General features: G+C 73.8%; 43 protein-coding genes, 1 pseudogene and 1 riboswitch (1 of these 45 only partly in view). Of the genes and pseudogenes, 32 read left to right on the top strand and 12 right to left on the bottom strand.

Going from position 1 to position 57,671, the window contains the following annotated elements; translation table 11 throughout:
- A protein-coding gene (locus tag ACZ6MA_RS08640) for a cobalt-precorrin-5B (C(1))-methyltransferase (RefSeq protein WP_469432131.1) crosses the window boundary here: on the bottom strand, positions 1-940 show its 5' portion. 212 nt of this gene lie to the left of the window's left edge; only the first 940 of its 1,152 coding nucleotides appear in the window; it begins with the start codon at positions 938-940; its stop codon lies off the left edge, out of view.
- A gap of 110 nt (positions 941-1,050) precedes the next feature.
- On the opposite strand from ACZ6MA_RS08640, the gene ACZ6MA_RS08635 reads away from it, so the two are divergent.
- A complete protein-coding gene (locus ACZ6MA_RS08635) occupies positions 1,051-1,791 on the top strand; it encodes a cobalt-precorrin-6A reductase (protein ID WP_469432130.1) in 741 nt (246 codons plus the stop codon).
- A gap of 69 nt (positions 1,792-1,860) precedes the next feature.
- Positions 1,861-2,220, top strand: a complete 360-nt coding sequence (locus ACZ6MA_RS08630; RefSeq protein WP_469432129.1) for a hypothetical protein — start codon at positions 1,861-1,863, stop codon at positions 2,218-2,220.
- A 323-nt stretch (positions 2,221-2,543) separates the two neighbouring features.
- Here the strand turns inward: ACZ6MA_RS08630 and ACZ6MA_RS08625 are convergent, their stop codons facing one another.
- From ACZ6MA_RS08625 to ACZ6MA_RS08615, 3 genes and pseudogenes are all read right to left on the bottom strand, one after another.
- A complete protein-coding gene (locus ACZ6MA_RS08625) occupies positions 2,544-4,049 on the bottom strand; it encodes a precorrin-2 C(20)-methyltransferase (protein WP_469432128.1) in 1,506 nt (501 codons plus the stop codon).
- The gene (locus tag ACZ6MA_RS08620; RefSeq protein ID WP_469432299.1) at positions 4,046-4,672 is read right to left on the bottom strand and encodes a precorrin-8X methylmutase; all 627 of its coding nucleotides are present in this window, start codon (positions 4,670-4,672) and stop codon (positions 4,046-4,048) included. Before ACZ6MA_RS08620 ends, ACZ6MA_RS08625 begins: the two co-directional genes overlap by 4 nt.
- 432 nt (positions 4,673-5,104) lie before the next feature.
- A pseudogene (locus ACZ6MA_RS08615) lies at positions 5,105-5,938 on the bottom strand (nitrite reductase); the annotation flags it as partial.
- Between the two features lie 255 nt (positions 5,939-6,193).
- Positions 6,194-6,338: riboswitch (cobalamin riboswitch) on the top strand.
- 90 nt (positions 6,339-6,428) lie between these two features.
- Here ACZ6MA_RS08615 and cobN point away from each other — a divergent pair.
- The 9 genes from cobN (at position 6,429) to ACZ6MA_RS08570 (ending at position 17,711) form a co-directional block, all read left to right on the top strand.
- A complete protein-coding gene (gene cobN, locus ACZ6MA_RS08610) occupies positions 6,429-10,037 on the top strand; it encodes a cobaltochelatase subunit CobN (RefSeq protein WP_469432127.1) in 3,609 nt (1,202 codons plus the stop codon).
- Between the two features lie 102 nt (positions 10,038-10,139).
- Positions 10,140-10,787, top strand: a complete 648-nt coding sequence (locus tag ACZ6MA_RS08605) for a Crp/Fnr family transcriptional regulator (protein WP_469432126.1) — start codon at positions 10,140-10,142, stop codon at positions 10,785-10,787.
- A 137-nt stretch (positions 10,788-10,924) separates the two neighbouring features.
- Positions 10,925-11,767 (top strand): hypothetical protein, encoded by an 843-nt coding sequence (locus tag ACZ6MA_RS08600; RefSeq protein WP_469432125.1) that lies wholly within the window; start codon positions 10,925-10,927, stop codon positions 11,765-11,767.
- The gene (locus ACZ6MA_RS08595; protein ID WP_469432124.1) at positions 11,764-13,902 is read left to right on the top strand and encodes a hypothetical protein; all 2,139 of its coding nucleotides are present in this window, start codon (positions 11,764-11,766) and stop codon (positions 13,900-13,902) included. Before ACZ6MA_RS08600 ends, ACZ6MA_RS08595 begins: the two co-directional genes overlap by 4 nt.
- 13 nt (positions 13,903-13,915) lie before the next feature.
- A complete protein-coding gene (locus tag ACZ6MA_RS08590; RefSeq protein WP_469432122.1) occupies positions 13,916-14,764 on the top strand; it encodes a hypothetical protein in 849 nt (282 codons plus the stop codon).
- A 20-nt stretch (positions 14,765-14,784) separates the two neighbouring features.
- Complete coding sequence (locus tag ACZ6MA_RS08585) at positions 14,785-14,982, top strand: hypothetical protein (RefSeq protein ID WP_469432121.1); 198 nt, start codon at positions 14,785-14,787, stop codon at positions 14,980-14,982.
- Entirely contained in the window at positions 14,979-15,674 is a 696-nt protein-coding gene (locus ACZ6MA_RS08580; protein WP_469432119.1) for a restriction endonuclease, read from the top strand. Before ACZ6MA_RS08585 ends, ACZ6MA_RS08580 begins: the two co-directional genes overlap by 4 nt.
- 10 nt (positions 15,675-15,684) lie before the next feature.
- Positions 15,685-16,944 carry a VWA domain-containing protein gene (locus ACZ6MA_RS08575; protein ID WP_469432117.1) on the top strand — a complete coding sequence of 420 codons (1,260 nt, stop codon included), beginning with the start codon at positions 15,685-15,687 and terminating at the stop codon, positions 16,942-16,944.
- Positions 16,944-17,711 carry a hypothetical protein gene (locus ACZ6MA_RS08570; RefSeq protein ID WP_469432116.1) on the top strand — a complete coding sequence of 256 codons (768 nt, stop codon included), beginning with the start codon at positions 16,944-16,946 and terminating at the stop codon, positions 17,709-17,711. The genes ACZ6MA_RS08575 and ACZ6MA_RS08570 overlap by 1 nt, the downstream gene beginning before the upstream one ends.
- Positions 17,712-17,784: 73 nt before the next feature.
- Here the strand turns inward: ACZ6MA_RS08570 and ACZ6MA_RS08565 are convergent, their stop codons facing one another.
- A complete protein-coding gene (locus ACZ6MA_RS08565; RefSeq protein ID WP_469432114.1) occupies positions 17,785-18,741 on the bottom strand; it encodes a trypsin-like serine peptidase in 957 nt (318 codons plus the stop codon).
- 195 nt (positions 18,742-18,936) lie between these two features.
- Here ACZ6MA_RS08565 and ACZ6MA_RS08560 point away from each other — a divergent pair, with 195 nt between their 5' ends.
- Positions 18,937-19,320: a hypothetical protein gene (locus ACZ6MA_RS08560; RefSeq protein WP_469432112.1), complete on the top strand. Its 384-nt coding sequence runs from the start codon at positions 18,937-18,939 to the stop codon at positions 19,318-19,320.
- Positions 19,321-19,331: 11 nt separating this feature from the next.
- Positions 19,332-21,542, top strand: a complete 2,211-nt coding sequence (locus ACZ6MA_RS08555) for an ATP-binding protein (protein ID WP_469432111.1) — start codon at positions 19,332-19,334, stop codon at positions 21,540-21,542.
- A 355-nt stretch (positions 21,543-21,897) separates the two neighbouring features.
- Here the strand turns inward: ACZ6MA_RS08555 and ACZ6MA_RS08550 are convergent, their stop codons facing one another.
- Positions 21,898-23,541 carry a hypothetical protein gene (locus tag ACZ6MA_RS08550; RefSeq protein WP_469432110.1) on the bottom strand — a complete coding sequence of 548 codons (1,644 nt, stop codon included), beginning with the start codon at positions 23,539-23,541 and terminating at the stop codon, positions 21,898-21,900.
- A gap of 453 nt (positions 23,542-23,994) precedes the next feature.
- Between ACZ6MA_RS08550 and ACZ6MA_RS08545 the strand changes: the two genes are divergently transcribed.
- The 4 genes from ACZ6MA_RS08545 (at position 23,995) to ACZ6MA_RS08530 (ending at position 27,812) form a co-directional block, all read left to right on the top strand.
- On the top strand, positions 23,995-24,480 hold the full coding sequence (locus tag ACZ6MA_RS08545; protein WP_469432109.1) for a helix-turn-helix domain-containing protein: 486 nt from the start codon (positions 23,995-23,997) through the stop codon (positions 24,478-24,480).
- Between the two features lie 5 nt (positions 24,481-24,485).
- Positions 24,486-25,238, top strand: coding sequence for a hypothetical protein (locus ACZ6MA_RS08540; RefSeq protein ID WP_469432298.1), 753 nt, complete (start codon positions 24,486-24,488; stop codon positions 25,236-25,238).
- Positions 25,231-26,442: an MAB_1171c family putative transporter gene (locus ACZ6MA_RS08535; RefSeq protein WP_469432107.1), complete on the top strand. Its 1,212-nt coding sequence runs from the start codon at positions 25,231-25,233 to the stop codon at positions 26,440-26,442. Before ACZ6MA_RS08540 ends, ACZ6MA_RS08535 begins: the two co-directional genes overlap by 8 nt.
- Positions 26,443-26,594: 152 nt before the next feature.
- Positions 26,595-27,812 (top strand): cytochrome P450 family protein, encoded by a 1,218-nt coding sequence (locus tag ACZ6MA_RS08530; RefSeq protein ID WP_469432106.1) that lies wholly within the window; start codon positions 26,595-26,597, stop codon positions 27,810-27,812.
- 150 nt (positions 27,813-27,962) lie between these two features.
- On the opposite strand, the gene ACZ6MA_RS08525 is transcribed toward ACZ6MA_RS08530, so the two are convergent.
- The 3 genes from ACZ6MA_RS08525 to ACZ6MA_RS08515 all read right to left on the bottom strand — a co-directional run bounded on the left by ACZ6MA_RS08525 (position 27,963) and on the right by ACZ6MA_RS08515 (position 31,847).
- Positions 27,963-28,556, bottom strand: a complete 594-nt coding sequence (locus ACZ6MA_RS08525) for a YIP1 family protein (protein ID WP_469432105.1) — start codon at positions 28,554-28,556, stop codon at positions 27,963-27,965.
- 92 nt (positions 28,557-28,648) lie between these two features.
- Positions 28,649-30,163 (bottom strand): APC family permease, encoded by a 1,515-nt coding sequence (locus ACZ6MA_RS08520; protein ID WP_469432104.1) that lies wholly within the window; start codon positions 30,161-30,163, stop codon positions 28,649-28,651.
- A gap of 175 nt (positions 30,164-30,338) precedes the next feature.
- Positions 30,339-31,847, bottom strand: coding sequence for an alpha/beta hydrolase (locus ACZ6MA_RS08515; protein ID WP_469432102.1), 1,509 nt, complete (start codon positions 31,845-31,847; stop codon positions 30,339-30,341).
- A 182-nt stretch (positions 31,848-32,029) separates the two neighbouring features.
- Between ACZ6MA_RS08515 and ACZ6MA_RS08510 the strand changes: the two genes are divergently transcribed.
- From ACZ6MA_RS08510 to ACZ6MA_RS08450, 13 genes are all read left to right on the top strand, one after another.
- Positions 32,030-33,286: an ATP-grasp domain-containing protein gene (locus tag ACZ6MA_RS08510; protein ID WP_469432101.1), complete on the top strand. Its 1,257-nt coding sequence runs from the start codon at positions 32,030-32,032 to the stop codon at positions 33,284-33,286.
- Positions 33,283-34,104: a Rossmann-like domain-containing protein gene (locus ACZ6MA_RS08505; RefSeq protein ID WP_469432100.1), complete on the top strand. Its 822-nt coding sequence runs from the start codon at positions 33,283-33,285 to the stop codon at positions 34,102-34,104. Before ACZ6MA_RS08510 ends, ACZ6MA_RS08505 begins: the two co-directional genes overlap by 4 nt.
- Positions 34,101-35,189, top strand: a complete 1,089-nt coding sequence (locus ACZ6MA_RS08500; RefSeq protein WP_469432099.1) for a PLP-dependent cysteine synthase family protein — start codon at positions 34,101-34,103, stop codon at positions 35,187-35,189. The genes ACZ6MA_RS08505 and ACZ6MA_RS08500 overlap by 4 nt, the downstream gene beginning before the upstream one ends.
- Positions 35,186-36,322 (top strand): dipeptide epimerase, encoded by a 1,137-nt coding sequence (locus tag ACZ6MA_RS08495; RefSeq protein WP_469432098.1) that lies wholly within the window; start codon positions 35,186-35,188, stop codon positions 36,320-36,322. Before ACZ6MA_RS08500 ends, ACZ6MA_RS08495 begins: the two co-directional genes overlap by 4 nt.
- The gene (locus ACZ6MA_RS08490; RefSeq protein ID WP_469432096.1) at positions 36,306-37,556 is read left to right on the top strand and encodes an MFS transporter; all 1,251 of its coding nucleotides are present in this window, start codon (positions 36,306-36,308) and stop codon (positions 37,554-37,556) included. The genes ACZ6MA_RS08495 and ACZ6MA_RS08490 overlap by 17 nt, the downstream gene beginning before the upstream one ends.
- Complete coding sequence (locus ACZ6MA_RS08485; RefSeq protein WP_469432094.1) at positions 37,553-38,338, top strand: class I SAM-dependent DNA methyltransferase; 786 nt, start codon at positions 37,553-37,555, stop codon at positions 38,336-38,338. The genes ACZ6MA_RS08490 and ACZ6MA_RS08485 overlap by 4 nt, the downstream gene beginning before the upstream one ends.
- 133 nt (positions 38,339-38,471) lie before the next feature.
- Complete coding sequence (locus ACZ6MA_RS08480; protein WP_469432092.1) at positions 38,472-40,040, top strand: ABC transporter substrate-binding protein; 1,569 nt, start codon at positions 38,472-38,474, stop codon at positions 40,038-40,040.
- The gene (locus tag ACZ6MA_RS08475) at positions 40,037-41,020 is read left to right on the top strand and encodes an ABC transporter permease (RefSeq protein ID WP_469432090.1); all 984 of its coding nucleotides are present in this window, start codon (positions 40,037-40,039) and stop codon (positions 41,018-41,020) included. Before ACZ6MA_RS08480 ends, ACZ6MA_RS08475 begins: the two co-directional genes overlap by 4 nt.
- Positions 41,017-41,826, top strand: a complete 810-nt coding sequence (locus ACZ6MA_RS08470) for an ABC transporter permease (protein ID WP_469432088.1) — start codon at positions 41,017-41,019, stop codon at positions 41,824-41,826. Before ACZ6MA_RS08475 ends, ACZ6MA_RS08470 begins: the two co-directional genes overlap by 4 nt.
- Positions 41,823-43,307 (top strand): ABC transporter ATP-binding protein, encoded by a 1,485-nt coding sequence (locus ACZ6MA_RS08465; RefSeq protein ID WP_469432086.1) that lies wholly within the window; start codon positions 41,823-41,825, stop codon positions 43,305-43,307. The genes ACZ6MA_RS08470 and ACZ6MA_RS08465 overlap by 4 nt, the downstream gene beginning before the upstream one ends.
- Positions 43,308-43,740: 433 nt before the next feature.
- A complete protein-coding gene (locus ACZ6MA_RS08460; protein WP_469432085.1) occupies positions 43,741-46,206 on the top strand; it encodes an excinuclease ABC subunit UvrA in 2,466 nt (821 codons plus the stop codon).
- 104 nt (positions 46,207-46,310) lie between these two features.
- Entirely contained in the window at positions 46,311-47,495 is a 1,185-nt protein-coding gene (locus tag ACZ6MA_RS08455; RefSeq protein WP_469432083.1) for an FAD-dependent monooxygenase, read from the top strand.
- Between the two features lie 35 nt (positions 47,496-47,530).
- The gene (locus ACZ6MA_RS08450) at positions 47,531-48,397 is read left to right on the top strand and encodes an Fpg/Nei family DNA glycosylase (protein WP_469432081.1); all 867 of its coding nucleotides are present in this window, start codon (positions 47,531-47,533) and stop codon (positions 48,395-48,397) included.
- 5 nt (positions 48,398-48,402) lie between these two features.
- Here ACZ6MA_RS08450 and ACZ6MA_RS08445 read toward each other — a convergent pair whose 3' ends face one another.
- The gene (locus tag ACZ6MA_RS08445) at positions 48,403-49,845 is read right to left on the bottom strand and encodes an amino acid permease (protein ID WP_469432080.1); all 1,443 of its coding nucleotides are present in this window, start codon (positions 49,843-49,845) and stop codon (positions 48,403-48,405) included.
- A gap of 89 nt (positions 49,846-49,934) precedes the next feature.
- Positions 49,935-52,271, bottom strand: a complete 2,337-nt coding sequence (locus ACZ6MA_RS08440; RefSeq protein WP_469432078.1) for a GH92 family glycosyl hydrolase — start codon at positions 52,269-52,271, stop codon at positions 49,935-49,937.
- A gap of 234 nt (positions 52,272-52,505) precedes the next feature.
- Between ACZ6MA_RS08440 and ACZ6MA_RS08435 the strand changes: the two genes are divergently transcribed.
- A complete protein-coding gene (locus ACZ6MA_RS08435) occupies positions 52,506-53,198 on the top strand; it encodes a (2Fe-2S)-binding protein (RefSeq protein WP_469432076.1) in 693 nt (230 codons plus the stop codon).
- On the opposite strand, the gene ACZ6MA_RS08430 is transcribed toward ACZ6MA_RS08435, so the two are convergent.
- Positions 53,144-53,830, bottom strand: a complete 687-nt coding sequence (locus tag ACZ6MA_RS08430) for a helix-turn-helix transcriptional regulator (protein WP_469432074.1) — start codon at positions 53,828-53,830, stop codon at positions 53,144-53,146. The two genes, ACZ6MA_RS08435 and ACZ6MA_RS08430, sit on opposite strands and share 55 nt — an antisense overlap.
- 226 nt (positions 53,831-54,056) lie before the next feature.
- Between ACZ6MA_RS08430 and ACZ6MA_RS08425 the strand changes: the two genes are divergently transcribed.
- Positions 54,057-57,338 (top strand): bifunctional cytochrome P450/NADPH--P450 reductase, encoded by a 3,282-nt coding sequence (locus tag ACZ6MA_RS08425; protein WP_469432072.1) that lies wholly within the window; start codon positions 54,057-54,059, stop codon positions 57,336-57,338.
- The last annotated feature ends 333 nt before the right edge of the window (positions 57,339-57,671 follow it).

The following is a 57,671-nucleotide window of genomic DNA, read 5'->3' as shown; positions in this document are numbered from 1 at the left end:
CCAGTTCCGCGTCCGCGCCGCCGTGACGGGCCAGCTCCGCGAGGAAGCCCTTGTCCACCTGCGAGCGGGCCGAGTGCAGGTCCAGATGCCCGGCCGCGAGCTTGGAGAGCTTCGCGAAACCACCTGCGACGGTGAGCCGGTCGACCGGGTGACGGCGTACGTACTTCAGGACCGCCCCCGCGAAGTCGCCCATGTCCAGCAGGGCGTCCTCGGGCAGCCCGTGCACGGCGACCGCGACCTTCTCCGACGTCGAACCCGTACAGCCCGCCACATGCGTGCGCCCCGCAGCGCGGGCCACGTCCACCCCGCGCCGGATGCTGTCGATCCAGGCCGAGCAGGAGTAGGGAACGACGATGCCCGTGGTGCCGAGGATGGAGATGCCGCCCAAAATGCCCAGGCGCGGGTTCCAGGTCGAGCGGGCGATCTCCTCGCCGTGATCGACCGACACCTCGATCTCCACGTCCCCGGCCCCCTTGTACCGGGCGGCGACCTCGGCCACGTGATCGCGCATCATCTGCCGGGGGACGGGATTGACCGCCGGTTCGCCGACGGCCAGCGGCAGCCCCGGCCGGGTGACCGTCCCCACCCCCGGGCCCGCCCGGAAGACCACCCCCGAGCCGGGCGGCAGCGCCCGGACCGTGGCCCGGATCAACGCCCCGTGCGTGACGTCCGGATCGTCCCCGGCGTCCTTGACGATCGCCGCCATGGCCGTCCGGCCGCCGTCGCGCAGCTCCTCGGCGGCGAGCGCGAAAGCGGGGGTCTGCCCCTTCGGCAGGGTGATCGTCACGGGGTCGGGAAAGTCGCCGGTGAGCAGCGCGGTGTACGCGGCGGTGGTCGCCGCCGTCGCACAGGCACCGGTGGTCCAGCCGGACCGCAGCCCGGTGTGCGCGAGCTGCGCGCCGCGCCCGCTCGCGGTCGCCTCGGCCTTGACGTCAGTCACGGGGGGCTCCGCCGGTCCGGCTAATCTGACCAGTCGGTGCCACGGCGGCACCGGCCGGGCCGGGCGCCCGGCACACCGGCCCACGACGGGCCCGACGGAGGAGAGCCGCGGTGCACGTCCTGATCCTCGGCGGCACGACCGAGGCGCGGCGGCTCGCGGCCGAGCTGGCGGCCGACCCCGCGCTGCGCGTCACCAGCTCCCTGGCGGGGCGCGTCGCCGCACCGCGCCTGCCCGCGGGGCAGGTACGGATCGGGGGGTTCGGGGGGCCCGAGGGCCTGGCCCGGTGGCTGCGCGAGCAGCAGGTGGACGCGCTCATCGACGCCACCCATCCTTTCGCCGGCACGATCAGTTTCAACGCGGCACGGGCTGCCGCGGACGTCCATGTTCCCCTGCTGGCCGTCCGGCGTCCCGGCTGGGTCGCCGGCCCGGACGACGACTGGCGCCCGGTCGGCTCACTGACCGAGGCGGCGGACACGCTGCCCGGGCTCGGACGGCGGGTGTTCCTGACCACGGGGAGGATGGGCCTCGCGGCCTTTGCCCACCTGGAGGATATGTGGTTCCTCGTCCGCTCCGTGGACGCCCCGGAACCACCGATGCCGGTGCGCACGGAGATACTGCTGGACCGGGGCCCCTTCACGGTGGAGGGCGAGGCGGAGCTGCTGCGCCGGTACGGCATCGACGTCCTGGTCACGAAGGACAGCGGGGCGGCGGCGACGGCCGCGAAGCTCGTCGCCGCGCGCGAGGCGCGCATCCCGGTGGTCGTCGTCCGACGCCCCCCGGCCCCGGAGGGAGTGCCGGTCGCGACGGACCCGGCGGAAGCGGTGCGCTGGCTGCGCGCGCAAGTGGGCTGACGGTGCCGGTTCCGCTCCGGCGCGCGGACGGGAGCCGATACGGTTCGGAGTACGCCGGAAGGAGGCCCCATGACCGCACAGCCCGCCGAAGAGCCAGCCGAGCTCATCCCACGGCCCGAGATGACCTTCCCCGCGCTACGGGCCGCGCTCGCGCGTGTGGCCTCTTCCCGCCTCGCGGAGTTCCAGGCGGACCGTGATTCGACGTTCACCGCGGCCACCCAGCACGCCTCGTTCCAGCCGATCCGGATGTTCCAGATCAAGTGGGCGACCGAGATCGAGATCGAGCGCCGCCCCGCCCTGGCCGCCCGCTACCGTGCGGCTCTGGACGGTGCGAACACCCTCGACCGCGACGACCCGAAATGGCGAGAAGCCATGGACGCGTGCATGGCCGTCCGTGACGAGGCTCGCGCCGCGGTGACCGGTGAGTGACACCTGGGCGTGGGAGTACGACCCGGACCCCGAATTCGTCATCGGGGGTATCGAGAATCGCCTTCATCGCGAAAGTCGAAGAACGGGCCGATGAACTGGTCCGCGCCGCAGCCGCTTTGTACCTCGACGGGACGAAGTACTCGGGCGCGTCACCCCGGATGCAGGAAGAGACCATCGACGCGTCGGGCATGTTCGTGTACCAGGTCGTCCCACGCCACCAGTGCGTCTACATCCGCCAGGTTTCCTTCCTCGGCCTGTGACCAGTTCCGGTGGTCCGGTCCGGCGTCGGCTGTGAAGCCGATGCCGGACCGCACCTGCTCGGATCACCGCTCCGGATACCGCCGGGGCGTCCAGACGATCTCCTCGCCGTCGCCGCGGCGTACCGCGCGGGTCTGCGTGGAGCCGACGATGAGGATCGTGCGCATGTCGACCTCTTCCGGGTCCAGGGCACCGAGGCGGACGATCCGTACGCTTTCCTCCGGGCCGCCCACGTCCCGGCCCAGAACGACCGGGGTGTCGGCCGGGCGGTGTTCCAGCAGGAGGTCGCGGGCCTTGCCGACCTGCCAGACGCGGCTGCGGGAGCCGGGGTTGTACAGGGCGAGGACCAGGTCCGCCGCCGCGGCGGACCGCAGGCGTTCCGCGATGACCTCCCACGGCTTGAGCCGGTCGGACAGCGACACGACCGCGTAGTCGTGGCCGAGCGGCGCGCCCGCCCGTGCTGCGGCCGCGTGGGCCGCCGTCATGCCGGGCAGCACCCGGACGGGCACCTCGCGGTACGGGTCCTCCGAGGCGATCTCCAGTACGGCCGTCGCCATCGCGAAGACGCCCGGGTCCCCGGAGGAGACGACGGCGACCCGCCGCCCCTGCCGGGCGAGGTCGAGTGCGAACTCGGCACGCTCGGACTCCACCTTGTTGTCCGACGGGTGCCGCCGCTGGCCCGGCCGCACGGGCACCCGGTCCACGTACGTGCTGTAGCCGACGACGTCCTCGGCCGCCGCCAGCTCGCCGCGCGCCTCCGGCGTCAGCCACAGCGGGCCGGCCGGGCCGAGCCCGACGACCACGACCTCGCCGCGGCCCGAGGCGGCCGGAGCCGCGTCGACGCGGCTCGGCAGGACCGCCACCGAGAAGTACGGCACCGACGCGGGGTCCACCTCCGCCAGCGGGCCCGTACGCTCCCCGGGCATCGTCGCGCGCTCGACGTACCGGGCGTCCGCGAGCCGGCCCGCGCGCTCCAGCGCGCCCCGGACGGCGGGGAACGTGCGGCCGAGCTTCATCACCACGGCCGAGTCGGTGGCGGCCAGGCGGGCCGTCAGCTCCTCCTCGGGCAGCGTGCCCGGCAGGATCGTCAGCACCTCCTCGCCCTCCACCAGCGGCTCGCCCAGCCGGGCCGCCGCCGCGCTGACGGAGGTGACCCCGGGGACCACCTCCGTGGGGTAGCGGTCCTTGAGCCGCTTGTGCATGTGCATGTACGAGCTGTAGAAGAGCGGGTCGCCCTCCGCGAGCACCGCGACCGTGCGCCCGGCGTCCAGGTGCGCGGCCAGCCGCGCCGCGGCCTCCTCGTAGAACTCCTCCATCGCGCCCCGGTAGCCGCCGGGGTGGTCGGTGGTCTCCGTGGTGACGGGGTAGACCAGCCGCTCCTCGATGTGGTCGGGGCGCAGATGGCGCTCGGCGATGCCGCGCGCGATGCTGCGGCCGTGCCGGGCGCTGTGGTACGCGACGACATCGGCCGAGGTGATGACGTCGACGGCGCGCAGGGTCAGCAGCGACGGGTCGCCGGGGCCGAGGCCCACTCCGTACAGCCGGCCCGTCGTCGAAGGCTTCTCGTTCACTCTTCCTCGCTCGCTATCGCGTTGATCGCCGCCGCTGCCATGGCGCTGCCGCCGCGGCGGCCCCGCACCACCAGGTAGTCGAGCCCCAAGGGGCTGTCCGCCAAGGCGTCCTTGGACTCGGCGGCCCCGATGAAGCCCACCGGTATGCCGATGACCGCGGCCGGGCGCGGCGCGCCTTCCTGGACCATTTCCAGCAACCGGAACAATGCCGTCGGCGCGTTGCCGACGGCCACGACCGCGCCGTCGAGCTTGTCGCGCCACAGCTCCAGCGCCGCCGCGCTGCGGGTCGTGCCCATCCGCCGCGCCAGCTCCGGCACCGACGGGTCGGCGAGGGTGCACAGCACCTCGTTGTCCGCGGGCAGCCGCTTGCGGGTCACCCCACTGGCGACCATGTTCGCGTCGCACAGGATCGGTGCCCCGGCGCGCAGCGCCGCCCGGGCGCGCGCTACCACCTGGGGGGAGTACGCGAGGTCCCGTACGAGATCGACCATCCCGCAGGCGTGGATCATGCGCACCGCGACCTGGCTGACGTCCGGCGGCAGTCCGCCGAGGTCGGCCTCGGCCCGGATGGTGGCAAAGGACTGGCGGTAGATGGACGCGCCGTCCTTCTCGTACTCGAACACTGTGCCTCGCTTGCTGGGTTGCGCCTGGTGGTGTCGTGCAGGTCGGTCCGCCGAGCGGCGGGCCGCCGCGACCGCGGCGGCCGGTCCCCCCGCCGTGGCGGGTGCGGTCACCGGTTCCGTTTCCGTCCGGCCGTCCCGTACCGCGATCCGGTAACCGTCACCGGTCGCGAGCACGTCGACCCATCTGCCGCCCGGGTGGCCGCACCGCCGCTCGCATCCGGACCAGTACACCGGCAGCCCCGCCGGGGGCAGCCCCGCCAGGCAGGCCGCCGCGTCCGCCCGTACGTCCGCGCGGGACTTGGCGCAGCCCGGCCGGCCCGCGCAGGCGCCCGCCCGGTGCCAGGGGGACGCGGTGGAGGTGACGAGTCCGGCGTCCGCGAGCGCCGCCAGCCGGGTGGGAGCCGTACCGGCCGGCAGACCGGGGACGACGATGCCGCGCCAGGGTGTCACACGCAGCTCGCCCGCCCCGTCCCGGGCGGCCGCGTCGGCCACCAGGGACCACTGGGCGGTGCTCAGCCGGCCGAGCGGCGCGGTCACCGACAGCGCGCACCGCCCGTCCGGGCCGGTGACCAGGCCCGGCTCGGCGGGGGAGCCGTGCGGGAGCCGGGGGTCGGCAAGCGGTGCGCAGGCGATGCCCGCGGCCCTCAGCCGGTCCGCCAATGCCGCGATGCGCGGGCGGTGTTCGGGCGCCAGGTCCCGCACGCGCCAGGCCTTGGCGCCGCTGTGGGACAGCGCCGCGAGGAACTCGCGCGCGGCCAGCGCGGCCGCGCGCGGCGCGTCGGCGGCGGCGATCCGCAGCCCGGGGCCGGAGGCGGCGAAGCACAGGACGGCTTGCCCCTCGCCGCTTGCGATCAATGTCACATCGGGACCGAGGGCCACGATGTCACCGCGCCCGTCGTCCAGACCGAAGAGGAAACGTCCCGACAAACCTGACAAATCCGGGTCGTCGGCACGGTCGGAGCCGGGGGCGCACAGCAGTGCGTCCAGGGCGCGCGCCCAGGCCTGCACATCGATTGCCCCCGTGCGGGACGGCTCGGCACCCCCGTGCGTCCCTCCGTGCGTCCCCGCGTCCAGGCCGCACAGCGGTGAGGCCGCCACATTGCGCACCCGGTCGTGCCGGTCCGACGGGAGCAGTCCCGCCGTCCGCAACCGGTCGGCCAGTTCGCCGCCACAGCCCTCGGCCAGCCCGCGCAACTGAACGTTGCCACGCGAGGTGATGTCGAGATTCCCGTCGCCCAACTCCCGCGCCACCTGCGCCAACACCATCGCCTGAGGGGCCGTCAACAGACCGGCGGGCAGCCGGACGCGCGCCAGCGCCCCGTCGTCCGCGGCGTGCAGCCGCAGCGCTCCGGGGCACGCGTCGCCGCCCGCGCGGACGGTCCGTCCGCCGGCGGCCGGTTTATCCCGCTCCGGGGGGGATGTGGGGGTGACGGGCATGGCGGCGAGCATACCGACGATCACACCGGGTGCACCGTCCTGTGCCAAACGGCCAGCGCTTACTATGCTCACCGGTGGCCAGAATCTCTTTATTCGTCCTCTGGTCCGCCAAACGCCAGCGACGGCGTCAGGGGAGGAAGCCGGTGTGACTCCGGCACGGTCCCGCCACTGTGAGCCCGGCAGCGATGCCGGGCGAGTCAGGAACTCCCGCCGTCCTCCAACCGCCCGGGGCGCGGACCCCGAGGAAGGCCAGCCGCCGCATGCGCACTTTCCGGTCCGGCACGCCCCGGGCGACCCTCGATGCCCTGGGGAGCGCCGCGTGATCCTTCTCCTGTCGACGTCCGACACCGACCTGCTCAGCGCCCGCGCGGCTGCCGCCCACGGAGGCCCGGTCCCGTACCGGCTCGCCAACCCCGCCCGGCTCGCGCTCGACGACCTGCCCGCGCTGCTGGAGGGCACCGACCTCGTCGTCGTACGACTCCTCGGTGGCATCCGCGCCTGGCAGGAGGGGCTCGACCTGCTGCTCGCCGGGGACCGCCCCGTCGTCGTCCTCACCGGCGAACAGGCACCCGACGCCCAGCTGATGGAGGCCTCCACCGTCCCCATCGGCATCGCCGCCGAGGCGCACGCCTACCTCGCGCACGGCGGCCCCGCCAACCTCGAACAGCTCGCGCGGTTCCTCTCCGACACCGTGCTGCTCACCGGACACGGCTTCGAGGCGCCCGCGCCCGCCCCCACCTGGGGCCCGCTGGAGCGCACCCCCAAGCCCGGCGCGAGCGGCCCGCTCATCGCGGTGCTCTACTACCGCGCCCACCACATGAGCGGCAACACCGCCTTCGTGGACACCCTGTGCGGGGCGATCGAGGACGCGGGCGGCCGCGCCCTGCCGCTGTACGTCGCCTCGCTGCGCGCCCCCGAGCCCGCGCTCGTCGAGGCGCTCACCGCCGCCGACGCCGTCGTCACCACCGTCCTCGCCGCGGGCGGCACCAAGCCCGCGGCCGCCTCCGCCGGCGGCGACGACGAATCCTGGGACGCCGGCGCCCTCGCCGCCCTCGACGTGCCGATCCTCCAGGCCCTGTGCCTGACCGGCCCGCGCAGCGCCTGGGAGGAGAACGACGAGGGCCTCTCGCCGCTCGACGCCGCCACCCAGGTCGCCGTCCCCGAGTTCGACGGCCGCCTCATCACCGTCCCGTTCTCCTTCAAGGAGGTCGACGAGGACGGTCTGCCGATGTACGTGGCCGACGCCGAGCGCGCCGCCCGCGTCGCCGGCATCGCCGTGCGCCACGCCCGGCTGCGGCACATCCCCGCGGCCGACAAGCGCCTCGCGCTGGTCCTCTCCGCCTACCCCACCAAGCACTCCCGCATCGGCAACGCCGTCGGGCTCGACACCCCGGCCAGCGCCGTGGCACTGCTGCGCCGACTGCGCGAGGAGGGCTACGACTTCGGGTCCGAGGAGGTCCCCGGGCTCGCGTCCGGCGACGGCGACGAGCTGATCTACGCCCTCATCGAGGCCGGCGGCCACGACCAGGAGTGGCTCACCGAGGAGCAGCTCGCCCGCAACCCCGTCCGCATCCCGGCCGCCGACTACCGGCGCTGGTTCGCCGAGCTGCCCGCCGAGCTGCGCGAGGCCGTCGAGGAGCACTGGGGCCCGGCGCCCGGCGAGATGTTCGTCGACCGCAGCGCCAACCCCGAGGGCGACATCGTCCTCGCGGCCCTGCGCCGCGGCAACCTGCTGATCCTCATCCAGCCGCCGCGCGGCTTCGGCGAGAACCCCATCGCGATCTACCACGACCCCGACCTGCCGCCCTCGCACCACTACCTGGCCGCCTACCGCTGGATCGCCGCCGCCCAGGCCGACGGCGGTTTCGGCGCCGACGCCATGGTCCACCTCGGCAAGCACGGCAACCTGGAGTGGCTGCCCGGCAAGAACGCCGGCCTGTCCGCCGCCTGCGGCCCGGACGCCGCCCTCGGCGATCTGCCGCTGATCTACCCCTTCCTCGTCAACGACCCCGGCGAGGGCACCCAGGCCAAGCGCCGCGCCCACGCCACCCTCGTCGACCACCTCGTGCCGCCGATGGCCCGCGCCGAGTCCTACGGCGACATCGCCCGCCTGGAACAGCTCCTCGACGAGTACGCGTCCATCTCCGCGATGGACCCGGCCAAGCTGCCCGCCATCCGCGCCCAGATCTGGACGCTGATCCAGGCCGCGAAGCTCGACCACGACCTCGGCCTCGACGACCGTCCGGACGACGACGGCTTCGACGACTTCCTGCTGCACGTCGACGGCTGGCTGTGCGAGGTCAAGGACGCCCAGATCCGTGACGGTCTGCACGTCCTGGGCGGCGCGCCCACCGGCGAGGCGCGGGTCAACCTCGTCCTGTCGATCCTGCGCGCCCGCCAGATCTGGGGCGGCACACAGGCCCTGCCGGGCCTGCGCGAGGCCCTCGGCCTCGACGAGTCCGCCGCCACCCGCACCACCGCCGACGAGGCGGAGGAGCGGGCCCGCGCGCTCGTCCAGGCCATGGAGGACGCGGACTGGGACCCGGCCGCGGTCGCCTCCGTGGCGGGCGGGCACGGCGACCAGGTCGCCGCCATCCTCGACTTCGCCGCCCGCGAGGTCGTACCCCGCCTGGCCGCCACCACCGACGAGATCGACCACGCGGTGCACGCCCTGAACGGCGGCTTCGTCCCGGCGGGCCCCTCCGGCTCCCCGCTCCGCGGCCTGGTCAACGTCCTCCCGACGGGCCGCAACTTCTACTCCGTCGACCCCAAGGCCGTCCCCAGCCGGCTCGCCTGGGAGACCGGCCAGGCCCTCGCCGACTCCCTGTTGCAGCGCTACCGCACCGACCACGGCGACTGGCCGAAGTCGGTGGGCCTGTCCCTGTGGGGCACGAGCGCCATGCGCACCTCCGGCGACGACGTCGCGGAAGCCCTCGCCCTGATGGGCATCCGCCCGCTCTGGGACGACGCCTCACGCCGCGTCAACGGCCTGGAGCCGATCCCCCTGGCGGAGCTGGGCCGCCCCCGCGTCGACGTCACCCTGCGCATCAGCGGCTTCTTCCGCGACGCCTTCCCGCACGTCATCGGCCTGCTGGACGATGCGGTCCGGCTGGCCGCCGCCCTCGACGAGGACGCCGACGACAACTACGTCCGCGCCCACGCCCAGGCCGACCTCGCCGAACACGGCGACGAACGCCGCGCCACCACCCGCATCTTCGGCTCCCGCCCCGGCACCTACGGCGCGGGCCTGCTCCAGCTCATCGACAGCCGCGACTGGCGCACCGACGCCGACCTCGCCGAGGTCTACACCGTCTGGGGCGGCTACGCCTACGGCCGCGAACTCGAGGGCCGCCCGGCCCGCGCGGAGATGGAGAGCGCCTACAAGCGCATCGCGGTCGCGGCGAAGAACACCGACACCCGCGAGCACGACATCGCCGACTCCGACGACTACTTCCAGTACCACGGCGGCATGGTCGCCACGGTGAAGGCACTCAAGGGCAAGGCCCCCGAGGCGTACATCGGCGACTCCACCCGCCCGGAGACGGTCCGCACCCGCACCCTGGTCGAGGAGACCTCCCGCGTCTTCCGCGCCCGGGTGGTCAACCCCCGCTGGATCGAGGCGATGCGCCGCCACGGCTACAAGGGCGCCTTCGAACTCGCCGCGACCGTGGACTACCTGTTCGGCTACGACGCCACCACCGGCGTCGTCCCCGACTGGATGTACGACAAGCTCGCCCAGACCTACGTCCTCGACCCGGAGAACCGCGCCTTCCTCCAGGAGGCCAACCCCTGGGCCCTGCACGGCATCGCCGAACGCCTCCTGGAGGCCGAGAGCCGCGGCATGTGGGCCAAGCCGGACGCGGAAACGCTGGAGGGCCTGCGCCAGGCGTTCCTGGAGACCGAGGGCAACCTGGAGGGCGAGGACTAGATCCGGGCGGCACGCCGCGGTGCGCGGGACACGGCTCTAGTGTGCTGCCCCATGAGTGGGTACTTACGTGAGAGCGAAGAGCGACCGTCACGCTTTCTCGGCGTGACGCTCGCGCAGCTGATCGGCGGGCGGCTGTGGGACGCCCTGCTCCGGGAAGGGCAGCCGCGGACGCACCGGCCCGGGGAGGTGCTGCTGCGGCAGGGGGATCCGGGCACGCACGTGCTCGGGATCACGGGCGGTTCCGTCAAGGTCGAGCGCAGGGAACGCGACGGGCGGGTGCGTGTGCTCGCCTTCCGGGGCGCGGGAGACGTGGTCGGCGAGGCGGCGGTGATCGACGAGGACGAAGTACGGCTCGCCTCGGTCGAGTCGATCTCCGCCTGCCGGGTCGTGGTGGTCACCAAGCCGCGGTTCACCCGCTTCGTGGACCGGCACCAGCTGTTCCCCGTCCTGCACCGGCACGCCCTGACCAGGCTTCGCGAGTCGGACCGGGCCCGGAGCTGTTACGGCGGTTCGCCCGAGCGGCTGGCCGAAGCGCTGCTGGCACTCGCGGAGGCGGAGGGAAGGGGAGCGCTGGAACTGGTGGTGACCCGGGCCGAACTCGCCCAGTACCTGGGCATTTCGCGCAACACCGTCAGCGCGCTGCTTCAGGAGATGGGCACCCGGGTCGTCACGGGGGAGCGCAAGTCCATCCTCGTCCACGATGTGGCGGCCCTGCGAGCGTTGGCCGGTGCGGGAGAGCCCCGGCTCTGACGAGGGGTGACGGCCGTCACAGTGGGTGTGCACCGGCAGTGCACACCCCGACGGCGGGCTCCAGCAGCATCGAAGGCATCGAGCCGAGGGCGGTCCGCACGGAGCGCCCTCGCCCGCCCCCTGTGGAGGAGCGACGCATGCCTTCGTCCGAAATGCTGCCGGCCGGCCCCCTGCCGTGGAGCGAGAGCCGCCCCCTGCCCCCCTACCGCGGCATCCTCGCCGTCGACGCCAAGGACTTCACCGGCAGTCCGGCCATCGAGCACGTCCACATCACCTCAAGCATCCCGCAACTCCTGGAGCAAGCCCTGGACCGGGCCGGGCTCCACCAGCTGTGGCGGAACCAGAGCTTCCCCAACAACACCGGCGACGGCTTCGTCTTCGGATTCGACCCCGTGTCGCTGCCTCATGTCATCCACCCCTTCCTGGGACATCTCCAAGAGGTGTTGACCGATTACAACGTCCACTCCATGGGCGCCTTCCGCATCCGCCTGAGGGCAAGCGTCCACGTCGGCCCGCTCCCGGACTCCGGGCAGCCCGGTGACGGCAACGGCACCCCACGCAACGACACCCACCGGCTGTTGGACTCCAGGCCGGTCAAGGCCATCCTCGCGGCGTCGAGCGAGAGCATCACCCAACTGGCGGCCATCCTCTCCCACCGGGTCTACGAGGACGCGATCCTCTCCGGCTACACCGGACGGCACCCCGACCACTTCATCGAGGTGCCCGCCACAGTCGAGGGGAAGTCCTTCCAACAGCTCGCCTGGCTGTACGTGCCCTCGCCGTCGGGGAACCTCTACGACCGGCGGATCCTCGGCGACAGCATGCCGCCGCCCGCGCCCGCCGCCGCGCCCGAACCGGCTCCCGCGCCGCCGACCGGCATGGTCGTCAACAACCGTGGCTTCTACACCCCTGACGCCCATGTCCACGGTGGACAGCATCAGAACTACGGCGGAGCCACCGGCCAGACCGGCGACGCGTGATGAGCCCCGAGGGCGGCGGCGGGGCGGAGATCCCCGACGTCCAGGACTTCGCCCGCATCTTCGCGGAACTGGGCTCACCGCCCCTGATCTGGAACACCATCTACAACCACGGTTCGGTGACCCAGGGGACGGTCCACGGCGGCCAGCACCTCGATGCCCGTCACGGTGGCCAGGGCGACGCGTTCGCGACGGCCGTCATGGTCGAGCGGCGGGAGGGCGCCATCTCCGCCGAACAGATCCGGCTCGCGATGGCGGGCTTCGCGCAACCGGCGTGGTTCGGCAGGGCCCTCGCACTGCTGGGTGGCCGCCTTCTCTTCCTCGCCGGGGAACCGGGAAGCGGCCGCAGGACCGCCGCACTCAACCTCTTGCGGCGGCACACCACGACGTTCGACCTGCGGGCCGTCGACTCCGACGTCGACCTGGCGGCCTGGCGGGCGGGCACGACCACCGCACGCGGGTACCTCGTCGACGGGTTGCTGGAGACCCGGGTACTGGAACTCGACACCATGGCCCTCGACCAGGTGAAGGCCCAGCTCGACCGCATCGACGCCTGCATGGTCATCGTCGTCGACAGCCGGTCGCCGCGTGTCTGCCAACACCTGGACGATGTGCTGAACGCCGCGTCCGTCCGCGCCGTACCACCGCCCCCGCGCACCGTGCTCGACGCCCGGCTCGACTCCGTCCTCCCCGGCCCCGAGCGGCGTCAGCGTGTCCTCGCCGCGCTGCCGCCCGGCCTGCTGGCGGAGATCCTCCCACCCGGCCTGGGGCCGGCCCAGGTGGTGGAAGTGGCTTCCGAGATCGCCCGCTTCGCCGGCCGGGAGTCCGACGCCGCGCAGATCCGCGAGCACTTGAGCTTCCGAGCCGCCGAGAGGGCGCCCCAGCTGCTGAGTTCACTGGCGGGCAACGCGGACGACCTGGCTCTGCTCCTGGCCACCAGCGTCTTCGAACACTTCGATCACACCCTGGTCGAGGAAGAAGCCCTGCGACTCCTGGAGATCGCGGCAGGACGCCTGGACCGGTCTCCTCGATCTCCCCAGTCTCCCCCGGGAGAGCCGCCCGACGGTGGGACCGCTGCCGTGCCCGCCCGTCCGCCCTTCGCGTTCCAACGGTCCCGTCAGGAGCGTTTCGCGGCCGTGGGGGCCCGCCGGGCGCCCGAGCAGGTCCGGGCCGCCTCCACCTACAGCTACCTCGTCCAACCGGTCGCCTTCACCCGGCACCTCCAGGGCCGGGCGGTGCTCGAACACGTCTGGCGTGAACACCGCGAGGCCGGCGAACTGCTCGTGGAGTGGCTCAAGGAAACCCCCGAAGGCCAGCGCCGGGGCGACCGGGCCGGGTTCATCCTCGGCCAACTGGCCCGCTGGAGCTCCGGACACCGGGCCCTCGACCCCGTCGGCGACCTGGCGGACTCCGCGAAGGCGGGGGACTGGAGGATGGCGGCCCGCGCTCTGGGGTCGGCGGCCGCCGACCCCGTGCTCACCAGCATGATCAAGTCGCGACTGCGCGACTGGAGCCGTGGCGCGAGCACCTCTCGGCGGGCTGTCGTCGCGCTGACATGCGCCACGGAATTCGGCCTGGCCAGACCGGAGATGGCGCTGATGCTGCTGCGGGAGTGTGCGAGCCGGGAAGACCCTTCCGGGGCCGTGCAGCCAGCCGTACGACGGGCCCTGTCGGCACTCTTCACCGAGCCCGGAAACCGGACGCTCGTCCGCGACACCTTGCTCGACTGGTCCGAGGGAACGGACCCGGTGCGCCGCACGGCATACGCGGCGTTGGCCCACCTGCTGCGGGCCGCGGCCGTGTCCGTGGAAGCGGGCGAGTGGTGGAGCCGCCATCTGCTCGGCATCCACCCCGGCGCCGGACGCTCCGACGAACGACACCCCACCCTCACGCTGATCCGCCGCGCCCTGAACGAGCCGGACACCTACGAGCCGATGCGCGCGGCCGTGCTGCAGTGGCAGCAGCGCTCCCTCACGGCCCCGCAGCGCGCCGAAGCCGTGGAGCACCTCACCGACACACTCGCCCATCACCTGCACGGCGGTGTCTTCAGGCTCTTCACCGACCTCGAGCGCGCGCGTCCCGCCCCCGGCGGCGCCCGGGCCGCCCAGGCCCTGGCCGACTGGCGCAGGGCCCCCTGACGAAAGGCCGAGCATGACAACGACCACGTACTACCCGGCCGCCCGGACCCACGGCGGCCGCCTGTGGACCACCGCGGAACGCGGACCCCTCGGGGAGCTCCTGCGCTTCCGCCTCAACCGGCCGGATCACACCGCACTGGTCCTCGTCGACCGCGCCGGCCGGGCCGTGCACGAGCCCACGTCGCGGATCCCGCTGTGGAGAACGGTCTTCGGCGGCTACCGCGACGCGTATCTGGTCGACACCGCGCCTCGGACCGGGGTGTGGCGGCTGCCCGTCGCCTCCCAGCCGGCCGCATTGGAGATCACCTGGTGGGTCGGCGACCCGGCCCGCCTGGTCCTCGGCGGGCACGGCACGGCCGACGCCTGGGAGACGGTCAGCGGACACCTGGACCGCATGCTGCACGCGACGGCGACCCGCGCTCGTGCCACCGGTCAGGAACCCGCCCCGCACCACATCGTGGAGTACCTGTCGCGGCCCCAGCCCGTCGAGGAGACCGGTCTCACGTGCTGCGTCGCGACCACACCGGCGGCGTTCGACCCCGAGGGGCCCGTCGGCACCACCGGTGGCCCGCCTCAACTGTGGGCGCCGCAGCGCCGGGAAGAGTACGAGTTCTATCTGCGGGCCGTCCGCACCGGCACCGACGCACTGGCCGCCCTGTGGCTCCTGCACCACCCGGACGAAGTACGCCAAGTCCTGGAATGGGTGACCGACCACCCCGCGGCCGACGACGACGGGCGGGGCGAACGCGACATCACCCGCACCCTCCTCGACCGCCTCTCGCAGGAGGAACAACGGCAAGTGGCACAGTCCGCCGCCGAGCGCATCCATGCGATGGCGGCACCCGAATCCGAGCCGCGGTAGCGGTGCGAGGGAGGAATCCGATGCCTGACGACAAGTACTACTACCGGCGCGGACACTGGGTACGCAAGAGCGTGCCGAAGCACCGTGCGGGCGGCACATGGCTGGGGTTCGCCGTGGCGGCGGTCCTGGGCTGGGGACTGCTGAACGGATGCCTCGGCCAGGAGACGCCCGCGGACGCACCGCCGAGGCCGCCCGCCACCTCCGGGGCAGCACGGTGAAGCGGCGGTCGCGCCGGCGGTTCCCACCACTGCCGAGGACATCGGCCGAGACCGCGGCGGCCGTCGTCGCGCTCGTCTTCCTCGCGTTCATCGTGCTGCGCCTCCTGAGGTACCTGGCGGGCTTCGGCGCCTACGCGTGGCTGTTCGTGGCCCTCACGCTCGCCTGCGGCGAACTCGTCGCCCTGCGGCGCAGGGCACGCCGTCGGTCGATCGAGCGGGAACGGGCGGGCCGTCTGGCACGACTGCGGCTGTCGCTCCGGCACGTCGACTCCCTCACTCCCGCCGAGTTCGAACTCGCCGTCCGCGACCTGATGATCCGCGACGGGATCGCCGCACGGCACGTCGGCCGCCAAGGCGACCAAGCCGCCGACGTGATCGGCACGGACACCAAGGGCCGGGTGTACGTCGCGCAGTGCAAACACACCCTCACCGGCGGCCGGGTCGGTTCCCACGTGATGTACGAAGTGAAGGGCACGGCCACGCCGGTGCACGGTGCCGACGTCGCCGTCGTCGTGACCAACGGCGGCCTGACCCGTGACGCCCGGGCCTGGGGCGACCGCAACGGAGTCCACTGGATCGACCGCGACCGCATGCGGGCCTGGGCGGAACAGGGCAGCTCCCTGCAGCAGATACTGGGGCTCCCCCCAGCGCCCGTGCCTCCCGTTTTGGGGCTGCCGCCCGCCGCTCACTAGGATCATTTGGATGATCATCAGAAAACGGCTGGCGGCGGGTGCGTGCGCCCTGCTCGCCGCGTTGGCCGCGGGAACCGCGCCGGCGAACGCCGCCGACGAACCCTCGAAGAACTCCCCGAAGGTCGAGCTGGTCCTCGACGTCAGCGGCTCGATGCGCGCCCGGGACGTGGACGGGCAGTCGCGCATGGCGGCGGCCCAGCAGGCGTTCAACGAGGTGATCGACGCCGTACCGGACGACGTACGGCTCGGCATCCGCACCCTCGGGGCTAACTACCCCGGTGACGACAAGGAGCTGGGCTGCAAGGACAGCAAGCAGCTGTACCCCGTCGGGCCGGTGAACCGGACCGAGGCCAAGACGGCCGTCGCCACGCTGCGGCCCACGGGCTGGACGCCCATCGGGTACGCGCTGCGCGGCGCGGACGCCGACCTCGACATCGGTGGCGGCACCCGCAGGATCGTGCTCATCACCGACGGTGAGGACTCCTGCGGGCAGCCCGACCCGTGCGACGTGGCCCGGGAACTGGCCGCCAAGGGCACCCACTTGACCGTCGACACCCTGGGCCTGGCCCACGACGACAAGACGCGCGAGCAGCTCAGCTGCATCGCCGAGGCCACCGGTGGCACCTACACCACCGTGCGGCACACCAAGGAGCTGTCGGGCCGCATCAAGCAGCTCGTGCGGCGCGCCGCCGACCCCGTCGAGACGCCCAAGGCGACGCAGGGCGCGGCCGAGTGCGCGAAGGCGCCCGAACTGCGTGCCGGGCTCTACACCGACCGCGCGACCTTCGGTCAGCACCGCTGGTACCGCGTCAAGGTGGCACCCGGCCAGGAGCTGCGCACGTCGGTGAGCGTCGCCGCGGACCGCGCGGTCGACCCCGACTACGGGGTGCTGCTACGCGCCGTGGACGAGGGCAACCGGGAGCTGGTGCGCGGCACCGACGCGGGCAGCGGCCGGACCGACGTCATGTCGGCCGGGCTGCGCTACCCGATCGCCGAGGCGAAGAAGAACGAGGACAAGCAGGCGCGGACCGTCTGTCTGGAGGTCTCGCACTCCTTCTCCGCGCCCGCCTCCGTCAAGCGTGACCCCGGCCTTCCCGTCGAGCTGGCCGTCGACCTCGTCGACGCCCCGGACGACCCCTCCGACCTGGCCGCCTTCGGCCTCGGCCGGGGCTGGGTGCTGCTGGCCGTACTGGCCGTGACCGGGCTGCTCGCCGGTCTGCTCTGGGGCTGGCTGTCCCGCTGGCGTGTCTCGGTGTGGAGGACGAACTGATGCGTACGACACGAGTGCTGACCTCCGTGCTGCTCGCCGCGGCCGCCCTCCTCACCTCCGCGACGGCCGCCACGGCGGACGACGCGAGCCCGAGCCCCTCCGCCACCGAGCGCGACGCGCCCACCGAGGCGGGGACCACCTTCCGCACCGCGACGGCGGTCAAGCAGGGCCAGAAGGCCACGGCCGACGCGTCCACCGGTGACTACCTCTACTGGCAGTTCCCCGCCGGTGCGGGCCAGCGGGCCACCGTCAAGGCGAAGGTCGAGCTGCCGGAATCGGCCGCCCGGCACGGCGCGTCCACCTGGCAGCTGGACGTCTTCGACGGACTGCGCCGCCGTCAGGCGTGCGCCGCCGGCGTGCCCACCCACAAGGCGTCGGCCCAGGACGCCTCGGTGACCGTGACCTGCACCCTGCGGACCGTGCGGCCCTGGTCCGAGCGCTGGGCCAACGACCCGCTCCCCGGGGCGTACTACATCAGGCTCACCGTCACCGACATCCCCGACCGCGACCTCGGGCAGCCCGTACGGGCCGAGGTCGAGGCGAGTGCGAAGGACATCGGCGGACCGCGCGCCGAGGGCGGCGAACTGGGCGCCCCGCTGCACGCGGCGGCCGTCACCGAACCCGAGAGCGGCTGGAACGGCGGCTGGTTCTCCGACCGCTGGGTGTGGACCGTGGGCGGCGCCCTGCTCGGCGCCCTCGCCGCCATCGGCGGCTACACCCTCACCCGGCGCCCCCGCCGGAACGGCTCTCCCCCCGCCGGAAACTGAAGTCCCCGAAGTCCTTCACCCGACGCGCCCGTGGTCCCCGTGACCACGGGCGCGTCCCGCTGCGCGGGCCCGGTCAGACCGGCTTGGGCCGGTTGGGCGGATCACCGTGGACGGCGTGCAGATACAGCGCGAGCAGATCGCGGGTGAAATACGAGCTGTAGGAGATGTCCGGTGTGTCACCGCCCGTGTGGTAGCCGCCGATGACACCGATCAGCGCGTACCCCCGCGGGCCGCGCACCAGGAACGGCCCGCCCGAGGTGCCGCCCACGTACCCCGCGCACGCGATCTCCAGGAAGTCACCCGGTGCGCCCGGATCCGTACTGGTGTAACGGTGGGTGGCGGACCGGCAGTCCAGGGGCTTGGGGTACTTGGCGTCACTGCTGCCCGGGTAGCCGATCAGCCGCACGTCCTCGTGCCGGTAGCCGGGGTAGGGCAGCAGATCGAAACCGCCCACGGCGCTCTGCACCTCCGCGCCGTCCGCCCGGACGCCGAGCCGGACCACCGTGTAGTCCCAGCGGGCACCACCGCCCGAACCGAGGTCGTAATAGCGCTGGTCGATGTAGATCAGCTCGACCGGGAACACGCCGTGCGGCTTGAGGCCGTCGTGGTACTGCGGCACGAACGACAGACGCTGCTTCGGGCTCGGCGAGCGCAGGCAGTGCGCGGCGCTGACCACGAGGTCACGGTGCGGGCTGCGCACCACCGTCCCGCCGCAGAACCGCCCACCGTTCTGCCCGTCGGTCCAGAAGAACGTACCCACCTGCGGAATCCCGTCGAAGGGGCGGCTGGGCGGCACCGGCTCGCCCACGGCGGCCGGCTGCCGCTCCCCGCGCGGGGCGACCGGCCGCGCTGCCGCCATCCGCTCGGCCGTCCAGTAGGCGTCGGCGGCCGCGGCGGCCGCGATCGCGGCGGGCGGGCCGCCCGCACCCGTGGCGAACGCGGCCGGCCCCGGCAGCGCCGTGGCCAGCAGTCCGAGGACCAGGACCGCGAGGCCGCGCAGGGGAAGACGTCTGTCCGTGCGTCTGTCCATGAACGGGTTCCTCTCTGTTACGCCGATGACCGACGGGCGCAGGGGAATGCGGACACGTACGAGGCGAGCGTGACACCACCGCGCCACGCAAGCGAGACACGCGACACAAGCCACCGCGTTCACCCGTACGAATGTGAGCAAGCGATAGCCTGGCGTGACGGGGTTCGTCCGACTGCTGCGTGGGGGAGTTGACTCATGGTGGATCCGGTGTCCTTGGGCGCGATCACGACGGCGGTGACCGCCGCGGCGGGTTCCGTCGGAACCGAGGCGGGACGCCAGGCCTGGGGATCCCTGGTGGATCTCGCCCGCCGGGCCTTCGGCAGAGGACGGGACGACGACACCGGCACGGTGGCGCTGCCCCTCGACCCGCGGGACGACGAACAGGTCCGGTCGCTGTCCGCGCTGCTCTTCGCACACGCGCTCCAGAACCCCGGCTTCGCCGAGGAGTTCCGGGCCTGGTCCGAGAGCAGCCGCGCGAGCCTCGCCCTCGACAACAGCCACGTCACCAACACCGTCACCGGCAACGCGCGGGTCGGTACGCTGATCCAGGGCAGAGACATCAACTGGAGATCCGAATAGCGGGAGTTCCCTTGGACGGCGGCACCAACGGCAGGGAAGACGACTTCGACGACGAGCTGAAGGACGCCGTCGACAACGCGTTCTCCGGCCGGGCCGACGCGGTCTTCCAGGGCAGGGACTTCACCTACCACGACCACCGGGTGGTCACTCCCGCCGCATGCCCGATCCCGCACCAAGTACCCGCCTGCACACCCCGGTTCGTCAACCGCTCCGACGAGCTGGCGGCCTTGGACGGCTTGTTCGGCGCGGGCGGAGACGCGCCTGACGGCAACGGCGACGGTGCCGGCGGTGACGCCGGCTCGCCCCGGGTCGTCGTGCTCAGCGGCCTGCCCGGGGTGGGCAAGTCCGCCACCGCGCGGCGCTGGGCGGAGCGATCCCGCGGCCGGTTCCCCGGCGGCCAGCTCTACGTCGACTTCGCCGACTTACGCGGCCCAACCGGCGCCAGCGACGTCTCCGGCGGCCTCGCCGCGATCCTGCGCGCCCTCGGCGTGGACGAGAACTTCCTGCCGACGACCCTCGCCGAGCGGACCAAGCTCTTCCGCTCGCGTACCGCGGAGCGCGGCGTCCTGGTCGTCCTCGACGACGTCACCCACCCCGCGCACGTCACTGCCCTCATCCCCGGCGCGCCCGGCAGCGCCGTCGTCGTCACCAGCAACCGACGGCTCGGGGACCTGCTCCTGGACGGTGCCCACCTGATGCCCCTCGACCCCCTGGACGCGGCCGCCGGAAGCAGGCTCCTCGCGGACCTGTGCGGCGAGCACCGCGTACGGGCCGAACCCGAGGCGGCGGCCCGACTGGTCGAGCGCTGCGCCGGGCTGCCCGTCGCCCTGCACATCGCCGCCTCCCGGCTGGCGGCGCACCGCCGGCTCACCCTGTCCGCCCTCGTCGCCGAACTGTCGGCGGGCCGCGGCGGCCTGGCCGCGCTGCGCCCCGGCCCGGGGGAGGACAAGCGGGGCGTCCGCGCCCTCTTCGACGTCGTCTGCCGTGACCTGCCCGACGACGCGGCACGCCTCTACCGCCGCCTCGGGCTGCTGCCGCACCGCACCTTCGACGCGGACACCGCCGCCGTCGTCGTGGCCGACGGCGACCCGGGCACGGCACAGGCGCTCCTGGACACCCTCGACGCCGCCAGCCTCCTGGAGGACGCGCCCGACGGCCGCTACCGACTGCACCCCCTGGTGCGTCTGCACGCCCGGGCCCTCGCGGAGGAGGACGAACCGGAGGCCGAGCGGGAAGCGCTGCTGAGCCGCGTCGTCGACCACTTCGTCGCCTACACGGCCTTCGCCGACCGGGCCCTCATGGGCGACCGGCTGCGCATCACCGACCACGCCGAGGTGCTGGCCGGGCACACCGACCCCTTCACGGGTGACACCCCCCGCGACGCCGCCCTCAGCGGACTGGAATCCGTCCGCGCCGACGCGCTGGCCGTCCTGCGCGCCGCCGTCGGACACGGCCTGGACCGGCGCGCCTGGCAGCTCGCCGAATCCCTCACCGCGCTCTACTTCCACCACCGGCACCTCGCCGACTGGATCGAGTCCGGCGACCTCGGCGCCGCCGCCGCTGCCCGCACGGGCGACCGGGCCGCCGAGGCCCGGCTGCGCAGCCTGGTGTCCCGCCCGCTCATGGACGTGGGCGACACCGACCGGGCCCGCGCCGAGTCCGAGTCCGCCGTCCGACTCGCCGACGCGTCCGGCCACCTGGTGCTGCGCGCCTCCGTGCGGGAGTTCGCCGGCCGCTACTGGGACCACGTCGACCCGCGGCGCGCGATCGGCGCGTACGAGCACTCCCTCGCCCTCAACCTCGAAGCCGGTGAACCGCGCGGCGCCGCCCTCGCCCGCTTCTTCATGGGACGCACCCAGGACGCCTGCGGCGACCACGAACGCGCACTGGCCACGCTCCTGGAGGCGTACGAGCAGCTGCGCGCCCTCGGTGACACCCGCATGGCGGGCCGCGCCCTCGCCGCCGTCGGCCGGGCCCAGGACCACCTGGGCCACGAGGCCGAGGCGGTACGGTCCCTGGAACGCGCGGCGGACATCCTCCGCGAGCGCCGCGCCACGCACTACGAGGCCGAGGCGCGCGAGGACCTGGCCGCCATCGCCACCCGCTCGAACGACCACACGGCGGCCCGCCGCCACCTGTCCCGTGCCCTGGAAATCCACGAGGCCGGGGGCAGCCCCCGGGCGGAGACGTTGCGGGATCGGTTGCGCGAGGTGGGGGAGTAGACGACCGTATCGTCCGCACCACCGCTGCGCGGCGGTGTCCTCAAGCGCCGGACGGGCTGGTGTGCTGTGTCCTCAAGCGCCGGACGGGCTGGTGGTGGCTGGGCATGGCAGTCAAGCCCAGCCACATCAAGCCCGTCCGGCGCTTGAGGACGCGCCCGCAGGGCGCCCGCCGCCGCAGGCGGCCAAGACGGCCCGCAGGCCGAAGGAGCCGCCGGCCAGGCGAGAGGGGCCCGCCGCCGCAGGCGGGAGACGGGCCGGTTGCCGAAGAGCCGCCGGCCAGGCGAGAGGCGCCTCGCCGCCGCAGGCGGCCAAGACGGCCCGCAGGCCGAAGGAGCCGCCGGCCAGGCGAGAGCCATCAGCGGCCTACCGGCCGAACCCGTAGCGTGACGTCCTCCTCGCGGGCACCCACCCGCAGTGCCACCGTGCCCGTCAAAGCGTGCCCCGCGCGGAGGCAGGCGTAGACGACCGCCGTGAGGAGGGCCGGGTCGGTGACCGGGCCGGTGGCGGTGGACGTCACGACACGGCCGTCGCGCAGGGCCGTCAGACAGCCGCCCCGCACCGGTACCGCCGCGAGCCGGGCGCCCGGGTACCGGCCGAGGGTGTCACGGGCCCAGCGCAGCGCCGACACCACCGCCCCGGCGGGTACGCGGCGGGTGATCGCCGACGCGCTCTCCAACTGCCGGAGGTCCGGCTCCTCCTCGTCACAGGACAGATACCGGAAGACGCCCGGCTCTTCCGGCTCCTCCGGCTGCGAAGCCGCCGGCAGCCGGCTGACGGAGACCGTCCACTCCCCGTCGGTCCCGGCGACGGCCGTCCGTACGTAGGCCGCCGTGACCTCGTGTCGCCCGTCGGCCACCGGGAGGGGGAACGCGTGCAACGGCGGCCGGGGCGAAGGCCGTTCCGGCAGCCGCAGCAGCTCGTAGACGGCGGACCGCAGCATGTCCAGGGCCCGCCCGGGCTCCATGAACGCACCGGCCGCCACCTTCGTCAGGCGTTCCGCGTCGTGCTCCGCCACGGCCCGCTCCACCTGCGCGCCGAGCGGCGCGCTGGGGTCCAGACGGGGCGCGATCCGGCCCAGCTCGCTCATCGGCGTCCCCGGCACCGACTCCTCGCCGAACGCGGCGAGGAGCAGCGGTATGCCCAGCGCCGCGGCGTAGAACGTCACCGAACCGTGGTCGCCGACGACCGCGTCCGCCGCCAGCAGCGCCGCCTGCCAGCCTCGTTGCGGCGGTATGAGCAGCAGCCCGGAGTCCAGGGCGGCCGCCTCGACCGAGCGGACGTGCCAAGGGCTGTGCGCGGACCACACATTGGGGTGCACGATGGCGGCCACCCGGTGCTCGTCCAGCGCGAGCCCGGCGAGCAGTGCGGCGGGCAGCCCGGGCACCGAGCCGAGCAACGACTGCGGCCCCCAGGTGGAACTGATCACCACCAGCCGCTGCCCGCGCTCGACGCCGAGGGCGGCCCGGTAGCGCTCGCGCAGCCCCCGGGAGGCCAGCAGCCGGTCGTAGCAGGGGTCGCCGACGGTCAGCGCGCGGGCGGCGAGCGAGGGGTGGTATTCGGCCAGTTGCCGGACCTGATCCGGGTGCGAGACGGCGTGCCAGGCGCGCTCGTCGTCCATCACACCGGACAGCCGCCGGCCGGACCCCCGTGAGTCCGGCACCAGCTTGTGGAAGCCGACACCGTGCGGGAGGACGAGGACGGGACAGTCGACCCCGCCCGGATCGACGTTCTCACTGGCGGACACGAGGAGGTCGCATGCCGTACGGGACAACTGGCCCCAGGGCATGACGCGTACCCCGGCGTCGGTCAGCAGGGCGTGGACGCCGTCGGCGAACGCGGAGGTGGGGTCGAAGGCGAAGACGACGTCGACGCGGGGGTCGGAACGGAAGAGGGAGGGAAGCACCTCGAGCAACCGGGTCGTGGACGTGACCGTCCGCGCCGCCGCGACCACGACCCGCTCACCGGGAAACGTCCGCCACCGCCACGCCTGCGCCCCCACCGGAACCAACAGGTCCCCCGGCTCCCGGCTCCCGGCTCCCGGCTCCCGGCTCCCGGCTCCCGGCTCCCGGCTCCCGGCTCCCGGCTCCCGGCTCCCGGCTCCCGGCTCCCGGCTCCCTATGCTTCCCTTACCGGCCCGCAATTCGTTTCGCAACCTCTCGCGCCCGATCGCCCCGACTGCCGCCACCACCGTAGATCAGGGGCGAACAGGTGATCCCCGCAAGGGAGATATCAGGTGGTTCTTCCGGTCTTTTCGATCTCACGAAGACGTCGGTACTTCCTTCCCCTCCGGCTTGTCCACCCGTCCATCAACTCCTGGTTAAGTCGCCGGCTCGCCTTTCACGAGGGGTGGACTAGTGCCAGGCCTTCTTCCCGTGGCAGGATGCCTACCGCGGCCGGGCCGGGCTTAACTGGCCGTGAGGTGCCGTGAGGAAGAGTCCGAAGGACGGAGCAGATGGCAGTCGGGGGCGACAGGGCGGCAGGTGACGTGGGCAGCGCGCTCGCGGAGCGGCTCAACTACCTGTTCGCGAACATGCATCCGCCGGGGGCGCCGTACACCAACGGGCACGTGGCCGAGGAGATCAGCCGCGGCACCGAGGAGTACGGCGGGATCACGCTGACCGAGCAGTATCTGTCGATGCTGCGCAACGGCCGGCGGGCCAACCCCAGCCCGGATGTGCTGCGAGCGCTGGCGAAGTTCTTCGCCGTGCCGGTCGGCTATCTGATGGGTGACCTCTCGGCCTCGCAGGCCGCGCGGGTCGAGGAGGAGGTCCGGTTCCTCGTCGCCATGAGGGATCAGCGTGTCAGGGGCATCGCCCTGCGTTCGGTGGGTCTGCCGCCGGAAGTGCAGGACAGCCTCACCGCGATCATCTGTCAGTTCCGGCAGCAGATGAATCTGCCCGCCGATCCGCCCGACGCGGGCGGTGACGAACGCCCGTGAGCGTCATGGCGGATGACCGGCTCTTCTATACCTGGCGGCGTTCCGAGGACGAGGACGGTGCAAGCATGCGTGTGGGGCGGATACGGCGACGGTGCAAGCAGCTCATCCATGAGCTGGCACTGCCCGCGTCGACCGATCTCCAGGGCATGTGCGACGCCGTCGCGCGCCGGGTGGGCCGGCCCATCCGTCTGGTGCCGATGAGCCTGGACGGGGTCGTCTCGGGCATGACGGCCACCACCGACGACGCGTTCTGGGTGTTCTACGAGCAGAAGACCTCGCCCTGGCACCAGGTGCACATCGTGCTGCACGAGATCGGGCATCTGCTCCTGGGCCACGACCAGGACCCGGCCGTCACCGAGGACGCCCTCAAGATGTGGACTCCGTCGGTCGACGTGGCCACCGCCATGCGCCGGATGGGCCTGACGATGGGTCTCGCCCGGCACCACTGCTACGACAACCTCACCGAGCGCGAGACCGAGATCCTCGGCACCCTCCTCATGGAGCGGGTGGTGCCTCCGCCGCCGGGCCAGGACCTGCCCCTGGAGGGCCAGGCGGCCGAGCTGGCCGCCTCCCTGGGGCCCGCGCTCCAGCACGTGCGCCGCCAACTGCGAGCGGGAGGCGCCGTACGCCCCGAGACGGGCATCGGCCCCCGCGACGACACCCGCGCGCCCGCCGCCGACGGCGAGCACACCGACGGCACTGACGGCACCGACGGCAGGGCAGCCGGGGACACCGGGGGAGGGGACGCCGGTGTTTGACGCCCTGTACCTCACCTTCAGCGCCATCGCCTGGGCCATCGTCGGCTACAAGGCCCGCGCCTGGTTCCGCGACCGCGGCAACACCGACCTCGGGCTGGCCGCCCTGATGACCGCGGGCGTCCCCGTCGTCTTCCTCTTCTCCGCGCCCAGCGTCTACCGCTGGTTCGACCGGCTCACGGGCGTGGCCAATCTGGCGATGGTCTTCCTGTACTCCGCCGTCGTGCTCTTCGCGTCCGGCGCCACGGTGCTGCTGCTGCGCTGGACCGGCCGGGGCGACGAGACGGTCAGGGCCCGCGCGGCCGCCCGGTCCCGGTTCGCGGTGATCACCGTGGCCGTGGTGTGGACCGCGGCGATCGTGTGCTTCGCCGTGGGCCGACCCGACGCCGTGGAGCACCCCCGGGACTTCTCCACCGCCTACGCCGACGCGCCCGGTGTGGTCGCCTTCCTGGTGCTGTACCTGACCATCTTCGGCGTCAGTCTCGCCGGGCTCGGCACCCTGTGCCCGCGCTACGCCGCCCAGCTCGGCCGCTCCTGGCTCGCCAAGGGCCTGCGGACGCTGGCCGCCGGGTGCTGGCTCGGTCTGCTGTACTGCGCCTGCAAGCTGGCCGGGTTCGTGCTGAGCTGGGCCGGCCACGAGACGTACTGGCTCTCCAACGGGGTCGCGCCGATGAGCGCCTCGGTGGCCGCGCTGTTGGTCCTCCTCGGGTTCTCGCTGCCCGCCGTGGGCCCGCGGGCCGCCGCCTGGCGTCGGCTGCGCCGGCTGGGCCCGTTGTGGCGGGCCGTCACCGAGCACGCCCCGGAGGTCACCATCGGGGAGTCCCGGTGGAGCCGTCGCTGGCCGGTCGCCGACCTGGAGTGGCGGGCCAACCGGCAGATGGCCGAGATCCGCGACATCCAGCGCGGCATCCGGCGCCACGTGGAGCCCGAGGCCCTCACCATCGCCCGGCGGAAGGCGACCGCCGCCGCGCTCGACGACCGCCGGATCGCCGCGGTGGTGGAAGCCGCGGCCCTGCGCCGGGGCCTGGCGAACCAGATCACCGGACACGTGCCGACACCCCACGCCGACAGCGTGGTGGTCACCGTCAGCGCCGACCCGGCCGAGGAACACGAGCACCTGGCGCGCGTCGCGGACGTCTACCACGACCCCATGGTCGACGCCGTGCTCACCGAACTGCGCGAGTCCTGCTCGGCCCGTCTGTTATGACGGCGGGCCCCACAGACGAGGCGGCCATGGACGGGGGTCAAGGCCGCCTACGACACAGGCCGGCGCTGGATCCGTACGACCGTACGGATCCAGCGCCGCCGGTGCGCACCACCACCCCGGGGCGGCGACGCCCCCCTCCAGAGTCGGATCTCATGCAGAACTCCGCCCAGCCCGGCACCCCTACACCCGCCGATGTCACCACCCGGCTGATCCACGACCCGCACGGCACGGCCGCCGAACTCCGCGAGGCGGCACCCGCCCACCGGATCATCGGCCACGACGGCCGGCCCGCCTGGCTGGTGACCCGCTACGACGACGTCCGCCGGGCGCTCGCCGACCCCCGGTTCTCGCTGGACAAGCGCAACGCCCTGCCCGGCAACTACAGCGGCTTCGCGCTGCCCCCGGCACTGGAATCCAATCTGCTCAACATGGACCCGCCCGACCACACCCGGGTGCGCCGCCTGGTGGTGAAGGCGTTCACCCCCGGCCGGGTCGACAAACTCCGTGAGCCGGTACGCCGGCTCGCCGGCGAACTCCTCGACGCCGCCGAGGCCGACGGGCGCGCGGACCTGCTCGCCGCCTACGCCGGCCCGCTGCCCATCACCGTCATCTGTGATCTTCTCGGCGTCCCGAAGGAGGGCCGGCTCGACTTCCGGGCCTGGACCGACGCCCTGATCACCCCGGACCGCACCCGGCCCGAGCAGGCCAAGCGGGCCGTCGGCAATTTGCTGGGCTTCTTCGCCGGGCTCATCGCGAGCAAGCGCGCCGACCCCGCCGACGATCTGCTCTCCGACCTGATCGCCGCCCGGGACGAGGAGGGCGACGGCGACCGGCTGTCGGAGGACGAACTGACGTCCTTGGCGTTCCTCATCCTCTTCGCCGGATACGAGAACACCGTCCATCTCATCGCCAACGCGGTCCTGGCCCTGCTCGACCACCCCGAACAGCTGCGCGAGCTGCGAATGAATCCGGACGGTCTCGGAAGGGCCGTGGAGGAGCTGGGACGCTGGGAAGGGCCCGCCCCGCTGGCGATCCGGCGTTTTCCGCTGGAGGACGTCGCCCTCGGTGATGTGGTCGTGCCGGCCGGTGAGACGGTGCTGCTCTCGCTGGCGTCCGCCAACCGCGACCCCCGGCAATTCTCCGACCCCGACCGCCTTGACCTGCGGCGGGACCGGTCCGGGCAGCTCACGCTGGGCCATGGAATCCACTACTGCCTGGGCGCGCCGCTGGCCCGGATGGAGACCGAGACGGCGCTGGCCGTGTTGTTGGAGCGTTTCCCGAACCTCGCGCTCGATGTGCCGCGGGAGGAGCTGAGGTGGCGTCCGACGGTGCGCGCGCGTGGCCTGATTTCACTCCCCGTTCGCTGGTAATCGACAACCCGAACAGGTTTTTGGTGCATAACCCATCCTTGATGAGGTAGAACTGTCCTCGAGCCCGCCCGGTGTGCATCCCCCGTCGCACCGGGCGGGCCTTCGACTGCCCGGCCCCGGCGGAGTGCCGGCGGAGCACCCGGAGCGGGTTCAGCCGCCGTTCCCGTAGGGGAATTTGAGCAGGGCCACGGCCGCCAGCATCTGGATGCTCACCGCCGCCACCGCCTTGTGGGTGGGCAGGTGGTGCTGGCCGCGGATCAGCAGGGCCGCGAGCGCGTAGCCGTACGCCGAGGTGATCCAGGCGGCGGCCCGGACCGGGACGGTGTCGCCCGCCAGCCAGGTGTCCAGGAGCAGACGCGGCAGATCGGTCGCCCAGAACAGGACGACGAACAGCCCGACGGTCGGCCCGAACTTGCCGTTGCCGCCCAGCCGCCGTGCGATGGCGTGGGTGACGATGCCCAGCAGCAGGCTGGCGAACAGCACCACGACAGCGGCGATCCCCATGGCCTCCAGTGCGAGGGTGGGATCGACCCGCCACTGCCCCCAGAAGGAGTCCTTGGCCAGCGTTCCGAGTGCTCCGCACAGCAGGCACAGAAACGCGGCGGCCCCCCAGACGCTCCGGTCCCGCGCCTCGTCGAGCATCTCGACGGGGCGGTACCAGAGCCCGAATATGAGGCGGTGCCAGAGCAGCTTGCGCCGTGGGGCGGTGGCGGAGGACGAGGTGGCAGCGGTGGTCACAGGCATGGGTGCCGTTTTATCACCGTTCGGCCCGGCCACCTGAGTCCAGGCGGTGGCCGGACCGGACGGGAAGCGGCGCCCGGGCCGCTCACCCGGGGTCAGAAGGCCACCGGTGCCTTGGTATCCGGGTCGGTGTCCGGGTCCGCGTCCGGATCGGTGCCGGGGCCGGCGTCCGGGTCGGTGCCCCGCAGATACTCCTCGTTGATCTCCCGTGGCCCGAACGGCCACACCTTCTCGTAGCGCGCCCACAGCGCGAAGGCCACACAGCCCGCCGCGACCCAGGCCAGGGACCATTCGATGGGGTGCCGGCCGGGGGAGTTCTCGTTGGCGTAGCCGTAGATCACCAGCCAGCCGACGAGCGCGACGACGCTCGGCAGCGGGTAGAGCCACATGCGGTACGGGCGTCGCAGGGCCGGCTGACGGCGGCGCAGCACCGTCACGGCGGCGACCTGTGCCAGTGCCTGCACGATCACCATGACGGCGGTCAGCAGTTGGATGAGCGTCGCCAGATCCGTGTGGCGGCCGATGAGGAAGCCGACGGCGGTCAGTGCGCCCATCGTCACCAGCCCCAGCACCGGGAAGCGGTGGCGTGGGTGGAGCCGGCCGAAGGGCCGGAAGAAGACCTTGTCCCGGGCGGCGTCGTAGGGGACGCGGGAGCCGCCGAGCAGTCCGGCGAAGACCGAGGCGACCGCCGTGAGGAGGATCAGCACGGTCACCGTGTTCGCCGCCGTCTTCCCCCATGCCTTCTCCAGGACGGCGGAGGCGACGGAACGCGAAGCCGTCGAGTCGGGATCGAGCATCTGCTTCCAGTCGATGACGCCCAGGGTGCCGATCTGGAGCAGCAGATAGATGCCCATGATGCCGAGGATGGAGAAGACGATGGCGCGCGGCAGGGTGCGTCCGGGGTTCTTGATCTCGGCACCCAGGTAGGCGGCGGTGTTGTAACCGAGGTAGTCGTAGATGCCGATGGTCAGGCCCGCGGCGAAGCCGATCCAGAATTGATTGGTCGTCAGCTCGAAGGCGTGCGACGGGTAGGTGAAGGCCCTCTCGGGGCTGAAGTGGGTGAAGGCGGCGACGATGACGAGGGCGACCGAGGCGATCATCACGCACCACAGCACCACGGTGATCTTCGCGATGTTCTCGACCCGCCGCCACAGCACCGCGACGATCAGCGCGACGACGGCCAGTCCGACGAGGTCACCCTGCGTCTGCCGCATGCCGGGCCACAGATAGCCGAGGTACTGCACGAACCCGATGACGCCCGTGGACATGCCGAGCGGGATGAAGAGCATCGCCGTCCACACGAACAGGAACGGCATCAGCTTTCCGGTGCGGTACTGGAACGCCTGCCGCAGATAGACGTAACTGCCGCCCGCGCCCGGCATCGCGGCACCCAGCTCGGCCCAGATCAGCCCGTCCGCGAGCGCGAGGACCGCCCCCGCCACGAACCCGATGACGGCCTGCGGACCGCCGAACGCCGCGACCATCAGCGGGATGGTGACGAAGGGTCCGATGCCGCACATCTGGCTCATGTTGAGGGCGGTGGCCTGGAACAGCCCGATGCGCCGGACGAATCCGACCCGTGGGCCCGGCTCGTCTTCCGTGTCTGCCATGGCGGTCAGCCCCTTCTCGTGGCCGGGTGCGTACGGTCCGCGCGATGTGCTCAGGGTGTGCGTAGCACCGGCCCGCCCGGCGCGTCCACCACATGGACGCCGCCGCACGAAGCGGACGCGGCGCCACCGCCCGTTCGGCGCACAACGGGCCGCACCGGTGAAGGCGCCCCCTCGGTCACACCCCGGGCAACCCCGGACCCCCGCAGCGGACGTCCGCCGTCGGTACGGAGCCGTCCACCAGATACGCGGCGACCGTGTCGTCCACGCAGGCGTTGCCCCGGCTGGCGAAGACGCCGTGCGAGTAGTCGTCCGCCAGGGTCACCAGGCGGGAGCCCGGCAGTTCGTGACGCAGTCGGCGGGCGCCCTCGACCGGGGTGACCGGGTCGTGGGCGGACGCGACCAGCAGGACGGGCGGGGTGGCCGGGCCGCCCAGTGGGGTGCGGCGCTCCGGGCGGTGGTGCCAGTACGCGCAGGCCGACGCCTCGATGCCGGTCAGGACGGGGAGCGGGTCGAGGCGGCGCAGCGCGCGGAGGTCCGCGGTGACCCGGGCGGGGGCGGGCCCGGGGCCGTCCGCGCACTTCACGACGCGGTTCGCGGCCTCGTAATTGCGGGACTCCGGGCCGTCGAAGGGTGCCTTGGGGCGCAGCCCGTTCACCCCGCCGTCGCGCAGGTAGGCGCGCAGCCCGTCACCGAGCGGTGCCCAGCGTTCGGTGCGGCCGAGGGCCCGGTACACCGCGCGGTCGAACTCGGCCGGGCCGAACCCGCCGGACGGGTGGGCGGCCAGCCCCGCCCGCACCCGTTCGTACGCCGCGCGGACCTCGCGCGCGCTCCCGCCGAGCGCGAACCGGCCGTCGTGGGCGGCCAGCCAGCCCAGCAGGGTGTCGCGCTGCCGGAGCATCGCCCGGGCCTGGCGCAGGTCGAAGTCGTACCAGCTCCCGGGGCCCACGACGCTGTCGAGCACCATCGGGCCGGTCCGGTGCGGGAAGCGCGCCGCGTAGGCCGCGCCGAGGTAGCTGCCGTAGGAGACGCCGAGGAAGCCGATCCGTGCTTCGCCGAGCGCCTCGCGTATCGCGTCCATGTCCCGGGCCGTGGCCTCGGTCGACAGCCGGGGCAGGGCCGGGCCCGCGCCGGCCGCGCAGTCGTCGGCGAGGTGGCGCAGCGCGGTCAGGTGGTCCCGTTCGGCGGTCCGGTCGTGCGGGACCGGGTCGGCGGCGGGGGTGCGGAACAGGCCGCCCATCGGGCCGCAGTCGACCGGGGCGCTGGCGCCGACGCCGCGCGGGTCGAAGCCGACGACGTCGTACGCGCGGCGGACCCGTTCGGGCAGTTTGGCGCGCTTCGTCACGGCGTAGGGGAGGCCGGAGCCGCCCGGCCCGCCGGGATTGACGAGCAGGACGCCCCGGCGCTCGGCCGGGGTGCCGTCGGCGCGGACCCGGGAGACCGCGACGCGCAGCCGGCGGCCGTCGGGGCGGGGCCGGTCCAGCGGCACGTCCAGCGAGCCGCACTCGACGCGGGCCGGGGCGGGCGGGGCCGGTACCGACTCCGGGCAGGCGCCGAAGCGGATGCCGGAAGCCGGGGAGCCCGCGACGGGTGGGCCGGTGGCCCGTGCCGGGGCGGCGGGGGAGAGGGCGGTGCTCGTCGCGAGGAGGGCGCAGAGGAGACCGGGCAGACGGGTGGGGTGGTGCACGGGGCTCGCAATCGGGGTGGGGGAGGGGTGTGGGGCCGGAGCAGGTGTGGGGCTGACGGGACGGCAGATGACAATGAAAACGATTATCGATAACGTGTGGGCTCAGTCAAGACGGGACCCGGGCCCCGAGGGCTCTCCTCGGCATGCCCCGCCCTCGGACACCACCACCCCAAGGGAGAGTTGTGGGACACCTGCTGATGGTCGAGAGCTGGGTCGGATCGATGAGCAGACTCCTGCCACGGGCGATCCGCGAAGGCGGCCACGAGTTCACCTTCCTCACCCGCGACCTCCACCACTACCTGCGGGCCGCCCCCGAGGGCACGGCCCATCCGCTGCTCGCCGCCCGGAACGTCGTCACCGCCGACACCAACGACCCCGGCACGCTGCTCCCGCTCGTCGAGCGGCTGCACGCCGCCCTGCCCTTCGACGGCGTCGTCACCTCCTGCGACTACTACCTCCCCACCGCCGCCCGGATCGCCGCCCGCCTCGGACTGCCCGGCCCCGCCGAGCGGGCCGTCGCCGCCGCCTGCCGCAAGGACGCCACCCGCCGCGCCCTGGCCGCCGCCGGCCTGCCCGGCCCCCGCTTCGCGCTCTGCCCCGACTGGGCGGCCACCGCCGAGGCCGCCCGCGACCTCGGCTACCCCCTCGTGCTCAAGCCCGTGGACCTCTGCGCCGGAATGTACGTACGCGAGGTCGCCGACGAGAGCGAGCTGGCCGGGGCCCACCGCGCCCTCGCCGACTTCCCCGTCAACGCCCGAGGCCAGCGACGCGAGGCCGCCGTCCTGCTCGAAGAGCTGCTCGAAGGCCCCGAAGTCAGCGTCGAGACCGTCTCCTTCGCCGGGACGGCGCATGTCGTCGGCGTCACCGACAAGAGCGTGAGCGGCGCACCCGCGTTCATCGAGACGGGCCACATGTTCCCCGCCGACCTGCCCGAGGAGGCCGTCCGGGCCGCCACCGGCACCGCGCTGCGCGCCCTCGACGCCCTCGGCCTCGACGACCTCGTCGCCCACACCGAGATCAAGCTCACCGGCCACGGCCCCCGCGTCGTCGAGGTCAACCCCCGCCCCGCCGGCAACCGCATCACCGAACTCGTCCGCCACGTCACCGGCATCGACCTCACCGCCGCCTGTGTCGACGTCGCCCTCGGCCACGCACCCGACCTGACCGTCCGCGAGACCGGGCTGCGCAGCGCCGCCATCGGCTTCCTCGTCCCCGAGGCGCCCGGCACGCTGGAAAGCATCGACGGGGCCGCCGGCCTCGACGGGGCCCCCGGCGTGCTGGAAACCCACCTCGCCCGCCCCGGCACCAGCGTGAAGGCGAGCGGCAGCAACAACGACTACCTCGGCCACATCATGACCGCCGACCCCGACGGGCCCGGCGCCCGCGACCACGCCGAGCGGCTCCTGGCCGGTCTCCGTCCCCGGATGGTGCGGCCGTGACCGTCACCGGCATCCCGCTCGCCACCTCCCTCGCCGACCTCGAACAGCGGGTACGCGCGGGCGACTTCGGCCCCGACCCCGGGCGCGCGCGGATCAGCGTCGCCTTCACCACCAGCCAGGCCGTCCGCCACGACGGACGCGGCGGCGGCTACCGCAACGAGGTACTCAGCCTGCGTCTTGACGAAGCCGTCGGCTCCTGCGCGGTCGAGCCGGGCGCGCTGTCCACCGCCATCGAAGAATGCGTCGGCGCGAGCGTCGCCACCCTCCTCGCCCACCCCCTGCGGGCCGTCCGCGTGGCCGCCCTCGACGCCTACCTGATGCACGTCGCCCCGCACACCCCCGCCAACGGCGCGATCCCCTGGCCGCTGCCCGCCGGCGGCTCGCTGCACAAGTCACGGGCCCGGGCCCGCGGCGTCGTCGGCCTGCTGGGCGCCGCCCCCGGCCGCGTCCTCGTGGTCGGCGTCGTCAACTCCCTGCTGGAGGCCCTGCGGGCGCGGGGCGCCGACTACGTGCCGTGCGACCTCAAGGGCGGCACCACCGAATGGGGCGAGCCCGTCCGGACCGACGCGCTCGCCGAACTCCCCGGCTGCGACGCCGTGCTCGCCTCCGGCATGACCCTCGGCAACAACACCTTCGAGGCACTGCGCGCACACGCCGCCCGGCACGGCAAACCCCTCGTGATGTTCGCGCAGACCGGCAGCGCCGTCCTGCCCCGACTGCTCGGCGCCGGCGTCAGCGCGGTGTGCGCCGAGCCCTACCCCTTCTTCTGGCTCGACGGCGGACCCGGCGTGATCCACCGCTACGGAGGCACCCCATGACCCCCGCGCTGCTGTCCGCACCGTCGGCCAACCGCGACCTCCTCACCCTCCTCGGCCGGACCCCACTCGCCCGCGTCACCGCCGAACTCCCCTTCCCGCACCCCGGATTCTGGGCCAAGCTCGAAGGGCTCGGCGCCGGAGGCATGAAGGCCCGCGCCGCCGTGTCCATGCTCATGGGCGCCCGGGAGCGGGGCGAACTCCTCCCCGGCGCGCCCGTCGTCGAATCCACCTCCGGGACGCTCGGCATCGGCCTCGCCTTCGCCGGCCAGGCCCTCGGCCACCCCGTCGTCCTCATCGGCGACACCGAGCTGGAACCCTCGATGCGGCAACTGCTGCGCGCCTACGGCGCCCGCCTCGAACTCGTCGACCGGCCCGCCCCCGAGGGCGGCTGGCAGGCCGCCCGCCTGACCCGGCTGCGCGAAGTCCTGGCGGCACACCCCGATGCGTACTGGCCCGACCAGTACAACAACCCCGACAACGTCGCCGGCTACGCCTCGCTCGCCGCAGAGCTGGCCGGGGCGCTCGACCACCTCGACATCCTCGTCTGCAGCGTCGGCACGGGCGGCCACAGCGCCGGGGTGGCCGCACCCCTGCGCCGCCACTGGCCCGCGCTCCGGCTCATCGGCGTCGACGCCACCGGCTCGACCATCTTCGGCCAGCCCGCGCGGACCCGCCTCATGCGCGGGCTCGGCAGCAGCATCCACCCGCGCAACGTCGCCCACGACGCCTTCGACGAGGTCCACTGGGTCGGCCCCGCCGAAGCGGCCGGTGCCTGCCGGCGCCTGGCCCGCGCCAACTTCGTCAGCGGCGGCTGGAGCACCGGCGCCGTCGCACTCGTCGCGGCCTGGGCCGCCCGCGTCCACCCCGGCGCGGTCGTCGCCACCGTCTTCCCCGACGGCCCGCACCGCTACCTCGGCACCCTCTACGACGACGACTTCACCACCGCCCACGGCCTCGACCTCGCGGGCGCCGCCACCCGGCCCGTGGAGATCCCGCACCCCCGCGCGGCGGAGGCCACGGGCTGGGCCCGCTGCGCGACCGTCAGCGACCCGGCACCCACCGCCCCCCGCGGAGGCACCCCGTGAAGAGCACCCTGCACACCACACGTCTGACGCTCGCCGAGCCGCTGCGCATCTCCCGGTCCGTGACGGCCGCCCGGGACGCCGTGTGGCTGTCCGTCGAGCACGGCGGGGCACACGGCCACGGCGAGGCCGTGACCAGCGTGTACTACGGACTGGACGCCGCCACCCTCGGGCGGCTGCTGCACCGGGCGACGGTGGCACTCGGCCGGTTCGCCGCACCGGAGAGCGCCCTGGAGGCGGCCCGGGACGGCGTACTGCTGCCGCACGACACGCCGCCCGCGGTGACGGCCGCCGTCGACGCGGCCCTGCTCGACCTCGTCGGCAAACGCGCGGGCGCCCCCGCCCACCGCTTGCTCGGCGCCCAGGCCCCGCCCGTCGCCGCGACCGCCCGCACCATCGGCATCACCTCGCCGGCACAAGCCGCCCTGCGGGCCCGCTGCCTGGCGGACAGCGGCTTCACCCTCATCAAGGTCAAGGCCGGTTCGCCGGACCCCGCCGACGACCTCGCCCGGGTGCGGGCCGTCCGCGAGGGAGCCCCCCACGCGCGGCTTCTGATCGACCCCAACGGCGCCTGGACCACCACCGAGGCCAAGCGGCTGCTGCCGCGCCTGGCCGCACTCGGCGTCGAGGCCGTGGAACAACCCACCGCCCCCGGCGACCCCGAAGGACTCGCCCGCCTCGCGGACACCTCACCACTGCCCGTCATCGCCGACGAGGACGCCGTCACCCTCGACGACGCGCGCCGCCTCGCCGGCCGGGTGCACGGCGTCAACGTCAAGCTCGCCAAGTGCGGCGGCCCCCACGCCGCACTGCGCGTCGCCCAGGCCCTGGAGGGCAGCGGCACCGACCTCATGCTCGGCTGCCTGACGGCGAGTTCGCTCGGCATCGCCCCCGCCGTGCACCTCGCCGACCGGGCCCGCTGGATCGACCTCGACGGCCATCTGCTGCTCGCCCACGACCCCTGGCAGGGCATCGGCGGCACCGACGGAACCGTACGCGCCACCGACCGCGCGGGCCTGGGCGTGCACCGGACCGGTCCGTCGCGGGCCCCCGGACCCACGACCACCACGGGCGCCACCACGCCCGGCATAGCCGCCCCGCCCAAGGAGACACCGCACCGTGCGCACCTGGCATGAGATACGCGGCTTCCCGCCCGCGATCCGCCTGCTGCTGGTCAACCAGCTCGGCGTCAACACCGGCTTCTACCTGCTCATCCCCTACCTCGCCACCCACCTCGGCCAGGATCTCGGCATGTCCGCGGCCGTCGTCGGCATCGTCCTCGGCGTCCGCAACCTCAGCCAGCAGGGCCTGTTCCTCGTCGGCGGCTCGGCCGCCGACCGGCTCGGGGCACGCGGCGTCATCATCGCCGGATGCGCGCTGCGCACCGCCGGCTTCGCCCTCTTCGCGCTCGGCGACGGGCTGCCGGTGCTGCTCGCGGCCTCCGTCCTCAGCGGACTCGCGGGGGCCCTGTTCAACCCGGCCGTACGGGCCTACCTCGCGCAGGAGGCGGGGGAGCGCAAGGCGGAGGCGTTCGCCCTCTTCAACGTCTTCGCGACGACCGGCGCCCTCATCGGCCCCCTGCTGGGCAGCGCCCTGCTGTTCGTCGACTTCCGCGCCTCCGCGCTCACGGCCGCCGGCATCTTCGCCCTGCTGACCGTCGCCCAGGCGCTCGTCCTGCCGGCCCGCGAGGTGACGCCCACCGGCGGCAGCGTACTCGCCGACTGGCGCGAGGTCCTCTCCAACCGGGCCTTCCTGGCCTTCTCGCTCGCCATGGTCGGCATGTTCACCATGGAGAACCAGCTCTACCTCCTGCTGCCCGACGGCGCCCGCCGGGCCACCGGCTGGGACGGCGCGGCGGGAATCGTCTTCCTCGTCGGCACCCTCGCCAACCTGGGCCTGCAACTGCGCGTCACCCGCGCGCTCAAGGACCGGGGCAGCCGGGCGCGGTGGATCGGCGCGGGGCTCGCCCTGATGGGGCTCGCGTTCGGGCCGCCCATGGCCGTGGCGGGAGCCGGTGAACCGGGCGGCCCGGCCCGGGCGGCCCTCGGCCTGCTGCCCGTGCTGGCCGGTGCCCTGCTGCTGTACGTCGGCGTGATGGTCGCGCAACCGTTCGTGATGGAACTCATCCCCGCTTTCGGCCGCCCCGAACTGACCGGCACCTACTTCGGGATCTTCTACGTCGTCTCCGGCATCGCGGCGGCCGTCGGCAACACCGTCGTCGGCTGGGCGATGGACGCGGGCGGAGGCGCCGGGGCCGCGTGGCTGCCGTGGGCGTGCTGCCTCGCCCTCGGCCTCGCCTCGGCGGGCGGCGTCGCCCGGCTGCACCGGCTGCGCGCCCTGCCGCCGCGACCCGTGGGAGCGCCGCGATGACCCACGCGAACCTCCTCACCGACCACCCCGCCCTGTACGAGGCCCGCTTCCCCGACCCCGCTCACCTGGCCGCGCGCTGGGCCCGGCACTGCCTGCGCTCCCACGCGGCCGGTCCCCGCGTCCTGGACCTCGGCTGCGGCACGGGCCGCGACGCGGCCTGGCTGCACCGGGCCGGATACGAGGTCACCGGCGCGGACCTGTCCGACGCGATGCTCGCCCACGCCCGCACCCACCACCCGGGCCCCGCGTACCTCCGCGCCGACCTGCGCGGCTTCGACCTCGGCGCGAAGGCGTTCGACGCCGTGGTCTGCCTGGACAGCGCCCTGCTGTACTGCCACACCAACGACGACCTCGACGGGCTGCTGGCCGCGTGCCGCCGGGCCCTCGCCCCGGGCGGACTGCTCGTCGCCGAGATGCGCAACGGGGCGTTCTTCCTGGGCCGCACGGAACTGCTGGACGCACCGGCGACCGGAGCGTTCACCTGGCAAGGCACGACGTACCGCCACGTCACGAGGCTGCGGATCGACCGGGCCGCGCAACTGCTGCGCCGGCGCCGCGTCTGGACGACCGACGACGGATCGCCACCGGTGGAACAGCGGTCCGCCTGGCGACTGCTGTTCCCCCAGGAACTGCGGTACGCGCTGGGAGCGCACGGCTTCGAGGTGCTGGAACTGCACGACGGGCCGGGGCCGCGGACGGATCCGCCGTGGCGGTCCGGAGGGCCGGCCCCGACGGGCGGCGCGGACGGCGATCGCCTGCACGTCGTCGCCCGCCGGACCTGACTTTTCCCCACCCCGCCCCTTCCCGAACCGGGGCTAAGCCCCGGACCCCGGTCCTCAAACGCCGGACGGGCTGGAATATCCAGCCCGTCCGGCGATTGAGGACACCCACCGTCAGCCACCTCCAGGAGCACCCATGCACAACCACCCCGGCCTCGACCGCCGCCGCTTCCTCGCGGCGACCGGCACCGCCGCCGCCCTCGCCCTCGCCGGCTGCGGCGGCGGACCCGCCCTGAAGTCCGGCAAGGACAACGGCAAGCCCCGGCGCGGTGGCCGTCTCCGGGCCGCCTTCGCCGGTGGTGGTGCCGCCGAGACGCTCGATCCGCACCTCGGCAACCTGTTCGCCGACGCCGCCCGCGCCAAGGCACTGTTCGACAAGCTCGCCGACTTCGGCTCCGACATGTCCGCCCGGCCGCGCCTGGCCGCCCGCTGGGAGCCGAACTCCGGGCTGGCCCGCTGGACGGTCACCCTGCGCGACGCGGTCTTCCACGACGGCAGACCCGTCACCGCCGAGGACGTGCTCTACAGCTACCGCCGCATCGCCGACCCCAAGAGGGCGTTTCGCGCCAAGGCGTCCCTGGAACCCGTCGACCTCGCCGAGAGCCGGGCCGTGGACCCCCGTACCGTCGAGTTCCGGCTGAAGCGGCCGACGGCCGAATTCCCCCACGTGCTCGCCGCGTTCGGCGCGTACATCGTCCCCCAGGGCACCGAGCGGTTCGACAGGCCCGTCGGCTCCGGCCCCTTCCGCTTCGTGTCCTTCGCACCCGGCCGCTCGGCGGTCTTCCGCCGCAACGACGCCTACTGGGAGGGCGCCCCGCACCTGGACGAGATCGAGTTCGTCGTCGCCGGCGAGGAGTCCGCACGGGTGAGCGCCCTGCTCGGCGGACAGGTCGACTACGCCCACGAACTCCACCCCACCACCGCCCGCGTCCACGAGGGCACTTCGGGCGGCAGCAGCGGGATCGAGATCATACGGCTGCGCGGCAGCGCCATGCAGGGCTTCGCGATGAAGACCGACCGGGCACCCTTCGACGACCCCCGCGTGCGCGAGGCGTTCTTCCTCATCGCCGACCGGGCCGAACTCGTCAAGGGCGCCCTGTCCGGGGCCGGGGAGACCGGCAACGACCTCTTCGGCAAGGGGTACGCCCACTACGCGGCCGGCCTCCCGCAGCGCACCCAGGACCTCGACCGCGCCCGCCATCTGCTGCGGCGGGCCGGGGTACCGGACCTGAAGGTCACCCTCGACACCTCGCCGGTCGCCGCCGGCTTCGTCGAGGCCGCCGGCATCTTCCGCGACCAGGCCAGGAAGGCGGGCGTCACCATCGAGGTACGGACCGGCAACAAGGACAGCTACTGGAAGGACATCCTCGACTCCGGCACCCTCGCCAGCTACCGCTCCGGCGCCATGCCCATCGCGTCGCACATCTCCCAGCGCCTCCTCACCGACTCCACCACCAACGTCACCCACTGGCGGCACAAGGACTTCGACGCCCTCTACCAGCGCCTCCAGTCGACGAAGGACACCGCCGAGCGCACCGCCCACTACGAGCGGATGCAGCGCAGACTGCACGCCGAGGGCGGATTCCTGGTGTGGGGGTTCGCCGACTGGATCCTCGGCACCGGCCGCCGGGTGCGGGGCGTCGCCGCCGACGCCCCGGCCAACACCCTGGACTGGGCCCGCTTCGACACCGTATGGCTGGCATGACCGCTGTCCCGCCCACGCCCGCGAAGCCGTCCCCCCGGCGCTCCTGGGCGGCCCGGCGGCTGCTGCTCGGCCTCGCGCAGACCATGGCCGTCGTCCTGCTCGTCTTCGTGCTCACCGAGGCCCTGCCGGGCGACGCCGCCGTGGCACTGGCGGGCGACGACCCCGACCCGGCCCGCATCGCGGCCCTCCGCACGGCGCTGCACCTGGACCGGCCCGCGCACGAACGCCTCGCGGAGTGGGCCACCGGGCTGCTCCACGGAGACCTCGGGGTCTCGCTCGCCTCCGGAAGACCCGTCACCGCCGCCCTCGCCGACGGCTTCGGGCCCACACTGCTGCTGGCGGCGCTCACCGTGACGCTGCTGGTCCCCCTCGGCGTCGGTCTCGGGGTGCTGGGCGCCCGGCGCGAGGGCGGCCTCGTGGACCGGGCCGTCAGCACCCTGACGCTCGCGGTGTACGCGGTGCCCGAATTCGCCTTCGGCATCCTGCTGGTGACCCTGTTCGCGCTCCGCCTGGGCTGGCTGCCGCCCACCGCCGTCGGATACGGGAGCGACCTGCTCGCCCACCCGTCGGCGCTGGTGCTGCCCGTCCTGGTGCTGCTGGCCCGCCCCGTGTGCTCCCTGAGCCGGCTCGTACGGGCCGGCATGATCGACGCATTGGCCGCGCCGTACACCGCCCAGGCCCGCCGGTACGGGATCTCCGGCGCCCGCGTCCGCTACGCCCACGCCCTGCCCAACGCCGTCGCCCCCGCCGCCCAGCAACTCGCCCGGACCGTCGACTGGCTGCTCGGCGGTGTCATCGTCGTCGAGGCACTGTTCGTCGTACCCGGCCTGGGCACGGTCCTCATGGACGCGGTCGCGGCCCGCGACGTCCCCGTGGTGCAGGGCCTCGCGGTCGTCTTCGGCCTGGTCGCCGTCGTGCTCAACCTGGCGGCCGACCTCGTCGCACGGCGCTTCGCCCCCCGGGCGGGGGTGGCGGCATGAGGGTCCACCGCTTCCTGTACGGCGCGGTGATCGTGGGGATCCCGTTGGCCCTCGCCCTGCTGGGCCCCTGGTTCGCGGGCGGGGCCGGGCCGCGCGGCACGTCGTTCACCCTCGGCGGCGGGCACCCGCTCGGCACGGACTTCGTGGGCCGGGACGTGTGGCGGCAGGTGCTGCTCGGCGGCCGGTCCGTCGTCCTCGTGTCGCTGACCGCGACGGCCCTGGCATACCTGGTGGCCCTGCCGGTGGGCCTCACGGCCGCCCTCACCCACCGGCCCTGGCTGGAGGAGGCACTGATGCGCCCCCTCGACGTGCTGCTGGCCGTACCGTCGCTGCTCCTCGTGCTCTTGGTGGCGACGGCCCTGGAACCCGGGACCACCGGGCTCGCGCTGCTCGTGGCCCTCGTCACCGTGCCGGACGCGGCCCGGATCGTCCGCGCGCAGGCCGCCGAGGCCGCGTCCCGTCCGGCCGTCGAGGCACTGCGCGTCCAAGGGGAGGCCCGGTGGCGGATCGCCGCCGGATACGTCGGACGCTCCATGGCGCGCACCCTCGCCGCCGACGCGGGCGTACGGCTGACGGGCGCGCTGTACCTGGTCGCCACGGCCGCGTTCCTGGGAGTGGGGGTCGAAGCGGACACCGCCGACTGGGCGGTGATGGTCGACCGCAACCGCACCGGGCTGTTCGTGGCGCCCTGGGCGGTGGTGGTCCCCGCGCTGCTGATCGTGGCCCTGTCCGTCGGGACGAATCTGCTGTTCGACGCGGGACTGGCGAAGAAGACCGGACGGGCGAAGAAGAGAGGGCGACCGTGAGCGCGCTACCGAGGGACGGCGAGGCCGTGGCGGAGATCCGGGGGCTACGGGTCGAGATCGACGGCCGTGCCCTCGTCGACGGTGTGGACCTGACGGCCCGGCCCGGCCGGATCACGGCCCTCGTCGGGGCGTCCGGCAGCGGGAAGACGACGACGGGCCTGGCGCTGCTCGGCGAATACCCGGCCGGCGCGCGGGTCACGGGTGACGTACACGTCGCCGAGGGCCTCGTGGGATACATCCCCCAGCATCCGGCGGCCGTCCTCAACCCGGCCCGCCGCGTCGGCGCCCTCCTGCGCGACATCGCCCACGACCGGGTCCGTTCCCTGCCCCGCCGGGCGCGCCGCGCGGCGGCGCGCGAACGGGTGCTGACGGCCCTCGCGTCGGCGCAACTCCCCGACGGGCCCTCGGTCCTGTCGCGCTACCCGCACCAGCTCTCGGGCGGCCAGCAGCAACGCGTCGTGCTGGCGCAGGCCCTCCTGCTGGGCGCCCGGGTCGTCGTCGCCGACGAACCGACCACCGGCCAGGACGTCCTCACCAAGCGGCGGATCGTCGCCGAACTGGCCGCGGTCGCCCGGCAGGGCATCGCGGTCGTGCTGCTCAGCCACGATCTGGCCGTGGTACGCGACGTGGCCGACGAGGTGCTGGTGATGAGGGAGGGGCAGGTGGTGGAGTCGGGGGCGGTGGAGGACGTATGGGCCGCGCCCGGGCATCCGTGGACCCGGGAACTCCTGCGCGCGGAGACGGGGGAGGAGCGGACGGCGTGTTCCGTCCCCCCGGTCCCGCCCGTCGCGGCCCGCCCCGTGCTCGCCGCCGAGGGCCTGACCGCACGCCACCGGGGCACCGGCGATCTGCTCCGCGGCGTCTGTCTGACGGTCCACGCGGGCGAGTGCCTGGCCGTCGTGGGGCGCTCCGGCAGCGGCAAGACCACCCTGGCCCGGTGCCTCGCCGGGCTCCATGCCACGTACGACGGGGTCGTGCGCCTCGAAGGCTCCCCCCTGCCGCGCAGCCTGCGACGGCGCGGCCGTGACCAACTGGCGGCGGTGCAATACGTCTTCCAGGACGCGCGGGCCGCCTTCGACGAGTACCGGCCCGTGCTGGACCAGGTGGCCCGCACGGCCGTGCGCCTGCGCGGCACCGGGCGGCACGCGGCCGAGGAGGAGGCCCGCGCGCTTCTCGCCCGGATGGGCCTGGGCGAGGAACACGTGGGGCGACGGCCCGGCCGGCTGTCCGGCGGCGAACTCCAGCGCGCCGCGCTCGCACGGGCACTGCTCGCCCGCCCCCGGGTGCTGATCTGTGACGAGGTCACCTCCGGGCTGGACCACGTCACCCGCCGTGGCATCCTCCGCCTCCTGACCGCCCTACCCCACGAACCCGACGGCCCGGCGCTCGTCCTCATCACCCACGACCTCGACACGGCGGCCCTCGCGACGCGCGTCGCGGTCCTGGACGACGGCGAGATCGTCGCCGTTCGTAGCGATTGAACGTCGCCCGCCGCGGGCCGTGGCGGGTGCACCACCGCTGCGCGGCGGTGTCCTCAATCGCCGGACGGGCTGGTTTTGGCCGACCTCAGCCGCATCAAGCCCGTCCGGCGATTGAGGACGCGCCCGAAGGGCGCTCGCCGCCGCAGGCGGCCAAGCCGGCCCGCAGCCGAAGAACCGCCGGCCAGGCGAGAGGCGCTCGCCGCCGCAGGCGGCCAAGCCGGCTCGCAGCCGAAGAACCGCCGGCCAGGCGAGAGGCGCTCGCCGCCGCAGGCGGCCAAACCGGCTCGCAGCCGAAGAACCGCCGGCCAGGCGAGAGGCGCTCGCCGCCGCAGGCGGCCAAACCGGCCCGCAGCCAAAGAACCGCCGGCCAGGCGAGCCGTCCCGCCTAAGATCGGCGTGCAAACGCAAACGCGCCGACCCGCGGAGACGACCCATGAACGACCCGGCCCCGGACGCCGCGCACGACCGCTACGTACGCGTCCGCGGCGCCCGGGTGCACAACCTCCAGGGCGTCGACGTGGACATCCCCCGCGACGCCCTCGTCGTCTTCACCGGCGTCTCCGGCTCGGGCAAGAGCAGCCTCGCCTTCGGAACGGTCTACGCCGAGGCCCAGCGGCGTTACTTCGAATCCGTCGCCCCCTACGCGCGGCGGCTGATCCATCAGGTCGGCGCGCCGAAGGTGGAGGACATCACCGGCCTGCCGCCCGCCGTGGCGCTCGAGCAGCGGCGGTCCGCGCCGACGGCGCGGTCGTCCGTCGGGACCGTGACGACGCTGTCCAACTCGCTGCGGATGCTGTTCTCCCGGGCCGGGACGTACCCCGAAGGGGCCGCGCGGCTCGACTCCGACGCCTTCTCGCCGAACACGGCCGCCGGGGCGTGTCCCGAGTGTCACGGCCTGGGGCGGGTGCACCGGGTGACGGAGGAATCGCTGGTCCCCGACCCGTCGCTGTCCATCCGGGACGGGGCGATCGCCGCCTGGCCGGGGGCCTGGCAGGGCAAGAACCTGCGCGACATCCTGGCCGCGCTCGGCCACGACGTCGACCGGCCGTGGCGCGAGCTGCCCCGCGCCGACCGCGAGTGGATCCTGTTCACCGACGAGCAGCCGGTCGTCACCGTCCACCCGGTGCGGGACGCGGAACGGATCCAACGCCCCTACAAGGGCACCTACATGAGCGCCCGACGCTATGTGCTGCACACCTTCGCGGACTCCAAGAGCACCGCGCTGCGGGCCCGCGCCGAACGGCACCTGGTGAGCGGGCCGTGCCCGGTGTGCGGCGGGCGGCGGCTGCGTCCGGAGGCGCTGGCCGTGACCTTCGCCGGACACGACATCGCCGCCCTCGCCGCGCTGCCCCTGTCCGGGCTCGCGGAAGTGCTGCGCCCGGCCGCCACGGACGACGGCGACCCCGACGGCGTCGCCGCGACGCTCGCCAAGGACCTCGTCGCCCGCATCGAGGTCCTCACCGAACTCGGCCTCGGCTATCTCGGCATGGACCGCGCCACCCCCACCCTCTCCGCCGGTGAACTCCAGCGGCTCCGGCTCGCCACCCAACTGCGCTCGGGGCTGTTCGGCGTCGTCTACGTCCTGGACGAGCCCTCGGCCGGGCTGCACCCCGCCGACAGCGCCGCCCTGCTGACCGTCCTGGACCGCCTCAAGGCCGCGGGCAATTCGCTGTTCGTCGTCGAGCACCACATGGACGTCGTGCGCCGCGCGGACTGGATCGTCGACGTCGGGCCGCACGCCGGGGAACACGGCGGCCGGGTGCTGTACAGCGGCCCGGTCGCGGGCCTCGCCGAGGTGGCGGAGTCGGCGACCCGGCGGTTCGTCTTCCCCGACGCCGCCCCGCCGGCCCCGCGCGCACCCCGCACCCCCTCCGGCGTGCTGCTGCTGCGCGGCATCACCCGGCACAATCTGCGCGCCCTCGACGCCGCGTTCCCGCTCGGGGTCTTCACCGCCGTCACCGGTGTCTCCGGATCGGGCAAGTCGACGCTGGTCAGCCAGGTACTCGCGGAGGTCGTCGGCGACCGCGTCGGCGCGGGCGCCGACGCGGAGGACGACGAGCACACCGCTTCCGGCCCGGCCGTCGAGGCCGTCGAGGGGCTCGCGGCGATCAACCGGCTCGTCCGGGTCGACCAACGGCCCATCGGCCGCACGCCGCGCTCCAACCTCGCCACCTATACCGGCCTGTTCGACGCCGTACGCAAGGTCTTCGCGGCGACGGACGACGCCCGCGCCCGCGGTTACACCGTCGGCCGCTTCTCCTTCAACGTCGCCGCCGGACGCTGCGAGGTCTGCCAGGGCGAGGGTTTCGTCGCCGTCGAACTCCTCTTCCTGCCCGGCACGTACGCCCCCTGCACGGCCTGCCGGGGAGCGCGCTACAACCCCGAGACGCTGGAGGTCACCTACCGGGGCGCGACCATCGCCGACGTCCTCGACATGACCGTCGACGCGGCCGCCGGCTTCCTCGCCGACGTGCCCGCCGCGCTGCGCGGCCTGCGGACGCTCAAGGACGTCGGCCTCGGCTACCTGCGCCTGGGCCAGCCCGCCACCGAACTGTCCGGCGGGGAGGCGCAGCGCATCAAACTCGCCACCGAACTCCAGCGCACCCACCGCGGGCACACCCTGTACCTGCTGGACGAGCCCACCACCGGACTGCACCCCGCCGACACCGAACTGCTGCTGCGCCAGCTGCACGGCCTGGTCGACGCGGGCAACACCGTGGTGGTCGTCGAACACGACATGTCGGTGGCCGCCGGCGCCGACCACGTTCTCGACCTCGGGCCCGGCGGCGGTGCCGGGGGCGGCCGGATCGTCGCCGCCGGCCCGCCGCGGGACGTGGCGGCGACCGCCGGCAGCGTGACCGCCCCCTACCTCGCCGCGGCCCTGCGCACCGGTGGCTGACGGGCCCCGGGCCGGGCGGCACGCGGTCTGGAGCCCGACGCCCCCGGCCCGCTAAGCTCGTGGTCACGCGTTCGACCGCAGGTGAGACGTCGGAACGGAGCACCATGGCGCACGCTCTGATCATCGGCGGCGGCATCGCCGGGCCCGTGGCTGCGATGGCGCTGCGCAAAGCCGGCTTCGACGCGAGCGTGTACGAGGCGTATCCCACCGGCGCCGACCACCTCGGGGCGTTCCTCATCCTCTTCGCCAACGGACTGGCCGCGCTGCGGAGCATCGAGGCCGACGCGCCCGTGATCGAGCACTCCTTCCCCGCCGAGACGGTGGAGTTCCTCTCCGACACCGGCGAACCGCTCGGCGCCCGGCCCCTCGCGGGCACCGGGGACAAGACCCTGAGCCCCCGCACCCTCCAGCGTGCCGCCCTCTACCGCGCCCTGCGCGACGAGGCCGTCCGCCGTGGCATCCCCATCGCCTACGGCAAGCGCCTCGTCGACACCACGACCACCCCGGGCGGGCGAATCGTGGCCTCCTTCGCGGACGGCACCCGCGCCGAGGGCGATCTGCTCGTCGGTGCCGACGGCATACACTCCCGCACCCGCACCCTCCTCGACCCTGCCGCACCGCCGCCCCGGCACACCGGCCAGCTCACCGTCTGCGGCCGCACCCGGAACGCCGCCGACCCCGCCCCGCCGCACACCTACCGCATGATCTACGGGCGGCGGGGGTTCTTCGGCTGCGCCACCGCACCGGACGGCACGACCTACTGGTTCGCGAACATCCCCTGCGCCGAGCTGCCCCCCGACGGCCTCGCGGTCGGCCCGGCCCGCTGGCGCAGCCGCGTCGTCGAGACCTTCGCCGAGGACCGCACGCCCGCCGCCGCCATCGCCGCGGCCACCGGCGACGCCATCGTCGGCAGCAACGCCTACGACATCCCCACCACGCGCGTCTGGCACGGCCGGCGCGCCGTCCTCATCGGCGACGCCGCCCACGCCACCGCGCCCAACGCCGCGCAGGGCGCCTCCCTGGCCATCGAGGACGCCGTCGTCCTCGCCCGCTGTCTGCGCGACCTCCCCGGCCCGGAGCGTGCCTTCGCCGGGTACGAGCGGCTGCGCCGGGCGCGCGTCGAGCGGGCCGTCGCGCTCAGCGCCGGCATGGCGGGCCGCCCGTCGCCCACCGTCGAGGAGCGCCGGGCGCGCGACGCCGAGGTCGCCCGCCGCATCGCGGAGGACTCGGCCGGGGGCAGCACCTGGCTCACCGACTACCGCGTCGACTGGGCGGCGACCGTGCGCTGACTTGCCGCCCCGACCCGCTGCGGCAGACTGGAAGCATGCCGGAGCTGCCCGAGGTCGAAGCGCTGGCGGCCTTCCTCACCGAGCACCTCGTCGGCCGGACGGTCGAACGCGTGCTGCCGCTGGCGGTCAGCGTCCTGAAGACCTACGACCCGCCGCTGACCGACCTGGAGGGCCGTACGGTCGCCGAGGTGCGCCGGCACGGCAAATTCCTCGATGTCGGCACCGACGGCCCCCGTCTGGTCTTCCACCTCGCCCGCGCGGGCTGGCTGCGCTGGCGGGACCCGCTGCCGGACGCCCCGCCGCGCCCCGGCAAGGGGCCGCTCGCCCTCCGGGTCCGCCTCGCGGGCCCCGCCGGGGACGGCTTCGACCTCACCGAGGCCGGCACCCAGAAGCGGCTCGCCGTGTACTGCGTCCGTGAGGTCTCCCAGGTGCCGGGCATCGCCCGGCTCGGCCCCGACCCCCTGGCACCGGACTTCACCCTGGAGGTCTTCGCGGGGCTGTTGCGCGAGGAGCGCCGGCAGCTCAAGGGCGTCCTGCGGGACCAGAGCGTGATCGCCGGCATCGGCAACGCCTACTCCGACGAGATCCTGCACGCCGCCCGCATGTCCCCCTTCAAGCTCGCCGCGAGCCTGACGGAGGAGGAGACCGCCGCCCTCTACACGGCCCTCGGCGCGACCCTGCGCGACGCGATGGAACGCGCGCGCGGGCACGCCGCCGGGGAGCTGAAGGCGGAGAAGAAGAGCGGCCTGCGGGTGCACGGCCGGACCGGACAGCCGTGCCCGGTCTGCCGGGACACGATCCGGGAGGTGTCCTACCGCGACTCCTCCCTCCAGTACTGCCCCACCTGCCAGACCGGCGGGAAGCCTCTGGCGGACCGGAGGCTCTCCCGCCTGCTGAAATAGCCGCGTCAGTCCGCCCGTCCGGCCGCCCGGCCCTCCTTGGCCAGCTCCGAATGGCGGTAGGAGTACGTGAAGTACACGACCAGCCCGACGGCGAACCACACCGCGAACCGCAGCCACGTCTGCCACGCCAGATAGGTGATCAGCCAGATCGACGCGGCGACCCCGACCGCCGGGACGAACGGCACCCACGGGCAGCGGAAGCCGCGCGGCAGCTCCGGCCGCTTGCGCCGCAGCACGATGACCGCCGTGCACACCACCGCGAAGGCGAGCAGAATGCCGATGTTGGTCAGCTCCGCCGCCTCGCCGATGGGCACGAAGCCCGCGATCGCCGCCGAGGCGATGCCGACGATCCATGTCACCCGCGTCGGCACGTGCCGGGTCGGGTGCGTCTTCGCGAACCACTTCGGCAGCAGCCCGTCACGGCTCATCGCATACCACACGCGGGTCACCCCGAGCATGAACGTGAACATCACCGTGAGGATGCCGATGATGGCGCCCACCGCGACGACGTCCGCGATGCCGGTCAGCCCCACCGACTTGAACGCGGTGGAGAAGCCGCTCTCCTTGTCGATCTCCTTGTAGGGCTGCATGCCGGTGAGCACCAGACACGCCAGGACGTAGAGGACCATCGAGACCGCGAGCGAGTACATGATCGCCTTCGGCATGTGCCGTTGCGCGTCCTTCGACTCCTCGGCCGCCGTGGACATCGCGTCGTACCCGAACACCGCGAAGAAGACCGTGGCCGCCCCCGTGAACGCGCCGCTGACCCCGAAGGGGAAGAACGGGGTGTAGTTGTCGGACTTCACATGGAAGAAGCCCACCACGACGACCAGCAGCACCACCAGGATCTTCAGTCCCACGACCACGGTCTCGAAGCGGGCCGCGTTCTTGATGCCCATGGTCAGCAGATACGCGATCAGCAGGCACAGCACCGCCGCGAACAGGTCCACCCGGTGGCCGTCCCCGGTGCCCGGGGCACCGAGCATCCACGCGGGCAGCTCCGCGTTGGCCTCCCCGAGCAGGAAGTTGATGTACCCGGAGATGCCGATCGCCACGACCGCGACGATCGCGGTGTACTCCAGCAGCAGGTCCCAGCCGATGAACCAGCCGCCGATCTCGCCGAGCACCACATAGCCGTAGGTGTAGGCGGACCCGGCGCGCGGGATCAGCCCCGCGAACTCCGCGTAGGAGAAGGCGGCGGCGGCACTCGCCACGCCCGCGATCAGGAAGGAGACGAGCACGGCCGGGCCCGCCGTGCCGTTCGCGATGGTGCCCGCCAGGCTGAAGATGCCGGCGCCGATGATGCCGCCGACACCGATCGCCGTGAGCTGCCACAGGCCCAGTGTCCGGGTCAGCCGCTGGGAGGGACCACCGCCCTCGGCCGTCTCCGCCTCCTCGATGTGCTCGATCGGTTTGCGGCGCAGTACGCCTTGCCGGAGCCCCGCCATCTCGTGTCCTCTCGTCGACGCTGACGGCGGGTCATGATGGCCGAGCGCGGGCGGCGAAGGAAGGTGCCGCCCCGCGCCCGGCCGAGGGTTCATCCGATGGCGGGCGCCGCGGACCCGCGCGCCGTGCCCCAGCGGGAGGGGGCGTCGCCCACGCCGAAGTCCAGCCGCCGGCTCCCGCGGATCTCCCGGACCGTCAGATACGTCCGGTCCAGCCGCTTCCCGTCCAGCCGCGCGGACTGGACGTACCGGTCGGTGGGCGAGGTGCCCGGCGCGGTGACCGTGAAGCCGCCGCGCGGATACCAGCGCGGGTCCAGCCGCAGGTCCACGCGGTCGAAGACCGGGGTGCTCAGCCCCCAGACGTCGGCGCCCGGCTGCACCGGGAACACCCCGATGGCGGAGAGCACCATCCACGCCGACATCGTGCCCAGATCGTCGTTGCCCGTCATCCCGGTCGGCGCGTCGGTGAAGAGCGTCAGCGCGGCGTGCACCACGTCCGTCGTCTTCCACGGCTTGCCCAGGGACAGATAGGTGTACGGGGCGATGAGGTCCGGCTCGTTCTGCGGGTTGTACTTGTCGGCGTTGTAGTAGGCGTAGGGGCCGTTGACCCACACCTCGCGCGCGGTCCGCGCCGGGTCGGCGAGCAGCTTGTCGTACGCGAAGAACGCGTCCAGCCGCTTGTCCGCCGCGTCCTTGCCGCCGATCAGCGCCACCATGCCCGGCAGGTCCTGCGGCACCAGCCACTGGTACTGCCAGGCCGTGCCCTCGTGGAAGCCGGGGCTCTTCGCCGGGTCGGCGGACCCGGTGAACGCGCCGCTCGCGTCCCGGGGGCGGAAGAAGCCCGTGGCCGGGTCGTGCAGCTTCCGGTAGTTGCGGGAGCGGGCCGCGTAACGGTCGGCGTCCTCCCGGTGGCCGAGCCCCCGGGCCATCTCCGCGAGCACGGCGTCGGAGAGCGCGTACTCCAAGGTGGCCGACGCGGCCTGCCGGTAGTCGGAGTCGCCGGGCTTGCGCTCGGGCGCGTCCGGCCGGAAGGGGATGAACCCGTCCCGCACGTACTCGGCGTTGCCTTCCCGGCCCACCTGCGGGGACTCCGCCGGGGGCACCCCGTCGGCGTTCTTGCGCAGCGCCCGGTACGCCTCCTCCTCGTGCCCCGTCAGCAGCCCGTGCTGGTAGGCGTTGGTGAGGTAGGGCGTCACGGGGTCCCCGGTCATGATGTTCGTCTCGACCGTGGCGTAGCCCCACTTGGGCAGCCAGCCGCTGTCGGTGTCGATCCGCAGCACCGACAGCGCCATGTCCCGCGCCTCGCCGGGCGCGAGCAGCGCCAGCAGCTGCGCCTGGGTGCGGTAGGTGTCCCACAGCGACCAGTTCTGGTAGTAGGTGAAGCCCTCGGCGCGGTGGGTGCGCTGGTCCCAGCCGGTGTAGCGGCCGTCGGCGTCGCTGCCGATGCTGGGGGTGAGGAAGGAGCGGTAGAGCGCGGAGTAGAAGGTGCGCCGCAGGGCCTTGCCGCCGCCCACGGCCCGTACCGAGCGCAGCCGCTCCTCCCACGCGGCGCGGGCGGCCGCGGCCGTGCGGTCGAAGCCGCCCGGCGCCGCCGTGAGGTTGCCCGCCGCGCCCGCCGCGTCGACGTAACTGACGGCGGTGGTGGCCTCGATGTCCCGGTCGGTGGTGGTGTCGAAACGGACCCAGGCGCCGTTGCGCCCGTTGGACGTGGAGTGCTTGGACCGGTCGGTGACCGTCCCGCCGTTCCAGGTGCCGTAGGCGGTGAAGGGGCGGTCGAAACGGGTGAGGGTGTGCAGGGTGTACGGGCGGGTGTCCCGGCAGAAGCCCCGGCCGGTGATGGTGGAGCGCACGGTGCGGGAGTCCAGGATCTCCACGGTGGTGGAGACCGTCCTGTGCAGTGACTGCCCGGCGTTGAGCAGGACGTTGGCCTTGTCCGTCGCGGGGAAGGTGTAGCGCTGGTGACCGGTGCGGGCACCCGCCGTCAGCTCGGCGGTGATGCCGGTCTTCAGGGCGACCCGGTAGTAGCCGGGGCGGGCCCGCTCGTCCTCGTGGGCGAACCGCGCGGCGTAGCGCGCGTAGTCGGTCTCCGCCACCTCACCCGTGGTGGGCATGACGGGCAGGTCGCCGCCGAGGACACAGCCGACCCCCGACAGGTGCACGGCGCTGAAACCGCGGATCCGGTCGTCCTTGTAGTCGTAGCCGGTGCTGTGCCCGGTGTCGGGGGAGAGCTGCACCATGCCGAACGGCACCGAGGCGCCGGGGAAGGTGTTGCCCTCGTTCTGGGTGCCGATGAACGGGTTCACCAGGTCGGTGAGGCGCTCGGCCTTCGGGGCCGCCGGAGCGGGTACGAGTGCGGTACCGCCCAGCATCGCCGCGAGGGCGAGCACGGCCGCCAGGGTGCGCGGCCGCCGGTGTTCGGTCCATCTCATCGTCCACGTCCCTCACATGTTCCGATGACATCGTTGTCAGGTCGAGGCTCGTGGGGGGCGGGAAGGCTGTCAAGGATGCGCCGGGTGATGGGCGTGGTGTCGGCCACGTCCTCGCCGGTGCCGGGCCCGGGCTGACGGGCCCTCACCCCGCCGGTGTCCCGGGGGCCGTCTTCTGATACTGATGGGCGCGGCCCCCGGCGGCCGCACGACCGACTGAGGAAGGCGCACCCGGCCATGCATCTCGGCGACCTCGCCTCCGTAGGGCCGTTCTTCGCCCTGCGCACCGACGGCGACCCGGACGGGCCGCCCGGACCGGGCTGGCTGCCCCTCGCCGGACCGGCCGTACGGGAGCGGGTGGCGACCGTCGCCGGGCGGCTCGGCACCACGGACCGCAAAGTGGCCGCCTCCGTCGCCTTCCAGGGCATCGCCGGACGGCTGCTCTCGATCGCCCTCGGCTCCGCCGTGCTCACCGGGCGCGTCCCCGACCTCACCGGCCCGACGCTGAGCTGGCACCCCGCCCGGACCGCCCCCGACGACCTCCGGCTGCACGGCCCGGTCACCTTGCTGCCCGGCACCGACGCCGCGCCACTGATCGCCGCGAGCGTCCTGCACGACCGGCTGGCCCGTCTGCACCACCTCACCCGCGCGACCGTCCCCATCTCCGGACGGCTGCTGTGGGGCAACGCGTCCTCCTCCCTCGTGGGCTCCCTGCGCGTCCTGCACACCTGGTGCCTCGCACAGGGACGGCCCGAGGACGCGGCCCGGGCCGTCGGCCTCACCCGGGCCCTCCTCGACGACCCGCTGCTGCGCGACACCGGCACGCTCACCATGGGCGACGGCCCGTCCTTCCGGCGCCGCGGCTGCTGTCTGTACTACCGGGTGCCCTCCGGCGGCATGTGCGGCGACTGCGTGCTGCGCACCCGCTGACCGGCCGGCTCCGGCGGCCACCGGCCGGGGGAGAGCACACCGAGCACATACGCCTTGGCCACCAACGCCGTACGGTTCGGCACCCGCCAGCGCCGGGTGAGCCGGGCCAGATGGTAATTGACCCCGTCCACGGTCAGCCCGACCGCCTTGCCCACGGCGGCCGTCGTGGCCCCCGAGGCCGCCAGCGCCAGGATCCGGGCCTCCACCTCGCTCACCCGGGCCTCCGGTGGCACCTCGGGCACCGGAGGCCCGGGTGAGCGCACCCGCAGCACCACCAGCAGCATCGGATACGTCGGGGACGGCTCGCCGACCGGGTCCACCAGCAGCTCGCCCTCGCGCTCCACCCCGTCCGCGCCCACCGGGAGCCAGCACACCTCGACGCGGTAGCGGGAGCGATGGCCCAGCCGCAGCGCCTCACCCAGCCGGTCGAGCTGGGCGGTGGCGCGCGGCCGGAAGAGGTCCAGCACGTTGCGGCCCCGCAGCCGCCCCGGGACCGCGCCCCACTCGGCGGCCATGGCCGGGTTCGCCACCGTGATCTCACCGTCCGCGCGACAGACGGCGATCGGCGTCGGTATCCGGTCGAGCAGCAGCAGGAAGTGGTTGCGCCAGGCGATGTACTCGTCACTGCTCATGCCCGGGCCCTTCCGCTCGTACCGTGCTCCTCGCGGGTCCCGGGTCGCGTCCGGCGGCGAGCGCCCCGCGGTCGTGCGGACGACACGGGCCCGCGGCGCACGCTCACTCGATCCGCCGGATACGGCCTCGGCGTGCTCACGCGCAAGAGCGACACGCCGGGGACCACTGCACAATCATGCAGTCACCCCCGAGGGCACCCCCCGGCGGGGCGGTCAGCCTGGTCGCATGACCCACGCGATCCTCGCGCAGCCCGCGCACGCCCTGCCCGCCGCACATGTCGAGCCGTCAGGCACCGGGCCCGGCACCGGGCCCTCCGGCACCGGGGACGACACCGTCCCCGTGGTGGACATCTCCGCCGTCGGCGCCGGCGCCACGCCCGTCCAGCAGGCGATGCGCCTGGCCCGCCGCCACGGCCCGGTCTTCCGGCGCAGGCTGAACGGCCTCGACACCCTCTTCGTCAGCTCGCTCGACCTGGTCACCGAACTCGCCGACGAGGAACGCTTCACCAAATACGTCGGCCCGGCCCTGGAGAACGTCCGCGAGTTCGCCGCCGACGGACTGTTCACCGCGTACAACGACGAACCCAACTGGGGCAAGGCCCACGACATCCTGATGCCCGCCTTCGCCCTGGGGTCGATGCGCGCCTACCACCCGGCCATGCTGCGCGTCGCCCGCCGCCTCATCACCTCCTGGGACACCCGGCTCGGCCGGGGCACACCCGTCGACGTTCCCGAGGACATGACCCGGATGACGCTCGACACCATCGGCCTCGCCGGGTTCGGCTACGACTTCGAGTCCTTCGCCCGCGAGGAGCCGCACCCGTTCGTCGGTGCCATGGTCCGCTGCCTGGACTGGAGCATGAACGCGCTCGGCCGCGCGCCCGGCGGCGACCACAGCGCCGAGGACGAGGCGTTCCGGGCGGACGCCGCCTTCCTCGCCGCCGTCGTCGACGACGTCATCAGCGCCCGCACCGCCTCCGGCGACAACGGCACCGACGACCTCCTCGGCCTCATGCTCGGCGCCCCCCACCCGGTGGACGGCACCACCCTCGACCTCGCCAACATCCGCAACCAGGTCATCACCTTCCTCATCGCCGGGCACGAGACCACCTCCGGGGCACTGTCCTTCGCGCTCCACCACCTCCTGAAGGACCCCGTCGCGCTGCGCCTCGCCCAGCGCGAGACGGACGAGCTGTGGGGCGACACCGAGGACCCGGAGCCGACGTTCGAGGACGTCGGACGGCTGCGCTGGATCCGGCAGGTGCTGAGCGAGGCGCTGCGGCTGTGGCCCACCGCCGCCGCGTTCAGCCGCCAGGCCCGCGAGGACACGCTCCTCGGCGGCCGCTACCCGCTGCGCGCGGGCCAGGGCGTCACCGTCCTCACACCCTTGCTCCACCGGGACGCCGTCTGGGGCGACAACCCCGAGCTGTTCGACCCGACCCGGTTCGCCCCCGAGGCGGAGGCGGCCCGCTCACCGCACGCCTACAAGCCCTTCGGCACCGGCGAACGCGCCTGCATCGGACGGCAGTTCGCGCTGCACGAGGCCACCATGCTGCTCGGACTGCTGGTGCACCGCTACCGCTTCATCGACCACAGCGGATACCGGTTGCGGATCAAGGAGACGCTGACCCTCAAGCCCGACGGCTTCACGCTCACCCTCGCCCGCCGCACCCCCGCCGACCGGGCCGGGGTCCGCGCCGCCCTGCCCGGCCGCACCACCCCCGCCCCGCGCCCGGACGCGGGCGAGGCCGACGGCCGGCCCACCCGCGCCCGCCAGGGCACCGGACTGCTCGTCCTGCACGGCAGCAACTACGGCACCTGCCGCGATTTCGCCCGGAACCTCGCCGACGAGGCCGCCGCCCTCGGCTTCGAGACCACCGTCGCCCCGCTCGACGCGCACGCCGGCGCCCTGCCCGCCGACACGCCCGTCGTCATCGTCGCCGCCTCCTACAACGGCCGGCCGACGGACGACGCGGCCGCCTTCGCCCGGTGGGCCGAGAAGGCGGCCCCGGGCGCCGCCACCGGGGTGAGCTACGCCGTCCTCGGGGTCGGCGACCGCAACTGGGCCGCCACCTACCAGCGCGTGCCCACCCTCCTCGACGAGCGGCTCGCCGCACTCGGCGCCACCCGTCTGCTACCCCGCGCCGAGGCCGACGCCTCGGGCGATCTGGCCGGAGCGGTCCAGGACTTCGCCCAGGACCTGCGGCGGGCGCTCCTGGAACGGCACGGCGACCCGGCGTCGGCGGGCGCGCACCCGGAGCCGGCCGACGCCGACGGGCCCGCCCACACCGTCACCGAGGTCACCGGCGGCCCGCTCACCGCGCTCGCCGACCGGCACGGCATGGTGCCCATGACGGTCACCGAGGCGTACCCGCTCACCGGCCCCGGCCACCCGCGCGCCAAGCACTTCCTGCGGCTCGCCCTCCCCGACGGGGTGGAATACCGCACCGCCGACCACCTCGCCGTGCTCCCCGCCAACGACCCGCACCTCGTCGCCCGCGCCGCGCACGTCCTCGGCCTGGACGCGGACACCGTCCTCGCCGTGCGCCCCGCCCGGCCGGGCCCCGGCACCCTGCCCATCGACCGGCCGCTGACCGTACGGGAGATCCTCACCCACCACGTCGAGCTGCAGGACCGGCCCACCCCCCGGCAGCTCGCCGCCCTCGCCGCACACCACCCCTGTCCGCCCGAACAGGCCGCCCTGCGCGCCCTGCCCGCCGACGGCCCGCGCACCCTCCTGGACCTGATCGAGGACCACCCCGCGCTGCGCGGCACCCTCACACCGGCGGCCGTGCTCGATCTGCTGGCGCCCATGCGGCCCCGGATGTACTCCATCTCCTCCGCACCCGCCGCCTCGGGGGCCGGCCACGTCGACCTGATGGTCTCCGTGCTGCGCGCCCCCGCCCGCTCCGGCAGGGGCGAATACCGGGGGACCGGCTCGGGTCACCTCGCCGCCCTCCGGCCGGGCGACACCGTCCTCGCCCGCGTCCAGCCCTGCCGCGACGGCTTCCGCATCCCGCACGAGCCGGCGACCCCCGTCATCATGGTGGCCGCCGGCACCGGTCTGGCCCCCTTCCGGGGCGCGGTCGCCGACCGCCGTGTCCTCCTCGCGTCCGGCGCCGAACTCGGCCCCGCGCTGCTGTACTTCGGCTGCGACGACCCCGAAGCGGACTTCCTGCACGCGGCCGAGCTGCACGCCGCCCAGGACGCCGGAGCGGTCTCCCTGCGGCCCGCGTTCAGCGCCCGGCCCCACCCCGGCGGCGCGGAGGGCATCCGCTACGTCCAGCATCGCATCGCCGCCGAGGGGGACGAGGTCTGGTCGTTGCTGGAGGCCGGGGCCCGCGTCCACGTGTGCGGCGACGGATCCCGGATGGCACCCGGTGTCCGCGCGGCCCTGCGCGAGCTGTACGGCCGCCGGACGGGCGCGGACACCGACGGCTGCGAAGCCTGGCTGCGCGAACTGACCGAGACCGGCCGCTATGTCGAGGACGTCTACGGGGCGGCCTGACCACCCCCGCCCCCGCCACCCGAACAACTCCCGTACCCTGCTCCTCGTTCGTAACAGCAACACCGGGCACAGCGACAACAGAACGAAAGCGGTGGGGGACATGCGCGCAGTCACGCGTACGGGAATGGTCGCGGTGGCGGCAGCGGCGGCACTGGCCACGACGGTGGCCCCGGCGGGGGCGGGCACCACGGGCGCGGGGGGGGGGAACACCCCCCCCCCCCCCCCCCCCCACCCCCCCACCGGGGGGGACAAAAACCACCTCCCAGACGAAGGAACCCCCCTCGTCCACATACTTTACTCTAGGGGACCACCCCCCTGACCCAAAAGCTTGAA

The organism is Streptomyces sp. NPDC042259, assembly GCF_055582085.1.
Note: the sequence above shows the minus strand (reverse complement) of the source record. Positions and strands in the feature narration are given on the sequence as shown.

Excerpts from the sequence above, each read along its gene's own strand:
- ACZ6MA_RS08565 (WP_469432114.1), bottom strand. The coding sequence starts at position 18,741 with ATGGACAGACGCACGGACAGACGTCTTCCCCTGCGCGGCCTCGCGGTC.
- ACZ6MA_RS08630 (WP_469432129.1), top strand. The coding sequence starts at position 1,861 with ATGACCGCACAGCCCGCCGAAGAGCCAGCCGAGCTCATCCCACGGCCC.
- ACZ6MA_RS08450 (WP_469432081.1), top strand. The coding sequence starts at position 47,531 with ATGCCGGAGCTGCCCGAGGTCGAAGCGCTGGCGGCCTTCCTCACCGAG.
- ACZ6MA_RS08485 (WP_469432094.1), top strand. The coding sequence starts at position 37,553 with ATGACCCACGCGAACCTCCTCACCGACCACCCCGCCCTGTACGAGGCC.
- ACZ6MA_RS08585 (WP_469432121.1), top strand. The coding sequence starts at position 14,785 with ATGCCTGACGACAAGTACTACTACCGGCGCGGACACTGGGTACGCAAG.
- ACZ6MA_RS08435 (WP_469432076.1), top strand. The coding sequence starts at position 52,506 with ATGCATCTCGGCGACCTCGCCTCCGTAGGGCCGTTCTTCGCCCTGCGC.
- ACZ6MA_RS08530 (WP_469432106.1), top strand. The coding sequence starts at position 26,595 with ATGCAGAACTCCGCCCAGCCCGGCACCCCTACACCCGCCGATGTCACC.
- ACZ6MA_RS08560 (WP_469432112.1), top strand. The coding sequence starts at position 18,937 with ATGGTGGATCCGGTGTCCTTGGGCGCGATCACGACGGCGGTGACCGCC.
- ACZ6MA_RS08430 (WP_469432074.1), bottom strand. The coding sequence starts at position 53,830 with ATGAGCAGTGACGAGTACATCGCCTGGCGCAACCACTTCCTGCTGCTG.
- ACZ6MA_RS08470 (WP_469432088.1), top strand. The coding sequence starts at position 41,017 with ATGAGGGTCCACCGCTTCCTGTACGGCGCGGTGATCGTGGGGATCCCG.
- ACZ6MA_RS08600 (WP_469432125.1), top strand. The coding sequence starts at position 10,925 with ATGCCTTCGTCCGAAATGCTGCCGGCCGGCCCCCTGCCGTGGAGCGAG.
- ACZ6MA_RS08545 (WP_469432109.1), top strand. The coding sequence starts at position 23,995 with ATGGCAGTCGGGGGCGACAGGGCGGCAGGTGACGTGGGCAGCGCGCTC.
- ACZ6MA_RS08460 (WP_469432085.1), top strand. The coding sequence starts at position 43,741 with ATGAACGACCCGGCCCCGGACGCCGCGCACGACCGCTACGTACGCGTC.
- ACZ6MA_RS08590 (WP_469432122.1), top strand. The coding sequence starts at position 13,916 with ATGACAACGACCACGTACTACCCGGCCGCCCGGACCCACGGCGGCCGC.
- ACZ6MA_RS08570 (WP_469432116.1), top strand. The coding sequence starts at position 16,944 with ATGCGTACGACACGAGTGCTGACCTCCGTGCTGCTCGCCGCGGCCGCC.
- ACZ6MA_RS08455 (WP_469432083.1), top strand. The coding sequence starts at position 46,311 with ATGGCGCACGCTCTGATCATCGGCGGCGGCATCGCCGGGCCCGTGGCT.
- ACZ6MA_RS08575 (WP_469432117.1), top strand. The coding sequence starts at position 15,685 with ATGATCATCAGAAAACGGCTGGCGGCGGGTGCGTGCGCCCTGCTCGCC.
- ACZ6MA_RS08445 (WP_469432080.1), bottom strand. The coding sequence starts at position 49,845 with ATGGCGGGGCTCCGGCAAGGCGTACTGCGCCGCAAACCGATCGAGCAC.
- ACZ6MA_RS08475 (WP_469432090.1), top strand. The coding sequence starts at position 40,037 with ATGACCGCTGTCCCGCCCACGCCCGCGAAGCCGTCCCCCCGGCGCTCC.
- ACZ6MA_RS08480 (WP_469432092.1), top strand. The coding sequence starts at position 38,472 with ATGCACAACCACCCCGGCCTCGACCGCCGCCGCTTCCTCGCGGCGACC.
- ACZ6MA_RS08520 (WP_469432104.1), bottom strand. The coding sequence starts at position 30,163 with ATGGCAGACACGGAAGACGAGCCGGGCCCACGGGTCGGATTCGTCCGG.
- ACZ6MA_RS08540 (WP_469432298.1), top strand. The coding sequence starts at position 24,486 with ATGGCGGATGACCGGCTCTTCTATACCTGGCGGCGTTCCGAGGACGAG.
- ACZ6MA_RS08440 (WP_469432078.1), bottom strand. The coding sequence starts at position 52,271 with ATGAGATGGACCGAACACCGGCGGCCGCGCACCCTGGCGGCCGTGCTC.
- ACZ6MA_RS08525 (WP_469432105.1), bottom strand. The coding sequence starts at position 28,556 with ATGCCTGTGACCACCGCTGCCACCTCGTCCTCCGCCACCGCCCCACGG.
- ACZ6MA_RS08425 (WP_469432072.1), top strand. The coding sequence starts at position 54,057 with ATGACCCACGCGATCCTCGCGCAGCCCGCGCACGCCCTGCCCGCCGCA.
- ACZ6MA_RS08500 (WP_469432099.1), top strand. The coding sequence starts at position 34,101 with ATGACCCCCGCGCTGCTGTCCGCACCGTCGGCCAACCGCGACCTCCTC.